The organism is Gordonia araii NBRC 100433, assembly GCF_000241265.1.
Taxonomy (GTDB): Bacteria; Actinomycetota; Actinomycetes; order Mycobacteriales; family Mycobacteriaceae; genus Gordonia; species Gordonia araii.
The window spans coordinates 1-47,224 of sequence record NZ_BAEE01000004.1; the positions used below are offsets into that span (position 1 = coordinate 1).

Sequence of the window (47,224 nt, forward strand, 5' to 3'; positions counted from 1 at the left end):
GCCGGCAAAGCCGTCTACATCTCCGCGGGCAGCGGCATGCCCGGCCGCTACAACAAGGTCGCCGCCGACCCGCTCGACACCACCGTCAAAGGCGCTTTCCTGGAATTCGGCAGTGCCGTCTGCACCGGTCGGATGACCGCGCGTCTCAAGCAACTCGGCATTCCGTTCCACGGCAGCGTCAAGGCATCGGGCACCCACCGGTGGGAGTACTGGCGCGACGAACTCATCCACGCGTGGCCAATCCTGATGAAGGCAGTCGGCGCTCGCATCGACGGACCGTTGCCGCCCGTCCCGGACACCGCCCTCGCCGAGGACATGATGGGCTCGTCGGGGAGCTGACGGACCCGACGCCCGCGCGATGGCCCGTCAGCCCGGACGATCGCCAGGAGCGAGTCGAGTCGGAGCCAGCCCCCGACTCCACACCTCGCGCACCGCGACGCCGACTAATACCAGCACCAGCACAACCCACCAGTCCAGGCGATGGTTACCGATGCCGCCATCGGCACCCGCGGCGACCAGGAATCCGCCGATCACGGGCGTGAGGCAGGTGAGGGCTCCGGTCAACCAGTCGCGCCCCAGCCACGCCTCCGTCACCGCCGCCACCACCGTGACCACCGCCGCCAACATCGCGACGGTGGTCAAGGCGTTGTTCGCCGCGAACCCATCGGGTGGCATCCCCGCCACGGCGTCGGTCAGGGGGACGTAGGCGGTCCACCCGGAATCCCCCACCGGCAAGTAGTCGGCGTAGCGGCGAGGCTGGCCGCTCGATGGCGATCGGACGAGCAAGCAGGCGACAACGAATGTCCACCAACCGACGTGACCGACGACCCGCGTTACGCCCAGGACTGTTTCGGCGCGTCTGGTCGCCTCACTCTCCGAACTCACTCTCGGAGCGTAGCCGGGCTAGCGCCCCGAACTGTAAGGCAGCAGCGCCATTTCGCGCGCGTTGCGGATAGCGGTCGCGACCTGACGCTGCTGCTGCGGCGTGAGACCGGTGACGCGACGGCTGCGGATCTTCCCGCGATCGGTCAGGAACTGGCGCAGCAGCGCCGTGTCCTTGTAGTCGATGACCGGCGCCACACCGTTCTTCTGGCGCAGCGCGTCGAGCTTGTTGGGGACTCGCTTGGCCGGCGACTCGAAGCGCCGACGAGACGTGGACTTACCCATGGGAGAGTGCCTTTCGATTACCAGCTGGACTTGTGGATGCCGGGGAGCTCCCCGCGGTGGGCGAGTTCGCGGAACCGCACGCGCGAGACACCGGCCTTGCCGATGAACCCGCGCGGCCGGCCGTCGATCGCGTCGCGGTTGCGCACCCGGGTCGGGCTCGCGTCGCGCGGCAGCGCGTTCAGCTTGCGGCGGGCCTCCGCGCGTTGCGCCGCATCGGCTGCCGGGTCGGCGATGGTCCGCTTGAGTTCGGCCCGCACGTCGGCGTAGCGCGCCACGATCTCCTTGCGCCGCTCGTTCTTGATGATCTTGGACTTCTTCGCCATCAGCGCTCCTCCTTGAAGTCGACGTGGCGCTTGACGATCGGGTCGTACTTCCGCAGAACCAGCCGGTCGGGGTCGTTGCGACGGTTCTTGCGCGTCACATACGTGTAGCCGGTGCCAGCCGTCGACTTGAGCTTCACCACGGGGCGGATATCGGTGCTGGCCATCAGACCTTCTCCCCTCGGGCCCGGATCTCGGCGACGACGGCCTCGATACCGCGACGATCGATTGTTTTGATCCCCTTGGCCGAGACCCGCAGCGTGACATAGCGGCCCTCGCTGGCGAGGAAATACCGCCGGCGCTGGATGTTCGGATTCCACCGGCGCGAGGTGCGCTTATGCGAGTGCGACACCTGCTTGCCGAATCCGGGTTCGCGACCGGTGACCTGGCACCGCGCTGACATGGCAACCTCCTGCTCGGAACTGACTGCTATTGACAACGATTCGCAATAGCGCTCGGCTCACGCTACCTTGAGAAGCGTGCAAATGAAAATCGTTCCCAACAGTGGTGATGGGCGCACTCCGATCGTGCTCGTCACCGGACTCGACGCCGACGCGGTCGCGCGGTCGGCCGGCGCACTCCTCGTTCCGGGCACGACCGTCGTCCACCACGACCTCACCGAGCTCGACCTCGGCCGCGTCCGGCGCACGCTGCGCACCGTCGACGACGATGGCCAGGAACGCGCCCACCAGAGCGTTCTGCTCCTCGAACACGGCTGCATCTCCTGCACGCTGCGCAACGACCTGCTGCCGCTGCTGCGCCAGCTGCACCGCCGCGACACGGTGGAGCGCATCGTGCTGCAGTTGGACTCCGCCCTGGAACCCGAGGCCCTCAGCTGGGCGATCGACCAAGCGATCGTCTCCGACATGCCGGGCCTCCCCGACGCCCCGGCCGGCGAGGACGTACGGATCGACGCGACCATCGCCTGCATCCACGAAGCCGATTGGCTAGAGGCCGCAACGGGTGACACCACCATGGCCGAAGCCGGCCTCTCGGCGACGACCGGAGACGAAGACGAGCGCACCCTCGCCCAGGTCGCCGTCGGCCAGGTCGCCTTCGCCGATGCGCTCGTCATCGTCGGCTGCGACGCCGCCATGCGCGACGCCTGGGCGTCCGCGCGTCTCACCGCGGTCTTGAAGCGACTCGCCCCGTCGGCGCCGATCATCATGGAGATTCCCCAGCGGCCGATCACGACGATGCTCGCCGTTCAACTGCTCTCGGCGATTCCCGCCGGTTCGCGCCGCGGACACATCGACACCCCGCACGACCCGTTGCTGCGCGGTGAGCCGCCGCTGGACTCCGACTGCGGCGTCGAACTGTTCACCTTCGAGTCCGATCGGCCGTTCCACCCGGCTCGGCTGCACGAAGCGATCGATCATCTCCTCGAGGGCGTCGTCTGTTCCCGGGGCCGCATGTGGCTGGCGACCCAGCCCGATTCGGCACTGTGGGTGGAATCGGCCGGTGGCGGCCTGCGCGTCGCCGAGGGCGCACCGTGGCTGGCCGCCATGACCGAGGACGAACTCGCCGCCGTCGATCCCGAACTGCGGGCGCTCGCCGCGCTGCGCTGGGACGACCACTACGGCGACCGTCACACCTCCATGGCGATCCTGGCCCACCGCCCCGGTCAGCCGGACGAGATCCGCCAGGCACTGAGCGAGGCGTGCTTGACCGACGAGGAAATGGCGGTCGGAAAAGCGAACTGGCTGTCCTTCGACGACCCGTTCGGCCTCGCCCACTCCGACCCCTGCGACGACCTGCCGCGCGCGGTCGACGTCGAACTGACCAACCGAGAGGACAACCGATGAAGCCCGGCATCCACCCCGACTACCACCCCGTCGTGTTCCGCGACGCCGCGACCGGATCGGAATTCCTGACCCGGTCGACGATCAACTCCGACAAGACCGTCGAGTGGTCCGACGGCAACACCTATCCGCTCGTCGTGGTCGAGGTCAGCAGCGAATCGCACCCGTTCTGGACCGGCGAGCAGCGCCTGATGGACACCGCCGGTAGGGTCGAACGCTTCCAGCGCCGCTACGCGCAGGGCTACCGCTGACCGCTCCGGTCAACTCGCCTGCGCTGCGCCGCTGAACTCGGCGGCGCGAACGGCCAGAAACTCCCGTGGCGGGTGACCGGCGATGGCGGTGAACTCACGCGTGAGATGTGACTGGTCGGAGTAGCCGCAGGCGAAGGCGACGGCGGCGATGGCCTCGCCGGCTTCCAGCCGCTCACGGGCATGATCGAAGCGCGCCAGGCGCGCGGCCTGCTTCGGGCCGGCGCCGTACTCGGCGGTGAACACCCCGGTGAGCCGGCGCGCCGACCAGCCGGACCGCTCGACCAGCTCGGCGACGGTGATCGCGCCCCTGGTCTGCTGGATCACGCGCCACGCGTGCTCGGCATCGGGATTGGCGGGCGGTGACGACGACGAGCGCGCGACCTCGGCGACGATTCGTTTCGCGACGGCCGCCCGCTGCTCGTGCGGTACCGCGCCGGTCTCGTCGTAGAGTCGGCGGGCCAGACCGGGCGCGGCGGCGTCCAGTTCGATATTGGTGCTCCACAGCTCACCGGCGGGGACACCGAACAGCGTCCGCGCCGCGGCCGGATCGAGGCCGAGCGCGATGCCGATCTGTGTTCCGTCGTGGTGGATGGTCACCGGCCGCAGATGCATGCCGCCGAGGCAGCAGCGAAAGGTACGCACCCGCGCTTGCTCTGGCTCGCTGAGGTTCAGCCCGCTGGCGAGGTCGACGATGAGCGTCACCGTCGACGACGGCAGGCCGATGTGCTCTCCTGGCTCAGCACCCACGATCCGGTACGGATTGACCTCGATGCCGGTCAACCCGCGTACGTCCCGAAGCTCCATACGTTTCCCTCGGCGTCGGCGATGGAGAATCCTCTGGACCCATAATCCTCCTCGGCCATGTCGCGCACCACCGTCGCGCCGACTTCCTCGGCGCGGGCGTAGACCGCGTCGGGATCGGCCACGACGACGTAGACGTTGCCCGCTCCCGCGACGCACGGGAACGGACGTGCCGGTCCCGACGAATGGACCATGACGCGTCCGCCGTCGGGCCAGCACATCTCCGAATGCTGCACTTCCCCGTCGCCGTCGCCCTCGACGAGAATTCCGGGTTCGAAGCCGAGTCTGGTGAGCCACTCGCGGGCGGCGAGCGGGTTGTCGTAGGCGAGTCCGGGCCAGATGTTGGTGTCTTTCCTTGTGCTCATGGCACCAGCATCGTCGACGTGCCGACGGGCGTCTTGAACGAATCGGCAGTACCGGCGTGCAGCGCGGCGCTCAGACCATCCGGGCCGCGGCGCGCCCGGCCCGGCGCCCGGTGAACAGGCATCCACCGAGAAAAGTGCCCTCCAGTGCCCGATAGCCGTGGACGCCGCCGCCGCCGAATCCGGCGGCCTCGCCGACGGCCAGCAGCCCGGGGATCGGCTTCGCATCGCCGCCCAGCACCCGGCCGGACAGGTCGGTCTGCAAACCGCCCAGCGTCTTGCGGGTGAGGATGTTCATCTTGATCGCGATCAACGGTCCCGCCGCGGGATCGAGGATGCGGTGCATCGGTGTGGTGCGGACCAGGTTGTCGCCGACATAGTTCAGCGATCGCCGGATCCCGCGGATCTGGGGATCGCGTGAGTGCGGGTCCATCGCCGCCCGATCGCGCGCGACGATTTGCCTGCGCAACGCGGCCGCGTCGATCAGCGAGTCCCCGGCCAACCGGTTCATCTTGCGCACGAGTTCGCCGATGCCGCCGGCCTGGACGAAATCCGCGCCGCGGTCGAGGAACGCCTGCACCGGCTTGGGGACGTCGTCGAGGGCGCGGCTGGCGAGATAGGCGGCAAGATTCTTGCCGGTCAGCTCCGGATTCTGCTCCGACCCCGAGAGCACGAATTCTTTCTCGATGATGCGCTTGTTGAGCACGAACCACGAGTAGTCGTACCCGGATTGCCGAATGAGTTCGAGCGTGCCGAGAGTGTCGTAGCTGGGGATTCCGGGCGACGGGAAGCGGCGGCCGCGCGCGTCGAACCACATCGACGACGGAGCGGCGAGAACGCGGATGCCGTGGCCCGGCCAGATCGGCGCGTAGTTGCGCAGCCCTTCGGTGTAGTGCCACATCCGGTCGCGGTTGACCAGGCGCGCGCCGGCGTCCTCGGCGATGCCGAGCATGCGACCGTCGACGTGTGCGGGGACGCCCGTGATCATGAAGGACGGCGGCGTCCCGAGCCGCGCCGGCCAGTTCTGCCGCACGAGGTCCTGGTTCCCGCCGATCCCGCCGGACGCGACGATCACCAGCGGCGCGTGGAGTTCGAAGGACCGGACCGCTCGTCGGTTGCTCTTCACGCCGCGCGGCGCGGCACTCGGCGCGAGCACGGTCCCCCGGATGCCGGTCACCGCCGAGCCCGAGGTGGTCAACCCGTCGACTCGGTGCCGGAAGCGGAACCGGACCCGACCGGCCTGTTGATGAGCGCGGATCCGGCGCTCGAACGGTTCCACGACGCCCGGTCCGGTGCCCAGGGTCATGTGGAACCGGGGAACCGAATTGCCCACCGAACCGGGGCTTCCGTCGCCGCGCTCGGCCCATCCGACGACCGGCACCCACACCACGCCCATGCCGGCGAGCCACGCGCGCTTCTCGCCGGCCGCGAACTCCAGGTACTCCTCGGCCCACCGGCGCGCCCAATAGTCCTCCCCGTCGGGCCGGTGCGGAGCGCGGTCGAAACCCGCGGTGGTGAACCAGTCCCGGCGCGCGGCGGCCAGCGAATCGCGCACTCCCATCAGCCGCTGCTCCGGAGAGTCGATGAAGAACAGCCCGCCGAGGCTCCAGTGCGCCTGACCGCCGAGATTCGCCCCCGACTCCTGGTCCACGATCAGCACCTTGCGGCCGGCGTCGGCGAGTTCGCAAGCGGCGACCAGACCGGCGAGGCCGTGCCCGACGACGATGACGTCGGCGACCTGTCGGGGCCCCGCGGTGGCCGGCCCGGCGCCGGCGAGGGAACCGGCCAGCGCGGCCGACCCGCCTACGATGATCGCCTGGCGCCGGGACAGGCCGTACTTGTCGTCGCTCACGATCGACGCCCCCATCTTCTGAGTTGGTACACAGCTTGACACTCGTCAAACCGACAACAGTCAGCACCCCAATGTTGCCCAGGTCACAGCATCGTTGCACAATCGCAGGTAACCCTCCGCAGCAAGGAACTCCCGATGGGCAACGGCGCCGCTTCTCCCACGCGGGTTCGCCGCGCGTACGAAGCCTTCCTCTCGGGCATTCGCCCGCCGGAGGGATCAGTCCGTTCGCTCGTCCGCGAATCGTGGATCCGATCTCGCGCGGTCGGTATCGACCCGGTCACTGTCAGCACGGAGGGCGACGACGACGCGGACTTCCGTAGCTACCGCGCCGCCCATCGCCTGTCGACGGTGCGCCCGCTGATCCAGTCGCTGCTCGTCGACGACCTGGACGGAACGGGCGCCGTCGTCGCGGTCGGTGACGCGCGCGGCCGACTGCTGTGGGTCGACGGCGACCGCTCGGCGCGCACCAAGGCCACCGGCATCAACTTCGTCGAGGGCTCGGTGTGGAGCGAGACGGTCGTCGGCACGAACGCACCTGGCCTCGCGCTGGCGATCGACCGCAGCGTCCAGGTCGTCGGGCCCGAGCACTTCGCTGGACCCGTGCAGCGGTGGAACTGCTCGGCGGCACCGATCCACGACCCGCAAACCGGCGGTCTGCTGGGCGTCCTGGACATCACCGGCGGCCACGTCGCATCCACCCCGTTCGCACTGACCACCGTGCGGTCGGTGGTCGCCGCCGTCGAGCGCGAGCTGGCCGCGACCGCCGTCGACCTCGCGCCGGCCGCCGCGTCGGGCAAGCCTCGGCTGACGGTCCTCGACGACGGCCACCCGCGGTGGGTCGGAGCCGACGGCACCGACCGGCCACTGACCCGCCGGCACGCCGAGATCCTGCTGCTCCTGCAGGCGTATCCGCGCGGTCTCACCACCGAACAGCTCGCGGGCATGCTCGCCGACGACGAGTTGGGTGCCGTGACGGTACGCGCCGAGATCTCACGCCTGCGGCGGGGCCTGGGCGACCTCGTCGAGTCACGGCCGTACCGTCTCACCTCCGACATCGAATCCGACGTCGACGACGCGCGGCGCCACATCGAGAAGGGCGAGCTCATCGCCGCGATCCGAGGGCTGGGACGCGGCGGTCTGCTCGCCGAGTCGCTCGCGCCCGGGATCGCCGAACTGTACGACGAACTCCTCGTCGACCTGCGCTCGCATCTCGTCGCCGCATGCGACGAGGCCGCGCTGGAGATGTGGGTGTCCTCGCCGCTCGGCCGCGACGACCTCACCGCGTGGGCGCAGCTCGCCCGGATCCTGCCGCCCGGCCATGCCGGTCGGGCGCGTGCTGCCGGTCGAGCACGCTTGCTCGACCGCCGCCTATCCCGCTGACCACCCGAACCGTCCTTCGGTGGTCGAGTGCCCCTGGGTGGTCGAGTGCCGCCGCCATTGGTGGTCGAGTGCCCGCGACGAAGGAGCGGGCGTATCGAGGCCAACCGTGCCGGATGGCCGGACCATCTTTGGGTGGTCGAGTGCCGCCGAGCCGCAAGGCGAGGCGGCGTATCGAGACCAACCCGCACGGCCAAGCCCACCCTCCACGCACATGCAACGTCGATGCAACGGCCCTGCTCGTAGCGTGTGATCCACCTCACTAGTGGATACGCAAAGGAGCGGACAATGACCGTATACGCCAAGCCCGGCACCGAGGGCTCCGTGATGAGCTACGAGTCGCGCTACGACAACTGGATCGGCGGCAAGTGGGTGCCGCCGGTGAAGGGGCAGTACTTCGAGAACCCGTCGCCCGTCGACGGCAAGACGTTCTGCGAGGTCGCCCGGTCGACCGCCGAGGACATCGACCTCGCCCTCGACGCCGCCTGGGCCGCCGCGCCCACGTGGAACAAGACCTCGGTCACCGAACGAGCGAACATCCTCCTCAAGGTCGCCGACCGGATCGAGGAAAACCTGGAGAAGATCGCCGTCGCCGAAACCTGGGACAACGGCAAAGCCGTGCGCGAGACCCTCGCCGCCGACATCCCGCTGGCCGTTGATCACATCCGCTACTTCGCCAGCGTGGTCCGGGCCCAGGAGGGCGGGATCTCCGAGATCGACCCCGACACCGTCGCCTACCACTTCCACGAACCGCTCGGCGTCGTCGGGCAGATCATCCCGTGGAACTTCCCGATCCTGATGGCCGTGTGGAAGCTCGCGCCGGCTTTGGCCGCCGGCAACTGCGTGGTGCTCAAGCCGGCCGAGCAGACGCCGGCGTCGATCCTGTACCTCTTCAGCATCATCGGCGACCTGCTGCCCGACGGCGTGGTCAACATCGTCAACGGATTCGGCGTCGAGGCTGGCAAGCCGCTCGCGTCGAGCAACCGGATCCGCAAGATCGCCTTCACCGGCGAGACGACGACCGGGCGCCTGATCAGCCAGTACGCGTCGGAGAATCTGATTCCGGTGACCCTGGAACTCGGCGGCAAGAGCCCGAACATCTTCTTCGACGATGTGATGAGCGCCGACGACGGATTCCTCGACCGCGCGCTGGAGGGCTTCACGATGTTCGCCCTCAACCAGGGCGAGGTCTGCACCTGCCCGAGTCGCGCGCTCATCCAGAAGGGCATCTACGACGGGTTCGTCGACAAGGCCATCTCCCGCGTCAAGGCCATCAAGCAGGGCAACCCGCTGGACGTGTCGACGATGATGGGCGCACAGGCCTCCAGCGACCAGTACGAGAAGATCAAGTCCTACCTGTCGATCGGCAAGGAGGAGGGGGCGAAGGTCCTCGCCGGCGGCGAGCCCGTCGACCTCGGCGGCGATCTGGCCGACGGCTTCTACATCGCGCCGACCGTGTTCGAGGGCAACAACGGCATGCGGATCTTCCAGGAGGAGATCTTCGGGCCGGTGCTCGCGGTCACGTCGTTCACCGACTACGACGACGCGATCACGACGGCCAACGACACGCTGTACGGTCTCGGCGCCGGGGTGTGGAGCCGCAACGGTGCGGTCGCCTATCGGGCCGGCCGCGACATCCAGGCCGGCCGGGTGTGGACGAACACCTACCACGACTACCCGGCGCACGCGGCGTTCGGCGGCTACAAGCAGTCCGGCATCGGGCGCGAGAACCACCTGATGATGCTCGAGCACTACCAGCAGACCAAGAACCTGCTGGTGGGCTACGCGCAGTCCGCCAAGGGCTTCTTCTAAGCCGATGTGCGCCTCAACCACCCCGGAGCGCGTGGTTGCCACCGACTCTGCCGTGGAGCTCCTGACGAAGCTGTCGGAGCTCCACGGCGGCCTCATGATCCACCAGTCCGGCGGCTGCTGCGACGGGTCGGCACCGATGTGCTACCCCGTCGGCGAGTATCGCATCGGCCAGCGCGACGTCCTCGTCGGCGAGGTCGAGCTGCCCGACCCGCTGCCGGTCGTCCGAGTCTGGATCGGCGGCGACCAATTCGAACTCTGGAAGCACACGCAGCTCATCCTCGACGTCGTGCCCGGCCGGGGCGCCGGGTTCTCGCTGGAGGCACCGGAAGGAGTGCGGTTCCTCTCGCGCTCGCGGGTGTTCACCGACGACGAGAACACGGCCCTGGCCGCATCGCCACCACTGACCGGCGCCGATGTGACCTAAGTATCAAACGGTGTTTACGGACCACCCGCACCCTGCTACCGTGACAATAGATGTTGTTACATTAACTGCTGTCGTACATTCGGCAGCACGGTGCGACGGAGGGTCCCATGACCGCAGCGATGGAGCACGACGCCAACACGACAACCCACCTGCCTGACGACAATGTCATCAGCCTGCAGGACCAGGGGATCGACCAGGTCTCCGAACGGCTGGTGGCGTCGGCCGCACGACTGTCGCGCAACGCGATGACCGAGATCGACTGGTCGTTGCCGATGGACCCCGACAAGTACGGGTGCAGCCCCGAATGGTCGTCGCTCTACGGCACCGACTACTGGGAGGAACTCACCGAGGAGCAGCGCGTCTCGGTGACCCGCCACGAGTTCGCATCCATCATGTGCATCGGGATCTGGTTCGAGATGATCCTGCAGGAGATGGTGATCCGCGACCAGTACCTCGGCGAGTACCACACTCCCGAGTTCCAGTTCGCCCTGACCGAGATCGCCGACGAGTGCCGCCACTCGATCATGTTCGCCAAGGCGTCGGAGAAGATGGTCGGCAAGTCGTACAAGCCCAGCCGCACCGTCGGACGTCTCGGCAAGTTCTTCAAGGCGACCGCGAAGGACGAGGTCGCCTACGCCGGCATCCTCGTCGCCGAAGAGGTGCTCGACGTCTTCCAGCGCGGCTGCATGCGCGACGACCGCGTGCTCCCGTTCATCCGCACCGTCAACGAGATCCACGTCCTCGAAGAGGCGCGCCACATGAAGTTCGCGCGCGAAGAGGTGCGCGAGGCCATGAAGAGCGTCGGACCGATCCGCCGTCGGTGGAGTGCGCTCTACGTCGCCGGCGGGGCGTCGTTCATCGTCAACAGCCTGATCCGACCGCAGGCCTACGCCGACGCCGGCCTCGACGTCGAGCGTGCCCGCCGCGAGGCTGCCGGCAACGAGCACTTCCACTCGATGATCCGCAGCAGTTGCTCGCATCTGATGGAGTTCCTCGACGACGTCGGCCTCCTGACCAAGCCGGCCATGCGGATCTACCGCAAGGTCCACATGCTCTAAGGGAGCACCCATGCCTTTCGTTATCACCCAGTCGTGTTGCAGCGACGCGGGTTGTGTCTCCGTATGTCCGGTGAACTGCATTCACCCGACGCCCGAAGAGCGCGGCTTCGGAACCTCGGACATCCTCCACATCGATCCCGAGGCGTGCATCGACTGCGGCGCGTGCGCCGACGCTTGCCCGGTCAATGCGATCTTCCCCGCCGACAATCTCGGTGAGCGGGACAAGATCTTCGTCGACATCAACGCCGACTACTACAAGAACAACCCGGACATCTCGTCCGGATGGAATGACATCGTCTATCCCGAAATTCCTCGCCTGCCAAAGGGTTTGCGCGTCGCCGTCGTCGGCACGGGGCCGTCGGGCGGGTATGCGCTGCGCACGCTGCTCCATCGCACCCGCGCGCAAGTGACGGTGATCGACAAACTGCCGACGCCGGGCGGCCTGGTCCGCGCCGGCGTCGCGCCGGACCATCCGTCGACCAAGGACGTGATGCGGACCTTCGACCTCCTCTACCGCGATCCGCACGTGACGATGGCGACCAATGTCGAGGTCGGCGACGGCGAGGGCCAGGTGACTCCGGCCGAGCTGGCCGAGCACTTCGATGCCGTCTTCTACGCCATCGGCGCGTCGGCATCGCGACGCCTCGGGATCGACGGCGAGGATCTCGCCGGATCGGTCGCCGCCAGTGATCTGGTCGCCTGGTACAACGCCGTGCCGGGCGCCGACGGCCCGCCGATTCCCGACGACGGTTCGGGCCGCGCTGTCGTCGTCGGTACCGGCAACGTCGCGCTCGACATCGCCCGCATCCTGGTGTCGCCGCCAGACCTGCTGGCGCGCACCGACATCGCCGACCGGGCACTGGAACTGTTGCGGCACCAGAACATTCGCGAAGTGATCATTCTCGGTCGGCGCGGCCAGGACACCGCCGCCTACACCGACGCCGAGTACCGGGCCCTGTCGGTGATCCCCGGCGTGACGGTCGTCGTCCACGACGAGGCCGACGGACCGCTGCCCGACCTGGGTTCGCATGCCGAGCAGCGTCGCATCGTCTTCCTCTTCAACACCTCCCCCGTTGCGGCAACCGGTAACGGTCGCCTCCAGTCGGTGACCGTGCGGACCGGCGAGCGCGACCACGAGATCGCCGCCGACCTGCTGGTGCGCTCCATCGGCCACCGCGCCACGCCCATTCCGGGTCTCCCTTTCGACGAGGAGAAGGGCGTGTTCCCCAACATCGACGGCCGACTCGTCGATGACGAGGGCGCGGTGATCCCGGGCTCCTACGTCCTGGGCTGGGCCGGGCGCGGCGCCACCGGCGGCATCGGCGCCAACAAGAAACAGGCGATCTCGACGGTCGAGCGGTTCATCGACGACGCGGTCAACGATCGGCTCGCGCGGTCCACCGCGGAGCCCGACGCCTTCGACGCGTTGCTGCGGCGACGTAACCGCGCCGTCGTCGGCTATCGAGGTATGCGCAAGATCGACCGGCGCGAGGTGGCTGCCGGAACTCCTCAGGGACGGCCCCGCGTGAAGTTCACGGAGCTCGGCGACATGCTGTCGGCCGCCGGGCGCAGGCGGCGCTGAGCCCTCCCGCCATCCCGCCGACTGGGCACCTCACCCGCGCCGAGTGGGCACCTCACCCCCGCCGACTGGGCACCGAAAGCACGGCGGCCCCGGAGCCTTCTTCCAAGGGTTCCGGGGACGCCGCAGTTCTCACTGCGCAGGGAGTTACAGCGAGATGCCTGGGATCAGCGTGCCACCGGTCTCGTTGAAGTAGACCTGGTTGGCGACGATCATCACGATCAACGACAGGTTGACCACGATCGCTGAGAGGATCACCGTCGTCCGACGGTGAACGCGGTACGAGGGCGTGGCAACGATGCTGTGCTTTCCGGTGTGCCGAATAGACATGACGTGCCTTCCTCGAGTCGCTTTGTGTACCTCAAGGCTGGCACGCACCCCTGACACAAGGGAATGGCCTAAAGCACCCTCGAACCGACCTCCCAGGGGGTTCCCAGGTTCGCCGATCGGCGCCGTCGGATCCGACCGAGCCGGAAGGCGGAGTGGAACGACTCTTCATATCGCGTCGTCCTTACGCGACTACCACCTCGCGGGACATGCCCTCCCGCTCCAGATAGCCGAGCTGAGTCATCAGCGCGCGGACAACCGCCTTACCCAACTCGAGCGGAACCGCATTGCCCAACTGCCGCTGAACGTCGGCACGGGTCCCGCCGATCCTGAAATCGTCGGGGAACGACATCAACCGAAGCATCTCGTCGATGCCAAGTCGCCGAGCACGCTCGTCCCCAGCCGAATTCTGGACGTTCTCCCAATGGAACGGACCGACCCATGGGCCCGGCTGAGCCTGGAGCGTCGTCGATGGCCGGTTTGGGTCGAGCCGCAGCAGGAATGTCCAATAGCGGCTTCGCCATTCGAAGCGATTGCGACCGCCGTAACGTTCGGTGTGCCAGAGATAGTTTTGTCCGGCAGGGACCTCCGCGGCGAGCTGTCCGTACCGACCGTCAACGATCTGGTCATCGGGAACGCGCACCAGCCTCGGCAAACCTGTGAACGCCTGCGATGCAGTCACATACGGCAATTTGCTGACGTCGAAGGTTCGCGTGTGCTCACTCCACCCGGAGTGCGTCGGCTCGGGGAACTCGAACGGTTCACCATCACGCCGTCCGACGACGAACACCCGGCGTCGCAGCTGCGGTACGCCATAATCGGCCGCGAGCAGTACCTTCCATTGCGGGTTGTATCCCAGTTCGCCCAGCCCCTTGAGTAGACGTTCGAACTGCCCTCTGTGCGTCTTGTAGGTCAAGCCTTGAACATTCTCCAAAATGAAGGCCTCGGGCCGCGCGTCCCGTACCACGCGCACATACTCGTCGAGCAACGAAGCGTTGGGGTCTCGGCTCTCCCGCTTCTGCTCCAGCCAGAATCCCGACTTGGAGAACGGCGTGCACGGCGGACCTCCGACGAGAAGAACGGGCTCCTCGGGCCGCAGGCCAGCTGTGTCGAGAATCTGCTCGGTCGAGACCTTGCGGATGTCACCGGTGAGCGTCCTGGTCTCACGGAAGTTCGCCTTGAGCGTCTGCAGAGCCGCGTCGTTGTAGTCGGTCGCGACCGACACGCTCAGCAGCCCGTCCCCTCGATCAGACGACTCCAAGGGTTCCGCGTCGACTCTTTCTACAGCAAGATCGAGCCCTCCCGCGCCAGAAAACAGGCTCACCACCGGGAGCCGTTCACCCATCTCGTCACCTCAGTCCATCAGGTCGCTCGGCTCGTCGTCGGCGGAGCGTGGCGCGTCTTACCAGTATCGTCGAGACCAGTCTGTCAGCGCCCTCCGACATGCCCATCGCGCTCGGGTGCGCGAGTTTTCTATCAGAAGGACGCTATGGAAGATAAGCTGGCCGGTCGCGATTACGGCGAGGTCTATCGGGTCCAAGGCCGTTCCGACCTCCATCGCTTCCTGCAACGCGCCATTGAGGAGTCTGGTGGCCGCGTGCTCTACGCCAGCAATCCCGGCCGCGCACCGGTCTACCTGGGCGTACAGATCGACTCCGACGAACGCATCGGGATGCTGGTCTACCCGTTCCGGATCACTCGCAACACGATCCGGAATCGCCCGTCCGACGAGATCCGAGGCCAGCTTCGGTATGGCTCCGACGAGAGTTGGAAGCGAGAGCACCCCGTCGGCCGCGATCCGGCGGGTGTCGACGTCACTCTGATCGTAGGCATCGATCTGGACGACGAGGTGATGCTCGGGCTGGACGCCAACCTCTGGGACCCATTGCCCATGGGAATTTCGTTCTATGCGAAGGACGCCGATATCGAAGAGGCGAAACAGACCGGCTGGCACGTATGGGAGAAGGTCAATCGAAGCGGCACCAAACGCTCCGAGGCGCGCTCGCCCACGAGCTTGGAGACCGTCGTCGCGTTCACATCCGACCGGCTCATCGACTATGCCCGTCTGGAGCGTCGGGCCACCGCCCTTCGCCTTGACCCGCCACTGCGGTTCAGCACCGCGATTGCTATGGCCGATCGCGCCCTCCCGAACGAGCCGACGCCGCGCCACGTGCTCGAAGAACAGTTCGCACTCACCGGCGAACAGATCCTCGACATCATCGGCGGCCGCAACCGGCTTTCCGTCGCAGTGCGCGGTGGGGTCGCCGAGTACCACCTCGAGAAACAACTCTCCGATGCTCCCGGTGTCGCCTCGGTCGACCGGCTCGATGTCGATGCGATGCACGATTTCGACGTCACTCTCGACGACGGCACCTTCGTGCGCGTCGAATGCAAGAACGCGAGCCCCAAGGCTACTGCTGGCGGGGAGTTCAAGGTCGAGGTGCAGAAGACCCGCGCCTCCAAAGGTGACCCAGCCTCCCGCTTCTACCCAGCCGACGCCTTCGACGTCGTCGCAGCATGTCTGTTTTCCCCGACGGGGAGGTGGCAGTTTCGGTTCGGCCTCACCGCAGAGATGCCACGGCACAAGGACTTTCCCGACCGACTCGCCCCGATCCAGCGAATCACCGACGCGTGGGCTGAGAGCCTTCCATCGCTTATCGACTCGTGATGGGTAGCGCCGACTCGCTACGGCACTAGGACTTCGGCGTCACCAGTTTGTCGGAGACTTCCATCGCCATGGACATGATGTCGTCGGCCGAGTAGTTGCGTCCGGGGTGTTCGGCGGCGAGATGTGCTTGAACGTCGCCGACGAACTCGTCGCTGAGCGACGTGATGTTGCGCCCGCAGGGGCAGATGAGTTGATAGGCCATGGGAAGCTCCTTCGATCTTTGGTCTGCTAGTCCGTCGCTACGGCGCCTCGCCCGCTGTCAGCCCGCCGTCCATGACGAACTCGGTGCCGGTGGCGTACGACGACTCGTCGCTGGCGAGGAAGACGATGAAGGTCGCCACTTCCGACGGTTCGGCGGCGCGCCCCATCGGGATCTTGATCATGCCGTCGGGGATGTTCTCGGTCATCGGGGTGCGGATGAGGCCCGGATGGATCGAGTTGACGCGGATGTTGTGCGGGGCCAACTCCAAAGCCGCCGATTTCGCGATACCACGCACCCCCCACTTCGACGCGACATAGCCGTGCGCCCACGGGCTGCCCTGCAACCCCTCGACCGACGACACATTGATGATCGACCCGCCGCCGGTTTCCTTCATCGGGTCGACGGACTTGACCATGCCGATGAACGTCCCGGTCAGGTTCACGTCGATGATCTGGCGCCATTTGTCGATGCGGAACTTCTCGATCGGCGCGCCGTTGACGATGCCGGCGTTGTTGACCAGGACGTTGAGCTTGCCGAACTCGTCGACCGCGGTCTTGATCGCCGCATCCCAATCGTCCTCGCTCGTCACGTCGAGGTGGACATATCGCGCCGACGGTCCGATCTGCTCCGCCAGCGCTTTGCCCTCGTCGTCGAGGATGTCGCCCACGACGACCTTCCCGCCCTCGGCGACGAGAGCCCGCGCATGCTCGGCACCCATGCCCCGAGCGCCTCCGGTGATCAGTGCGACTTTGTCGTCTACGCGTCCCATGGCGAGCAACGGTACCCCGCAAAACCAAAAATGAGAACACGTTCTACCGATCTGTGGTCTACTGAATTGGACAGTAGTCCGGACAGATGTACATCTACCTGCGGAAACGCCCGGACCTGCCTGTTCTTCGCCGAGAAGGGAAACCACATGGCCATCCGCGTCGCACACGTCGGAACCGGGAACGTCGGTCGACTCGCCCTTACCCAACTGATCGAGGATCCGCGGTTCGAACTCGTCGGAGTATGCGTTTCGACGCCCGCCAAGGTCGGCAGGGACGCGGGCGAACTCGCCGGCCTGGACACGACGACCGGCATCACGGCCGTCGGCTCGCTCGACGAACTCATCGCGACGAAGCCCGACTGCGCCGTCTACTGCGCCATGGGCGACACCCGGCCGATCGAATCCTTCAACGACTGCCTCACCCTGCTGTCCGCCGGCATCGACGTCGTCGGCTCCGCGCCCGGCGGCCTGCAGTACCCGTGGAATGTCATGCCCGCCAAGGCAATCGACAAGATCGAAGCCGCCACCAAGGAGTACGACTCCTCGATCTTCATCAGCGGCGTCGACCCCGGTTTCGCCAACGACCTCATTCCTTTCGCCTTCGCCGGCACCTGCCAGCGCGTCACGCAGGTGCGCTGCCTCGAACTCGCCGACTACGCCACCTACGACGGCAGCACGGTCATGTTCGACGTCATGGGCTTCGGCAAACCCCTCGACGAGACGCCGATGCTGTTCCTGCCCGGCATCCTCGGCATGGCGTGGGGAACGACGCTGCAGATCCTCGCCGACGGCTTCGGTGTGACGATCGACGACGTTGTCGAGCATCACGAGAGCGAACCCGCACCGGAAACCTTCGAGATCGCCGCCGGCACGATCAAGAAGGGAACGCGCGCCGCGGTGCGTTTCGAGATCTGCGGCATGGTCGACGGGAAGCCGGCCATCGTCATCGAACATGTGACTCGTCTGCGCCCCGATCTGCGCCCCGACTGGCAACGCCCGTCCAAGGGAGGCGGCTGCTATCGCGTCGAGATCGCCGGCGAGCCGTCGTACGAGATCGAGATCATTCCGTCGAGCAATCGGGGCGACCACAACCACGCGGCCATTGTCGCCGGGGCCGGGCGCATCGTGAACGCGATCCCCGCCATCGTCGACGGGCCGCCCGGCATCCGCACCACCCTCGACCTCCCGCTCATCAAAGGGCCCGGCCTGACACCGTGAACCTGTGAATAGTCGGGCTCCGTCGGATGCCCGCTACGCATCAGGAATCAGCGGCGCCTCGTCGGCCAAGGAAGCCACGAAGACGTCCACAATCTGCTCGATGCCGCGCCGGTCGTCGTCGGAGAAACGACCGGTGACCGGGCTGTCCATGTCGAAAACGCCGAGCAGCTGGCCGTTCTTGACGATCGGGACCACGAGCTCGGACCGGCTGTCGGGGTCGCAGGCGATGTGGTCGGCCACGGCGTGCACGTCAGGGACGAGCTGAGTCACCCGTGTCCGCGCGGCCGCACCGCACACACCACGGTCGAGCGGGATGCGCACGCACGCGGGCTTGCCCTGAAACGGGCCGACGACCAGTTCAGTCCCGTCGAAGAAGTAGAAACCCGCCCAGTTCACCTCGGGCAGTGCGTGGAACACCAGCGACGAGAGGTTGGCAGCGTTGGCCACGGGGTAGGACTCGCCGGCGAGCAATTCCCGTGCTTGTCCGGCCAGCTCCGGATAGTCGATCATCAGTCCATCGTTACAGCCGATGGGCCCGCGGCTCGATCCGCACCGCGAATCCTCCCGCGTCGACCACGATCGGCTCCAACGCGCGCCCCTTTCCCAAGTGCTGACCGTCGGTGAAATCGCAGTGCCCGTTGGGATTGATCACGACCGTCCTGCCGTCGACAGGGTTGACGAAAGTGAGCCGGGCAGCGCCGCGCACCTCCCAGGGCTGACGTCCGATCGCGCGGTGCAGCCAATCGGCGAGGAATGGATACGCCCGGTACACGACGGTCCGCGATCGGGCGTCGCCACCGGTCACGATGGGCGGCGGCACCTGGATCGGCGAGAACGGCGGCGTCACCGTGTGCTCGGTTCGGTATCCCGGCGCGGACCGGCCGTTCGCGGGCTGATCGGGGTCCGGACGTGGAGGCTCAGCCGCTACGGGTGTCGCACCGAGCACCACGGCGGTCAACGCCGCCGACGCGCTATCGCCGCCACTTTCATGCTCCGATCCTGCTGCCGACGCCACTGCTCCGGGAAGCCCACGCTCACCGAGATTTCAACCGCGGGGTTGGGGTGCCCACTCGGCGGGGGTTGGGGTGCCCACTCGGCGCAGGCGGGGTGCCCACTCGGCGTGGGTGAGGTGCCCACTCGGCGGGGTTGAGGTGCCCACTCGGCGCAGGTGAGGTGCCCACTCGGCGGAAGGACGCGGGTAGTCTGCCACGCGTGACCGGTCCGGCAACTGCGGAAGAACTGATGCGGTCGCGGTTCGCGGCGTTCCGCGACGGCGACCGCGACTGGCTGCTCACCACTTGGCATTCCTCGACGCGCCCCGACTCGCTGGACCTCTCGGACAATCCGGTCTGGCGCGGTCTGCAGATCGTCGACACCGAAGGCGGCGGACCCGACGACGACACCGGCATCGTCGAGTTCCGCGCCACCTACCTCACTCCCGACGGCACGATCGGCGTCCTCCACGAACGATCCCGATTCGTCCGCGAGAACGGACAGTGGTTCTACGTGGACGGCACCTTCGACTGACTCGGCCGATCCGGCACGCCGCGCTGCTCGACGTGGTTATCGTCGCGACATGACCACAGCCCAATCACCAGCCGAACTACGAGACGGTTTCGCATCGTTGCGCTCCGGCGGCCTGCACTGGGAGTCCTTCCCGCTGCGACTGTTCACCAAGGGCAACGCGAAGACCTGGAATCCCGCCGACCTCGACTTCACCAAGGAGGCCGCCGACTGGGACGGCCTGAACGACGAGCAGCGGCGCAGCGCCTGCTACCTCGTCGCCCAATTCGTCGCGGGCGAGGAAGCGGTCACCGAAGACATCCAGCCGTTCATCGGTGCGATGGCGGCCGAGGGCCGTTTCGGCGACGAGATGTACCTGTCCCAGTTCTGCCTCGAGGAGGCCAAGCACGCGCAGGGCTTCCGCCTCTGGATGGACGCCGTTGGCCTGACCGACGACCTGCATCCCTACGTCGCCGAGAACCCGCACTACCGCAAGCTTTTCTACGAGGAGCTGCCCCAGTCGCTCGGCATCCTGCGCGACGACCCGTCGCCGCGCAACCAGGTCCGTGCCAGCGTCACCTACAACCACGTCATCGAGGGCAGCCTCGCCCTGACCGGCTACTACGCGTGGAACAAGGTCTGCGCCGACAACCAAATACTGCACGGCATGCAGGACCTCATCAGCCACATCTCCGACGACGAACGCAGGCACATGGCGTGGGGCACGTTCACCTGTCGACGCCATGTCGCTGCCGACGATTCGCTCTGGGATGTCGTGATGGAACGGATGGGCGAACTGCTGCCGATAGCCCTCGACATGATCACCTGGGTCAACGACCGCTTCGACGAACCGCCGTTCGGCATCGACAACGACGAGTTCGTCACCTACGCCGCCGACCGCGCCCAGCGCCGGCTCGGCGCCATCGAATCGGCGCGCGGCCGCCCGCCCGCCGAGATCGACCTCGACTACTCCCCCGCCGAACTCGAGGACACGATGGGCGAGGAAGACCGCGCAGCGACCGCCGGGTAGCCGCCGCCCGCCCAAGGACTCCCGGGCTTCGGCCGAGGCCTGGCCACCAGCCCGATGCCGCTCAAACCTCGGCCGCACCGGACACTAGGGTCGAATCATGACCCACGTGTTCGACGAAGCGATCGCCGTCGCGGCCAAGCCCGACGGTGTCTTCCACGCCACCACCCACGACGCATACGACAACATGGTCGGCCCGTTCGGCGGCATCACGGCCGCGACCGTCATCAACGCCCTCCAGCAGCACCCCGAGATCCTCGGCAACCCGCTCGCACTGACCATCAACTACGCGGCTCCCGTCGCGAACGGCACCTGGGACCTGCGCCCGGTGATCGTGCGCACCAACCGGACGAACCAGCACTGGACGTTCACCATTGAGCAGGAGGGGTCGGTGGTCTCCACCGGCAGCGCCGTGTTCGGGATCCACCGCGAGACGTGGGCCGACACCGAGGCACAGCGACCCGACGCGCCGGACCCGGAATCCGTTGCGGCGGTGGACTTCCCCGATTTCATCGCGTGGGCGCGCAACTACGACAAGCGGTTCGTGGTCGGCGGTCTCGAGGACGGTAAGAGCGAAGACTCCACGTCGACAGTCTGGCTGCGCGACCTTCCCGAACGCCCGCTGGACTACCCGTCGCTGACCTCGATGGCCGACGCCTTCTTCCCGCGCGTCTTCCTGCGCCACGGCACCTACATGCCGGCCGGGACCATCACGCTGACGACCTACTTCCACGCCACCCCCGACGAGCTCGCCGCCCACGGCAGCGGCCACGTTCTCGGCACCGCGCGGGCCGCTCGCTTCGGCAACGGTCACTTCGATCAGGACGGTCAGCTCTGGGGCGGCGACGTCCTGCTCGCCACCACGCACCAGCTCGTCTACTTCAAGGACCCGCAAGGCTGAGCCGAACGTGACCGGTGCCACAATGGCCGTATGAGAGATGCGGTGATCGTCGACGCGGTACGGACCCCGATCGGGAAGCGGAACGGCTCGCTGGCCGGCATCCATCCCGGCGACCTCTCGGCGAAAGTGCTGACCGCGCTCGCCGAGCGCAACGGATTCGATCCGGCCTCGGTCGACGACGTGGTCTGGGGCTGCGTCGGCCAGGTCGGCGACCAGGCGGGCAGTGTCGGCCGCGTCGGCGTGCTGGCCGCAGGCTGGCCGGAATCGGTTCCCGCGACCGTCGTCGACCGCCGGTGCGGATCGGCACAGCAGGCCGTGCACTTCGCCGCCGCCGGTGTGATCTCCGGTCAATATGACCTGGCCATCGCCGGCGGTGTCGAATCCATGTCTCGTGTGCCCATGGGATCGGCACGCGCCGGCGGTGAGCCGTATCCGGCATCGGTGCTCGACCGCTACGGCGTCGACGATTTCAACCAGGGCATCGGCGCGGAGATGGTGGCGCGCAAGTGGGGCATGTCGCGCGCACAGGTCGATGAGTATTCGGCGCGCTCCCACGAGCGGACGGCCGCGGCGATCGACTCCGGCGCTTTCGACCGGCAGTTGGTCGCTCTCGACGAACTCGCCGTCGACGAGGGACTGCGCCGCGGCACCACCGTCGAGAAGCTCGCCGGTCTGAAGACCGCCTTCGACGAGGACGGGGTGATCACGGCGGGCAACTCGTCGCAGATCTCCGACGGCGCCGGCGGGCTGCTGGTCACGACCGGCGAGTATGCGCGCAAACAGGGCTGGACGCCGATGGCCCGCATCCACACCGCCGTCCTCGCCGGCGATGATCCGGTCATCATGCTGACCGCGCCGATCGCCGCGACGCACAAGGCGCTGGAACGCTCGGGACTGTCGATCACCGACATCGGCGCGTTCGAGGTCAACGAGGCGTTCGCGCCGGTTCCGCTGGCGTGGCAGGCCGAGACGAGCGCGGGCGACGACGCGCTCAACCCGCTCGGCGGGGCGATCGCCGTCGGGCATCCGCTCGGCGGTTCCGGCGCGATCCTCATGACCCGCCTCGTGCATCACATGCGCGACAACGGCATCCGCTACGGCCTACAGACCATGTGCGAGGCGGGCGGCATGGCCAACGCGACGATCGTCGAGCTGCTCGACTGACCATCGGTGCCGGTCGCGTCGACGACGTCGTCTCACCGGGTCTCGATACGAATCCTCGCTTCGCTCGGATTCACTCGACCACCCACACTGGCATCGCCTCGCGCCCCAACGGTGGTCGAGTGCCCGGCGAGGCGCTAGCCGAGTCGGGCGTATCGAGACCCCGCAACACGAACTCGCCACCCGAACCCACGGTGGTCGAGTGCCCCAGGAGCGCAGCGACTGGGGTGTATCGAGACCCCGCAACACGAACTCGACACCCGAACCCACGGTGGTCGAGTGCCCGGCGAGGCGCTAGCCGAGTCGGGCGTATCGAGACCCCGCAACACGAACTCGCCACCCGAACCCACGGTGGTCGAGTGCCCCAGGAGCGCAGCGACTGGGGTGTATCGAGACCCCGCAAGACGGCCTCGATACCCGCACCCATGGGACCGTCAGACGATGTGCGCAGACAGGTTCTCGTAGGCCTCGGTGTTCGGTTTCATCGCGGCGGCGACGAGCTCCCAGAGCACCTCGTCCGTGCCTCCGCCGACCCGGCCGAGCTTGATGTCCTTCCACCACCGGCCGAGCGGGGTTTCGTCGGTCAGGAAGCCCGAGCCGCCGAAGATGTGCAGGCACTCACCGGCCACCTCCTCGGCCAACCGCACCGACGTCACCTTGATCGCGGCGGCCGTGCGCAGGTTCATCGGCCCGGCCGCGGCGATCCCGTCCAGCGCGAAACGCAGCGTGTCGACGCGCGCGTGCAGATCGGCGACGCGCAGACGCAGCGCCTGGTGGTCGTAGAGCCGCTTACCGAACTGTTCACGGTCCATCATCCGCGCCAGCGTGATACCCAGGATGAGGTCGCACGCCGACGCCACCTGCGCCGCGACCGAGAGCCGCTCGTGCGCCAGTCCCCAGCTGATGACTGCAAGACCGGTGCCGGCGCGCGCGATCAGCGCCTCCTCCGGCACCCATGCGTCGATGTCGACCGGGGCGGTGTCGAGCGGGCCGGCCGACAGCTTGCGATAGCGTTCGCCGACGACGACGCCGGGCGCATCCATCGGCACCGCGATGACGACGTTGTCGCCGTGGCTGCTGCCCTCCTTGCGCGCGACCGCGATCATATGCCCGGCGATCGGCGACAGCGAGCAGAATTTCTTGCGACCGCGCACGCGGAATCCCGCTGCGCCACCCGACGCCTCGGGCGAGACCAGAGTCTCGACGATCTGCAGATCGGATCCGCCGGACTCCTCCGACGCGCCGATGCACATCACCTCTTCGCCGTCGATCGCCCGCTCGGCGACCGCCTTGAGGTAGTCGGTCTTACCGAAGCGGCGCAACGTGGCGATGGCCGAAGGTCCGCGCCTCGCTCAGCCCGGCGCTCATCGGCCGGCCTGCCCGGGATCGGCGACGAGATAGGGGGCGACGCTGCCCAGCTTCTCGCAGGTCTCGGTGAACTCGCGCTCAGGGTTACTCTGCCCGACGACCCCGGCGCCGGCCCGCAGCCAACTGCGCTCGCCGTCCCGGTACACCGATCGCAGCACCAGGGCGGCCTCCAGGTCGCCCGACGACGACACCGTCACCACCGCGCCGGAGTACACGCGGCGGCGGGTGGCCTCCAGCCGGTAGATGGCGTCGATGGCCGGCGACTTCGGGATGCCGGAGGCCGTCACCGACGGGAAGAGGACCTCCAGCGCATCCCAGGCCGAATGCGGTTGCGCCAGCTGACCGACGACCGTCGACGCCAGGTGCTGCACACTGCCGCGCGGGCGCACGGTCATGAACTCGCTGACCGCCGTCGTCCCCGGCACGGCCACGGTCGCGACCTCCGCGTAGGAGGTGCGCACCGAGATGGCGTGCTCGACGATCTCTTTCGCGTCGTTCTCCAACTCCTCGCGAGCGGCCGCGTCGGCCTGCGGCGAAACGCCGAACGCGCGGGTGCCCGCCAGCGGCTCGGTGGTGACGACGCCGTCGGCGTCGACCGAGCCGACCAACTCCGGAGAGAAGCCCGCGGCTTCGAGGCCGCCCAGGCGGAACATGAAGGACCGGGCGGGTGTGTTGGCAAGACGCCCGGTCAGATAGGTCGCCGGGATGTCGACGTCGAAGGGCACCGTCACCTCGCGGGACATGATGACCTTTTCGTAGCGGCCCGACCGGATCTCGCCCATCGCCGTCGCGACCCGGCCACGGTAGTCCGTCGGGTCCTCGGTCACCGAGAGCGGACGGCGCGCGGACTCGTCGACGGTGATCGGCTCCTCCGCCAGTTCGAGCATCCGGCGGCGCAATTCCTCGTCGGCGCCGGCGAAGCGGATTCCGCCGTCGCGGGACAGGAATGCCTCGAACTCGGGGACGAAGATGTGGGCGAGCACGTCGTCGTCGGCCAGGTACCCGGCCGCGCCGAGGAAGGGCGCGCAGAAGTCGAAGCCGACCCAGCCGTACGCCCGCCACTCGTCGAGATCCAGGCTCGCGAGCGCTTCCTCGAGGGCCTGTGCCGGCCGCACGCTGTACGACGAGGTGCGCACCGACGGCTCACCGTCGCCATCGCGGACGATGATCCGAACATCGCGCGCGGTCAGGATGATCTCGCTGCGGATGCCGCCGGCGAACACCCATTCGTCGGCTTTCTCATAGACAAGGTGTGTGTCGGCGAGTCCGGCGCGCGCCCACGTGGCGCAGATCTCGGGCTCGCGAACCAATGTCGCAATCGCGGTCATTGTCACTCGGTCCTTCCAAATCAGGGTTAGTCAGTGAAGTCGGGAACGGTTACTCGACGACGAGGTCGTCGCCGACGCCGAAGCTGGTGAAGGCGGTCTGGCGCTGCAGGCGGTACTCCTCGCGGCCCAGGACGGTGTTGAGGATCTTGGCGTTGCGCACCGCACCGATGTCCAGGTTCGGCGCGGAGACGCCGTAGGCGTGGTGTTCGGCGTTGGCCACGAACAGGCGGTCGGCGAGTGCGCCGTCCGCCAGGACCGAGTGATTGGCCCCGATCACCAACCGGCCGCGCGAGTCACGCTTGAGCCGGTCGTCGATCGGCCCGAGGAACCGCGGTTTGCGCTCGGTGTAGCCGGTCGCCGCGATCACCAGGTCGGTGTTGTGCGACAACAGGTTCCCGGTGTCGACGTGACGGCCGCGCACCCGCAGACCGCCGTCGGAGATCGGTTCGATGCCCTCGATCTCCACACCGTTGCGCAACTGCACGGCCGGCAGCTTGTCGAGCAACTCGCGCCGGTACAGCAGGTCGTGCAGCCGGGCCAGCGTCTCGCTCGAGACGCCCTTATGAAACTGCCAGTGACCCTTGCGGACCTCGTCACGGGTCTGCTCCGGCAGCGAGTGGAAGTACTCCATGTACGCGGGGGTGGTCATCTCCAGCGACAGCTTCGTGAAGTCCAGCGGCGCGAACCACGGGGTCCGCGTCCACCAGCGCACCGCGGGGCCGCCGTCGAGGTTGGCCTCCAGGAGATCGGCGACGATCTCGGCGCCGGACTGGCCGGAACCGATGACGGTCACCGACTGTGCCGCGCGTGCCTCGTCGCGGCGGAACAGGTAGTCGGCGCTGTGGATCAGCGACGGTGAGTCAGCCGCCACCGCGTCGGGGACGAACGGCTCGGTGCCGATGCCGACGACCACGTGGCGCGCGATCACCGTCGACGATCCGTCGGCTCCGGTCGTCAGGTCGACTTCGAAGTGCTCGGCCTCCTCGTCCCAGCGGACCTCCTCGACGGTGGTGCCGAACCGCAGGCCCTGCACGCGGTCGATGACCCACAGCAGGTACGCCTCGTATTCGCGGCGCGTCGGGAAGAAGTCCTCGCGCACCAGGAACGGGTAGAGGCGGTCGACGTCGGCGAGATAGGCGAGGAACGACAGCGGATGCGTCGGGTCGACCAGCGAGACGAGGTCCGACAGGAAGCTGACCTGCAGCTTGGCGTCGTCGAACATCAGCCCCGGGTGCCAGGCGAAGCGGTCGGAGGAATCGACGACGAGGACGTCGGCGTCGTCGACGGTGGAGGCGAGGGCGGCCAGGCCGAGGTTGAACGGGCCGCAGCCGATCGCCAGGACCTCCACCTGTTCTCGAGTCGTCGGGTCACTCATGTGCAGCTCCTACGTTCAGTGCGGCGGGCAGGCCCTCTGATTCCACTTCCAGAGCGACCCGCAGGATTTCGTCGAAGAGCCGTCCGATGTCGGCCGGCGACGTCTCGGGGTTGAGCAGCGTCAGCTTTAGGCAGGTGCGCGGCTCGCCGTCGGCGCCGATCCGCACCTGGGTGCGACCGATCAGGGCCGTGCCCGAGCTGATCAGACGGCGTCGCAGTTCGGCGTTGACCTGGTCGATGTCCAGGTCGTCGCAGAGGTAACGGAACACCACGGTGGTGAGCGTCGCCTCCGACACCAGCTCCAGTTGCGGCTCGGTGTCGATGCGTTCCTGCGCGTGCCGGGCCAGGTCGTGGCAGGCGTCGAGCATGTCGCCGAGCCCGCTGCGCCCGTAGGCCAGTAGTGTCGTCGCGACCTTGAGGACGTCGGGGCGGCGCGTCGTCTGCAACGTGAGTCCAAGCTGGCCGCCGAATCCGGCCTGCAGGTCGTCCTCCGGGTTGAGGTAGGCCACCGAGCGGTCCAGCGACGAGAAGCTGTCGGTGTCGGCCAGCAGCAGCAAACTCGCCGCCGCCGGCTGCCACCCGACCTTGTGCAGGTCGAGGGTGATCGAATCGGCCAGCTCGATGCCGGCAAGCAGCCCGGCGAAGCGATCGGAGAACAGGGCTCCGAACCCGTAGGCGGCGTCGACGTGGAGCCACAGGCCGTGGCGGTGGGCGATCTCGGCGATCTCGGGCAACGGGTCGACCGTGCCGAAGTCGGTGGTGCCGGCGGTCGCGACCACGGCGAACGGCGTCCGCTGCGGTCCGGGCGCGGATGCCAGGTCGTCGAGCACGGCCTCCAGCGCCGAGGGCAGCATGCGGTGCTCCGAGTCGCAATCGACGGTGATCACCGCCGACTCGCCCAATCCCAGTGCCGCACAAGCACGTTGGACGGAGAAGTGCGCGACCTTGCTGCACAGGACGACCGGTGCGCCCAGCGCGCTCACGCCGTGCTGCCGAATGTCGATGCCGCGTTTCGCACCGGCCTGGTCGCGGGCGATGAGCATTGCCAGCAGGTTCGAGTACGAGCCGCCCGGACCGAAGACGCCCCCCGACGTCGACGGCAATCCGACCAGCCGGGCCAGCGCCTCGACCGTCCACGACTCGATGGCCAGCGTCGCCGGACCGGAGTCGTAGGTGTCCAGCGAGGCGTTGGTCGCACTGGCGAGCGCGTCGGCGGCGACGGCCACCGACAGCGGCGGCGGCTGCAGGTGCGCCGCGCACAGCTCGTGGGTGAGGTTCAGTCCGTATTCGTGGACGATGCGCGCCATCCGGTCGAGTGCGGCCTGCTCACCGATTCCGGCGGCCGGCAGATCCCGCGAACCGAGTTCGGCGGCCACTTGCGCGAGCACCTCCTCGGGCGCACCGATCGGCAGCGGGGCGCGCTGACCTCGATCGGCGACTGCTGCGGCAGCACCGATCAGCTGCTGACCGACACGGTCCCAGCCGTGTCCTGGCCGGGAGAACCGGCTCTGTGGTGCTTCGGATTGCTCTGTCATGCGCTGCCTCATCGTTGTCGGGGGGTGGGTAGACGGAGTACGCGTCATCGCGCTCCCGTCGGAGTTGCGACGCTCTCGACCAGCGCGGTCAACGGTTCGTCGACGGCGGTCGGAATGCGGTGCAACAGGGCGGCGACCACCTCGACGGCACGATCGGCGATCACTTCGCCGGTGCCGAGCTGGTAGTCGACTTCTAGATGTGCCCGTGCGCCGGGAGCGGTCGCGAGCGGGCCTGGTTCGTCGTCGGCGAGTTCGATCGCCAGGGTCATCGGGTACGGCGCGATGCCGGTGGAGATCGACCGGTAGTCGACGCGGACGCCGTCGGGGACCGGGATGCCGTGCATGGGCGCGTTGCGGACCGACGCCATCATCTCCACGACCGGGAACCGGCCGCCGCTTTGGCGCAGTGCGGTCAGCACCGGACCGAAATCGACGTCGGTGTACTCCATGGAGGCGTAGATCGCGGCCAGTCCGGCGCGCATCGCCTCGCCGACGGTGCCCGTCTCGTCGAAGGTGAAGCGGATCGGGACGATGTTGCCGCAGTAGCCGACCCTGTCGGGGGTCTGGCTCGGCTGCCGGTTGTCGGCGGGTACGAGCAGAACGTGGTCGTAGGCGCCGGTCAGCGTGGTGACGGCGAGTGCGGCCAACGCGATCAATGCCGCGTTGGGGGTGCCGCCGACGGTCGGGGCGAACGCTGAGAACGCCGCTAGGTCGGCCTGGTCGAGATCGTGGCGCAGCTGGCGCCCGGGGGCTTCGTCGAGCGGTGCGAGCCAACTCTGCTCCGGCGAGGTCGCGGGCAGCTCACCCGAAAGCGGGAATCGCACATCGTCGGCAGCCCACGTCGCACGCGCATGCTCGACGGCAAGGTCGACGCGGGCCGCAGTCGCGGCGTGCGCCCCCTCGGTGGTCGAGCGGGCCTCATCGGTAGCCGAACGCCCCCCATGGGTGGTCGAGTGCGCCTCATCAGTGGCCGAACGCACCCCCTGGGTGGTCGAGCGGGCCTCATCGGTAGCCGAACGCACCCCCTGGGTGGTCGAGTGCGCCTCATCGGTAGCCGAACGCCCCCCATGGGCGGTCGAGCGGGCCTCATCGGTAGCCGAACGCCCCCCATGGGCGGTCGAGCGGGCCTCATCGGTAGCCGAACGCCCCCCATGGGCGGTCGAGCGGGCCTCATCAGTGGCCGAACGCACCCCCTGGGTGGTCGAGTGGGTTCGAGCCGCTAGGCGAGAACCCGTATCGAGACCCGGCGACCCGACAGGCCAACCACCCGCGAGGATCGAGCCCAGCAGCAGCGGCCACGAAGTGTCGTCGACGGCGAGGTGATGGAAGCTGAGTACCACGGTCGACCCGAACACCCGGGCGCGCAGCGGCGCCTCACGCGTGAGGTCGAACGGGGTGCGGGCCAGGGCAGCCGCGGTCTGCTCAGCGCTGATCCCCTCGCCCAGCGGTCCGGTGCCCAGCGCCCACAGGCCGCCCGGCTCGATCCACCGGCCCTTCACCTCGACCGGCTCACGACGCGGATCCCCCGCGTCGTCGACGGCGATGACGGACCCGAGTACTTCCGCGTTGGCGACGACGCTCTCGATACCGGCGACCAGTCGCTCGGTCGTCGTGCCCTCGACGTCGAGGAGCAGCGTGATGTTGTGCGACACCGACGCCGGGTCGAGCTGGTGGATGCGCCACAGCCGGCGCTCGGCGATACCGAGCCCGCTCGGGGCAGGAGTGCCCACTCGGTCGGGTTGAGGTGCCCACTCGGCGGGGGTGAGGTGCCCACTCGGCGAAGGTGAGGTGCCCACTCGGCGTTGGGCGGCGCGGCGGCGGAGCAGTTCTTTGCGAGCTTCGCGGGTGTCGGTCATCGGGATCCTCCCGGAGTGGCAGCAGCTGCTTCGGATGCGTGGACGTCGGATACGGACGGGTCCGCCCCGTCGGATGCGCCTCGAACTTCGCGCAGCACCGCCCAGTCGCTGACGACGGGAATGGTCTCGCCACGGGCCCACAGCGGCAGTTGGTCCTGGAAGTGGGCGGCACCCGGGTCGCCGTCGACGCCCATGGGCACGATCCAGCGGCCGCGGTCGCGATCGGCGAGGTCCCATACATAGCGGGCCGCTGATCCGACGCGGCACTGGTCGTCGAACCCGACGGCACTAGCGTTAGCGAAGACGCATTCGGCGTCGCCGCCGAGCGGTGCCCGATCGGGCCGGACGCGCGCGGCCAGCTCCGGGTGCGCCGGCGACGCGCCCATCAGGTCGAACCCGTGGATCGGGGCGAACCGGTGGTGCTCTCCCCACGTGGGCGCATCGGCTCCACCGCCGGTCGTCTCGGCCAGCGATTCCAGGCTCGTAGCCGCGAGCCCGGCCGTGTCCACGCCGAGGCCGGCCGAGCGCGAAAGCACAGTCGCGAACGCCGCCCCGATGCGCGGATGCGGCGCGAACCAGGGGTCGAAGATCGGTGAGAATCCGTGCGGCTCGCGGAGTTTGGCCAGCGCGTCGTGACCGGCGATCGGACCGACGAGGCGCGTGCGCAACGCCGCGAACAGATAGGCCTCAACGCTGTCGGCGGCCATCGACCGGTCCCAGTCGACCAACCGGGCACGGATCTGCTCGGCACCGGCGCTCAAACCGGTCAGCGGCTTGATCAGGTCCACCAGATCCGAGGCGTCGTCGAGGTACACGTCGCGATGAATCTCGGTGCATGCGTCGACCGACACGTTCTCGTCGTCGGCCAGCAGTTCGGTGATGCGGTTGGCCCGCCCGGGCGCCACCGCTTCGGTCGTCACCGGTTGCAGCGGCGGGCAGTCGGTGATCCGTTGATTGGCGATGACCGCGCTGTCGGCGACCTCGCCGTCGAAGCTCTCGTCGGCGACCGATGCCGCGTGATACCCGGCCCACCGGTAGCGCTCATCCCACCCGGGAACCGGTAGCCAGTAATTCTCCGACGCGCGGCGCGGCATCGCCCCGACGACCTGCCGGTGGACGCGGCCCTCCGCGTCAGCGATGACGATCCGGTTGACCGGCTCTGACCACGATTCCAGCGCGTCCTCCACATCGGCGATCGACCGGGCGAACAGCAGGTCGAGAACCGCGTCGAAACTGAAGCCCTCGGAGCCGGCGAGCATGGGGCTCCGCAGGCTCAATGCGTATCCTTCGTCGGCCCCACCAAGGATCACCGGGCCGTTCTCGGTCACGACGATCTCGACGCTGACGTCGTCGCCGCCGCGCACGGCGATCGTCTCGGTCCACGACTGCGCGGGTTGCACGCCGTCTGGGGTGAGCGCGGTGATCCCGTCGCCGTCGCGAGCGAGCTTCTCGCGGTAGAGGTCCTGGTAGTCGCCCATCGCGTTGGTGATGGCCCACGCCACCTCTTGCGCGTGCGCGAAATGCGGCACGCCCGGGACGCCGGCGAAGGCGAACCCGACGACGTCGAACTCCGGGCAGCCGAGCTGGCACTGCAAGTAGATGCCGGGCAGTTCCAGGAAGCGGTGCGGGTCACCGGCGATCAGGGCGCCGCCGGTCGACGTCCGCGCCGACGTGACTCCCCACGCGTTGCTGCCCGAGATGGCATCGCCGGGGTGGGCACAGTCGGCGGGATTCTGGGCACGGTCGGCGGGATCTTGGGCACGGTCGGCGGGATCTTGGGCACGGTCGGCGGGATCTTGGGCACGGTCGGCGGGATCTTGGGCACGGTCGGCGTTGTCGGTGGTCGAGTGCCGGGGAGCGAAGCGACTCGGCGTATCGAGACCACCGCCCGGAAGACCGGTATCGAGACCACGGTCGGCGAGACCGGCGAGGAGATCGGCGACGAACTCCTCGTCGGGCAGGTCGGGTGCGTCGGCGGACAGCGGGCCGTCGCCCTCGAAGTCGAACATCGTCAACCCGTCGCGGCCGAAGGCGCGCGCGGTCTGCACGCGCCACAGCTTCGTGGTGAACCGCCCGAACAGGATGTGGTGCATCAGGAAGACGGCGATCGGCGTCCACGGCTGCCACGGGCTCGGCCGGTGGTCCAGCTCGTCGAGTTCGGGTGCGCGCGACGACTCCAACGCGCTGTTCACGCCGGCGACATAGGCGTCGAGCAGCTCACGCGTGCGCGGCGTCGACCGCTCGTAGACGGCGCGCGCGGAACGATCCATCCCGGAACGGCGGGCGAAACGGTCCCACTCGACGGCGATCGGCCCGAACGCCTCGGCGGTCCGGCCCTCGGCGCGTAGCCGCAGGAACTCGATCTGCCATGCCCGGTCCTGGGCGCACGCGCGCCCCTGGCCGTAGACGACGCCCGCGGCGGTCGTCCCCCACACGTGCGGGATTCCCCACTCGTCGCGAATGGTCTCGTGCTCGTATTGGACGGTCATCGCGCACCCACCGTCGTCGAAAGATCGTCGCGGTCGGCGGCGCCGGCGGCCGGCGCTGCCTGGTCCTCCTGGTCTCCCGACGCCGAAGCGATCGGATTGGCCAGGTCGTGTCCGGCGGCGACCATCGACGCATACGGGATCTCGTGGTCGGCCATGCGCTGCCGATTCCGCAACTGCAGGCGGTTGAGGTGGATCGCGCCGAACGTCGGAGCGAACAGGTCCCACCGGGTGAAGCGATCGACGAGTTCGGGGTGCTGCGCCTGGAAAGCGTCGATGCTGGCGGCAACCTCGGCCCAGAAGTCACGATCGTCGACGAGACCGTAGCCGTGCAGCAGTGCGGCGAGCGGACGGAAGAAGTCGTCGAAGACGTCCGAGAGGATCCCCAGATTGCGGGTCTCGTCGGCCTCCTCCGATCGGGCGCGGGCGCATTCGGGCGGCAGGTCGTCGCACTCGCCGAGGATGAAGACCTCCTCGCCGATGTCCTTGAGGATGACCCGTCCGGGAACGCCGTTGTCGAGGATCAGGATCAGATTCTCGCCGTGCGGGGAGAACTTCAGCTCATGGGCGTACAGCAGGTAGGCGATCGGATGCAGGTACGCCTGCAGGTAGCGCCGCAGCCAGGCCAGCGGGGACAGCCCGGACCGCTCGATGAGTGCGCCGATCAGCGGTGCTCCGGTGTGGTCGACGTGCAGCAGCGCGGCCATCGTCGCCAGTTCCTCGCCGTCGCGCAGCAGCGGCACCGGCGACTGCCGCCACAACGCGGCGAGCATCTTCCGGTATTCGGAGCCCGGTTCGGTCGCGGCGTTGAGCGCGGGGTTGCGGTAGCCGATCGCGGCGACCTCGTAGAGGACCTCGAATCCGATGGAGCGCAGGTACTCGTCGTCGCCGATGCGGCTGCGTACCCAGTCGTTGATGAGCGGCGTCGTGCTCATGTAGTCGGCTGACATCCCGCGCGTGAAGCCCATGTTCGTGATCGACAGCGACACCTTGGTGTAGTGCCGGGACGGGTCGGTGACGTTGAACAGCGTGCGGATCGACTGCTGCGGCTGGAACTCGTCGTCGGAGGGACCGAGATCGACGATGCGCCGCGCGGCGACCTCCGAGGCGAAGAGACGCGCCGCCCGATTCGCCCACTGCCACGGATGGGCTGGCAGATACCGGTAGTCGGCCGGGTCGAGGCCCTGTTCGATGAGGTTCGCGTCGAACCGGGCGCGCTGCGCCGCACCGAGCTGAGAATCGAGGAGCGAGTCGTAGTCGACGTCGGACATCGCGGCGAACTCGACGTCGTCGGCCCACACGGCCAGCCAGTTCAGTCGCATCCGCGGACCGAACTCGGGCGCGTATCGGTGCAGATCGTCGGCGCTGAAGCCGATGCGTCCGGCGTTGGCGATGAAGCACGGATGCCCCTCGGTCATCGCCGCCTCGACCGACTGGAAGGCGACTACCGGATCGGTTTCCCCACGAGCCAGGTCCCGGGCCGTCACCCGCAACTCGGCGGGCCGGCCGGCGCCCAGCGCCAGGGTGTTCACCACCTCTTCGAGGTAGGCGGTGAGATCGTCACCGGCAAGCCCCATCGTCTCGGCGAAGTCGACGATCAGCGCTACCGGGTCGAGCGGGAAACCGGCCCCGTCGACGCTGCGCCGCAGGCTGGCCTCGTCGATGCACCACGAATCGAGGGCGAGGACCTCGGCGTCGAAGGTGTAGGTGGTGCGCCCGTCGTCGGAGCGCACCGCGTAGGTGCGGTCAGTGCCGTCGTGGCGCTGCGGGGTGACCATCTGCTCGTGGCACAGCTCGGCCAGGATCTTGCGGGCCAGCCGGAGACGGTAGGTGTCCCAGGCCTCGCGGACCTGGGCCACGTCGGTGTTCGTGGTCGACATTCGTTCCTAGCCTTCGGTCTCGTCGTCGAGGTCGGCGAGGCGCCGGCCGCTGTCGGTGAGCCGAATGAAGTCGTCTCGGGTGCAGTAGCTCAGGCGCGCGGTCTTGTTGCCGACCGGGTAGTCGCCGGCGACGGTGAACCCGACGACGGCGTTGAGCCGTTGCACGTGCGTGTTGCGGACGTCGGGTTCCACGACAACGCGCGCTGCGCCCGCATCGAAGAACGCGGTCCGCATGATGTGCAGCATCACCTCGGCGGTGAAGCCGGCGATCCGCTGTTCGGTCGGGGCGACCAGCAGGTGCATGCCGATGTCGCCGTCGGCGTGCACGTACCCGGTGGCCGGGTCGGCCAGTTCGCTGATCGTCGGGTCGTAGAGCTCGAAGAGGAACTGGGGCTTGCCGTCGAGGTACCCCAGTCGCATCCCGTACGGGCTGCCGGTGTCGGCGTCGCGAATCATCTTCGCGACTTCCTCCTCGGAGGCGGTCAGCATCTCCCAATACTTCGACTTGGGGTGGTTGAGCCATTCGCGGATGATCGCCGCATGGTTCTGCGGGTCCATCGTCTCGGCGCTGAGGCGATCGGCGAGGGAGGCATCATCGCCGGCCGGGTGCCCACTCGGCGGGGTTGAGGTGCCCACTGGGCGGGGTTGAGGTGCCCACTCGGCGAGTTCGGCTGCCACCTCCTCGTCGGACAAGGCCATCACTTCGAGATAGTCGGCCGCGGCCAGGTCGACATCCGCGTCGAGTTCGACGATCCGCTCGGCCAGTCCGGCGACCGTGCGGCGCGTGAAGACGTCCGCGACCGACAGCTGCGGCACCGCGAGCCATTCGCGCACCTGCGCGACGAAGCGCGTCGCCAGCACCGAGTCGCCGCCGAGCGCGAGGAAGTCGTCGTGCACACCGATCGCGTTCTCGCTGTCCGGTCCGCCGGGCGCCCGGGCGGTGAGCACCTCGGCGAGCACGTCGACCAGCACCTCCTCGACCGGCGTGCGCGGCGCGGTGGCACCGAGCGCCTCGTCGGGTGCGGCGAGGTCGAGGACCTTCTTGCGGTCGTATTTGCCGTTGCCGGTGAGCGGCAGCTCGGGCAGAACGGCGATCGAGCGGGGAATCATGTGCTCGGGCAGGTCGACGGCCAGAGCGGTACGCAGGTCGTCGCCGCTGACCTCGTCGTGGGAGGCGTCCAGTGCGACGGCGGCCCGCAGATCCCGTCCGTCCGACCACGCGACCGCGCCGCTGACCGCGGGCTGACGCAGCAGCGCTGCCTCGACCTCGCCGAGTTCGATGCGGTAGCCGCGCACCTTGACGAGGTGGTCGGCGCGGCCCAGGAAGTCGAGGAACCCGCCCGGCAGGTAGCGCAGCACGTCGCCGGTGCGGTACCAGCGATGCCCTTCGTGGGTGACGAAGCGGTCGGCGGTGCGCTCCGGGTCGGAGCGGTAACCGGCCGCGACACCGGCGCCGCCGATCCACAGCTCGCCCGGCACGAAGTCGGGCCGGTCGCGTCCGCGCTCGTCGACCACCCGGCATCGGACGCCGGCGAGCGGAACGCCGTAGGGCACGAAGGAAGCGCCTTCCGGCAGGTCAGACGCCGCGCAGTAGGTGGAATGGATCGCGGTCTCGGTGGTCCCGCCCAGACCGGCCGCACGGCAATGCGGCGATTGCTCGCCGACGCGCTGCAGCAGCGAGACGTCGACCTTGTCGCCGCCCATGATGATCTCCCGGACCGACGGGGCCAGCGGCGCGAGGTCGAGGATCATGCCCAGGATCGACGGCACGCAGTTGAGCACGGTGACCCGATGCTCACCCAGCAGCCGAACCCAGTCGTCGACCTTGGTGGTCGCGTCGTCACCCGGCACCACGACCGCGCCGCCGACGGCGAGCAGGCCGAAGACGTCGAAGACCGACAGGTCGAACTCGAGCGAGGACACCATCAGACTGCGGTCCTGCGGACCCAGCTTCAGCCGCGCGACGAGGTCGGTGAGGGTGGCGACGGCCGCGCGGTGCGGCAGTTCGACGCCCTTGGGCAGTCCGGTCGAGCCGGAGGTGAACAGCACGTAGGCGAGGTCGTCGCCGGTGACCGCGACCGGGTCGGCGGGCGCGTGTGTCACCGCGTCGGCGAGGTCGAGGACGCGAGCGGCGGCGTCGGCCCATTCGGCCGGACGGTCGGTGAGCACGGCGGCCGGTTCGGCGACGGTGATGATTCGCTCGCGGCGCGCGGCCGGCTGAGTCGGGGCGATGGGAACGTAGGCACCGCCGGCGATGAGGACGCCCAGCGCCGCGACGACCTGCCCGCCGCCTTTGGGGAGGTTGACGATGACGGTGTCGCCGCGACCGACCCCGGCCTCGACCAAAGCCCCGGCGACCCGGCGGGCCTCGTCGGCGAGTTCGGCGTGGGTCCAGGTCCGATCGTCGGTGATGACCGCCGGTGCGTCCGGGCGCGAGGGAACGGACGCGAGGAAGTGGCCGTGCAGCGTCCCGTCGAAGACATCGGTATCCGGCAGCGGCTGCTCGACGGCAAGCCGCTGTGCGCGGGTCTCCTCATCGACCGGGTCTGGTGCCGGGACGTCCCAATCACCGGCGACGAGCTGGTCCAGCACGCGGACGTAGTAGGCGAACATGGCCTCGGCGACGCCGCGCGGCAGCTCGGACACGCGGACGTCCCAGTTGAGCAGCAGTCCGCCGGAAACCTCGGTGACCTGGGCGTCGAGGAGCACCTGCGGTCCCTGCGAGACGATCCACGACGGCGAGCCGAATTGCTCGGTGACGACCGGCGAGAACAGCTCCCCCAGACCCAGTGCGCTGGTGAACACCACCGGTGAGACGACCGGCTCGCCGTGGTGGCGGCTGAGTTCGCGCAGCACGTCGAGGCCTCCGAACGAACCGTGCGCTGCGGCGTCGTGCATCTCCTGGCGCAGTTGCGCGGCACGCTCGGCGAGCGTGGCGGGCCGGCTCAGGTCCACCGCGACGAGGATCGACGAGGTGAAGTCGCCGACGACGTGCTCGAGGTCGGGGTGCTCGCCGCGCGGGTCGGCCGAATCGCGGTCGAACATCGGCACGGTGAGCAGGAACCGCGAGGACGCGGAATGGGTGCCCACCGCTTCGGCGAAGGCGGCGGCGACCGCGGCAGCCGGGGTCACGCCCCGGCTGCGCGCGTGCGCTTCGAGCCGGGTCCACGCGTCGGCGTCGACCCGGTGGTGCAGACGGACGGTTTCCGCGCCGGCGGTCGAGTCGGCCGTAGGCAGTTCGGGGGCGCCCGGCAGGTCGGCGATGCGCGAGCGCCACCAGGCGATGTCGGCCTCCCGCGCGGGACGTGCGGTACGCGCGGCACTCAGTTCCCGGTAGGTGCTGAGCAGGGGAGGCAGTTCCTCGCCGATGTAGAGACGGGCCAGGTCGTCGATGAGGACGCGGTAGCTCATGGCGTCGGCGGCGAGCATGTCGACGTCGAGGTGGACTCGGCTGCGTCCGCCGGGCAGCAACGTCAGCTCGGCGGCGAACATCCCGCCCTCGTCGACGGGCAGCATCCGGTGGGTGCCGTCGGCACGCCGGCGCGCGAGGTCCGCGTCGACCTCCTCGATCGTCGCGGTGCGCAGGTCGTGCACGGTGCACGCCTGCGGGTGCAGCTCGCCGATGCTCTGGGTGCCGTCGGAGTGCACGCGCGCCCGCAGCATCGGGTGCCGCTGCGCGAGTGCCTCGACGGCGGCGGCGAAGCGTTCGGCCGCCTCCCCGTCCGTGGGCACGTCGCCGTCGAACTCGATGTAGAGATGCGCGGCGACGCCGCCGAGGGCGTGGCTATCCGACCGGCCCACCCAGTAGGCGTGCTGCATCGGCGCGAGCGGGAACGGTTCGGCGAGATCCTGGGCACGGTCGGTGGGAATCTGGGCACGATCGGCGGGAATCTGGGCACGATCGGCGGGAATCTGGGCACGGTCGGCGGGAATCTGGGCACGGTCGGCGGGAATCTGGGCACGGTCGGCGGGGACGTCGGACCCGAGGAGGGCGGCCCACGCGTCGAGCCGCGGTTGCTCGGCCAGACGGGCGAAATCGACGTCGTACCCGCGTTTGCGCCACTGGCCGGCCAGCCGCATCATGCGTAGCGAGTCCAGCCCGTGCATCACCAGATCGCTCTCCGCCGCCAGCGAGTCGGCGTCGACCCCCAGGACAGCGGCGACCTCGGCACGGACGTCAAGGTCCGTCGAGACTTCCGAACTGGCTACCGACATGCGTATTACCTCGCTAAGAACTTCTGATCAGAATTGGTGGTGGATGCGTCAGGACCGGGCTGCCGCGAGTTCCGCGCGGAGCACCTTCTTGTCGACTTTCCCGATGGCGGTCACCGGCAGCGAGGGCACCAGGCGCACCTCGTCGGGCAGCTTGAACTGCGCCATCCCCCGCTCGGCGAGGAACCCGCGAACCTGCGACAGCTCCAGCGGTTGACCCGGTCGGTGTTCGTGCGAGGTGACGACAAGCGCGCAGATCCGCTCGCCCAGGCTGTCGTCTGGCACGCCGACGACGGCGGCCTGCCGGATCGACGGATGCGCGATCAGGTTCTCCTCGACGTCGTCGGCGGCGACGTTCTCACCGGCGCGCACGATGGTGTCCTTGATCCGCCCGGTTACCGCAAGGTGACCCGACGGCAAGCGCCGTACCCGGTCGCCGGAGCGGTAGAAGCCGTCCGGTGTGAACGACTGCGCCGCCTGTTCGCCGGCACGGTAGTAGCCGCGGATCGTGTACGGCCCGCGAACCAGCAGCTCGCCGTCCTGTCCGTCGGGTACGTCCTCGCCCTTCTCGTCGACGATGCGCACCTCGTCGAACGCGGACATCGGCGCGCCCTGCACCTGGTGGACAACGTCGCGGTCGTCGACGAGGCGGGTGTAGCAGATCAGGCCCTCGGCCATCCCGAACACCTGCTGGGTGACCGGGCCGAGCGCGGCGTCGAGGGCTTCGGCGTCGGCCTGGGCGAGCTTCGCGCCACCGACCTGCAGCAGGCGCAGCGACGAGACGTCGGCCGGTTCCCACTCGGTGGCCGCGCACCACACCTGGGCGAGCGCGGGGACGAGTGCCGTCACGGTGACCCGGTTGGCCTCGATGAGGTCGAAGGCCGAGTCGGGACTGGGATTGTCGGTGAACACGACGTGCCCGCCCGCCGACCAGACGCCGAGGATGCCCGGGCAGCAGAGCGCGAAGTTATGCGCGGCCGGCAGCGCGGCGAGGTAGGTGTCGTTGCGGGTCAGCCCGGTGATGTTCGCGGAGAGCCGCGCGTTGAGGACGTAGTCGTTGTGGGTGCGGGCGATCAGCTTCGGCAGTCCCGTCGTCCCGCCGGAGACCAGCAGCAGCGCGGGAAGGTTCGGGTCATTCGGCTCGGGCAGCTCGGTCGTGTCCGGGTCGGAGTCGGGCAGTGCCGAAAACGCACCGGGATCCCCGTCGACGAAGACGTGCTCGACGCTCGGCACTCGCCCGACCAGCTCGGCGGCGAGGTCGCGATAGTCGTAGCCGCGGCGACCGTCCTCGGTCAGGTAAGCGACCGCGTCGGCGCCGGCGGCCAGATGGGCGATCTCGGCGATGCGGTGCGCCGGCAGGGTCATGACGGGCACCAGCCCGGCCCGCAGCAGGCCCAGCAGCGTGACGGCGAACTCGGCCGAGTTGTGCTGTTGCAGAACGACGCGCTGGCCGGGCCGCAACCCGGCGTCGACGAATCCGGCGGCACGGGCACGGGCCGCCCGGTTGAGTTCGGCGTAGGTCAGCGTGCGTCCGACGGCGGCGTCGGTGACGGCGACCTGGTCGGGGGTCGCAGCGGCGGCCTGTTCCACGATCTGCCACAGGGCGCGGTTGGCGAAGAGACCGGCCTCGCGATAGCGCTGCTCCGCCTCGGCCGGGTGCGGGGTGAAGCCGATGCTGAGGTCGGCGAGCGCGTCAATGTCGGTTTCGATACTCATGGGCTCCTCAGTTCGCAACAACGAGGTCGGCCGCCGAGTGGCGACGGATCTTGCCAGACGGCGTTTTCGGCAGTTCTCCCTTGCCGATGAGGGTGACGACCGACACCGACACGCCGACGGCGTCGAACACGGCGCGGGCCACTTCGTCATGGATACGTTCCGCTTCGGCCTTGTCGTCGGCCAGCTCCGATTCGGCGACAACGGCGATCCCTTCGCGCCCGTCGAGCCGGCGGTAGGCGACGGCCGCGGCATTGCCGGGGCGCACACCGGCGACGCTGCAGGCCGCGCGTTCGATCACGGTCGGCGAGATGTTGCGGCCGGAAACGATGATGACGTCCTTCTTCCGGCCGGCGACGACCACCTCACCGGATTCGGTGACGTAGCCGAGATCGCCGGTGTCGAGCCAGCCGTTCTCGTCGATGGCGCTGACGAAGCCTCCCGGCTTGAGGTAGCGCGCGGTGACGGCTCGTCCGCGCACGAGCATCGTGCCGATGCGGTCGGCCGGGAGCTGCACCCCCTCGTCGTCGACGACTTTGAGTTCGATCCCGGGAACGGGGTGCCCGAGCCGGACGTGCGTCCGGGTGGACTCGTCGACGCGGCGCACCTCGCCTTCGGACTCGGCGGCATGCGCGTCGAGGGTGTCGATGGCGTAGCGCTGGTGCTGCGTGTCGAAGGAGACGGCGAGCGTCGTCTCGGCCATGCCGTAGCTGGGCATGATCGCCTCGGGGCGCAGTCCGAAGCGCGCACCCTCAGAGATGAAGAGTTCCAGCGAGGTCTCGTCGATCGGCTCGGCGCCGTTGATCGCCACTCGCAGCGACGACAGGTCGTAGGCACCGTCGGGTGCGCGGCGCAGGCGCTTGGCGAGCACGGCGTAGGCGAAGTTCGGCGCGGCGGTGCAGGTGCCGCCGAATCGGGTGATCAGTTCGGCCCACGACTGCGGCTTCTTGAGGAAGGCCAGCGGGGTGGTGATGACCGCGACAGCGTCCTCCAGCATCGGCATCACCATCAGGCCGATCATGCCCATGTCGTGATAGAGCGGCAGCCAGCTGACGGCGACGTCGGTGCCCGACGGCTCCACCGAGGCGAGCATCGCCTTCTGGTTGTTTTCGACGTTGTCGAAGGTGATCGCGACAGCCTTGGGCGTCCCGGTGCTGCCGGAGGTGAGCTGGAGGATCGCGACGTCGTCGGCGGCGATGTCGACCGCGGGCACCTCGTCGTGACCGTCGAGTTCGGCGACGGTGACGACCTTCGTCCCGACGTCCATTCCGGCGAGCGGCTCCGCGAACGGGTCGCCGACGATCAGCGCTTTGGCGCCCAGCATCGCGATGACCTCGCGGGTCTCTTCGAGCCAGACCGCCAGGTCGCTGCGCGGGGTGGGCTGGTGCAGCATGGTGAACGACGCGCCGCGCAGCCAGATCGCCTGGACGAGGTCGGCGACGTCGCCGGGGTCGCCGGCGAGGATCGCTACCGCGTCGCCGTGGGCGATCCCGGCTGCGGCCAGACCGGCCGCCGCCTTACGCCCAGCGGTGCGCACCTCGGCCCACGTACGGAACCGGAGATCCGACGGATCATCTCCACTGTGCAGACCGGTCGTCTCCGACGCCGGTCTCGCGAGCCATTCCTGAACAAGGGTGTTCATCGGGGTACGACCTCCAAATGATTTCTGATCGTTTTTCAAGACTTTGGTCCCGCAAAGGGTAGGTTGAGAAGATTTAGGTTAGGTATACCTTGCAGATGCACGCAGCGTCTACTACGGTTTGCGGTGACTCTCGCCACGGTCCGCCTCGGAGACGGGCCGTAGTGCGCCTATTCCCCAATCCCAGGAGGCCCCAATGTCCGATCATGTCGAAAGCACGCTGAAGGAGATCCTCGTCGAGGATCTCGACCTCTCGCTGGACGAGGTGTCCGGCGACGCCCGCCTGGTGGAGGATCTCGGCCTCGACTCGGTCGCGCTGGCAATCGGTGTTGTCGCGATCGAGGAGCGCCTCGGCGTGAAGCTCACCGAGCGCGAGATGCTTGAGACGAAGTCCGTCGACGACCTCACCGAGCTCGTCCGCTCGCGCATGGCCACGGTCTGACCTCATGAGCGAGTCCGCGACGATCACCCTCGGACCGCAGGACCAGACGTACCTGCACCTCGACACGCCCAGCCGTCCAGCGCACTGGGCGATGCTGCTGGAACTGGGCGAGGCGGACCCGCTCGACATCGCCGCCGTGCGGCAGCGCGTCGCCGAGCGAGCCAGCCGGTACGCGCTGTTCCGGACCGGCATCGAAGGCGGACGCTGGCGTCGGCCGCGGGTCATCGAGGTGGACGCGATCGACACCGACGCCCAAGTCACCGCTGCCGTCTATCGCGACGACGCCGACCTGCATGCCCAGATCGGCACGCTGATGGGCACTCATCTCGAGCGCGGGCGCCCGTTCTGGCATCTCACCGTCTTCAGCCCAGAATCCGGGGGTGCGCGGCAATACATCTTGCTGCGGGTCCACCACAGCCTCTCCGACGGCATCGCCGGTGCCGCCTTCTCGGCCCTGCTCGCCGACGAGACCAACGACGACGGGCTCGCCGAGTTCGACCGTTTCGCCACCAGTCCGCGATTCCACATCAGCGGCATCGACCCCGACGAGTTGAAGACCGCGAAGGCCGCCTTCGAAGAGATCTGGAAAGCCGGCCAGGAGGGTCGAGACTGGCCGAAGCTGAGCAAGTCCGGGAAACGCGAAGCGGTGTGGCACAGCGTGTCCACCCGCGAGCTGCGCCGCGCGGCCAAGCGCGAGGGCGCCTCGGTTCACGAATTCCTGCTGGCGGCTGTCGGCGCAACGCTCAGCGAGGTTCCGCCGGCCGGCACGGCGTCGTCCAACGTCCGCGTGACCCTGCCGGTGACCCTGGACAAGGAGTTCCGCCACACCGGCAACGCCGTGTCCGTCTCGCTGCTGAACCTGGCAGCCGACGAAACGGCCGTCGCACAGCAGATCCCGTCGGTGCGCGATCAGCTCGAGCGGATCGAGCGCGACCGGCCCGAGCTGTACCTCGCGGCCGCCGATGACGCGCCACGCGCTCCGTGGCCGATCTTCCGTGTGCTGTCCGGCGCGTCGATGAACCGGATGAGTCCCGACATCCACGTCGGCATCAATCCCGGATTCACCCGGGTTCGGACCGTGCTCGGCGTGCCCATCGACGACCTCACCGCGCTTTCGCCGCTGGTCGGCTATTCGTTCTCGGTCACGATCCTGATCCTGGGCGCCCGCACCAGCTTCGGCATCGTCTACGACGGGCAGTCACTCCCCGGCTACGGCGAGCGCTTCCTCCAGTCCTTCGACGCGCTGCTGACCGAAGCGACGACAAAAACATCCCCGTAGCGCGCCGACGTGGTCACTATGACCACGTCCCTGCGCGTGGCGGAAGATTTCAGCGCCCGCTCGCCGCGATAGCGGCCTGGACGTGCGGATCGGTCTCCAGCGAGTGCCGCATGCTCCATTCGAGTTCATCGATGCCGGTGCCGGCCGACTCGTGTCCGATGAGCAGGAGCATCGCGGTCCCGGCGAGCCGGTCGGCATGCTCGGCGTCGACCCCGATCTCGCGCGTGTAGCGGGCGACGGCCTCGCGCCGAACCCGGTCCACCTCGTCGAGCGCGGCGCGCACCTGCGGGTCGCCCGCGGCCCATACGCGGATGGCCGCCTCCGAACGGTGCGGCAACACGAGGGCGACGCTGATCAGCGCATCCACACGCTCGTGCGGCGACGGATGGGTGTCTATCCAGGCGACCAGCCGGTCGGTCGCCTCGTCGCGCCAGTGGTCGATCAACGCCCTCTCGAACTCACCCCAGTTGCGGAACGAGTGATAGAAGGCTCCCGTCGTCAACCCGGTCTCGGCGCAGATCGCCGCCTGTTTGAATCCCGCATAACCGTCGCGGCCCAGCACGCGCATGCCCGCGTCGAGGAAGCGGCGGCGCAGCGGGGACGGGTCGACACTCTCGCTGGCGCGGCTCATGGGCACGATTCTGCCACGGTCGGCGCACCCCCTTGCCACCTGAGCATAAGTTGACTTATGCTCAGGTGGTACGACGAGGAGGCACCCAGAATGTTCCGTTGGAATCGCAATCGAGGGCTCGATCCGCACACCGACTTCGAACAGATCTACCGCAACCTGTCGCTGTACGACTTCCCCTGGGATTTCACGCAATCGCTGAGCTTCGCCCTCTTCCGCACCTATGCGGTGCCGAGTATCGGCCGGCTCCTCTCCGACAGCGGCGGGTTCGACGACACCCAGAAGCGCTACGACGACACGGCCCTGCTCCTGGAGCGGCCACTCGTCTGCGGCATCGCGTCGACGGAGGGCAAGTCGGCGATCCGGCGCATCAACCAGATGCACCGCTCCTACGACATCTCCAACGACGACATGCGCTACGTGCTCGCGACCTTCGTCGTCGTGCCCAAGCGGTGGATCGACGACTACGGCTGGCGCCCGCTGACCTACGACGAGGTCGTCGCCTCGGTGAACTATTACCGCGAACTCGGCCGGCACATGAACATCAAGGACATGCCGGCCACCTACGACGAGTTCGCGGACTTCATGCATGCCTACGAGGACGAACACTTCGCCTACGACACCGGCGGGCGCCGGGTTGCCGACATGACGCTGAACCTCCTGACCACCTTCTACCCGCGACCGCTGCGCCCGGCGATGGCGCTGTTCTCCCGCGCCCTGATGGACCGGCCGCTGCTCGACGCGTTCCGGTACACCGAACCGCCCGCGCTCGTCCGAGCCGCGGCGCGGGGCGGGATGCGGGCTCGGGCCGCGCTCCTGCGCGCCATGCCACCGAGGCTGCGGCCCAAGCAGCTCGAAGGCAGCAATCGCATCAAGACCTACGGGCCGGGCGAGGCAGTGACCGAGCGGCTCGGGACCTTCCCCGGCGGATGTCCGGTGCCACACTCGGGCACGAGAGCCGAGCACGCCTCCGAAGTGGTCGCCAGCTGATAGGCACGGCGTCGTCGACGGTCACCGCTGTACGGCCTTCGCGACGCTGATGCACTTGGTGATCCAGTCGCGCTCGTCGTCGTCGAGTCGCCGGTTCATGCGGTGGGCGTCCTCGACGGCCCAGTGCGCGTTGAGGATCATGCGGACCGTGACCCAGTCGCGGGCCCGATCCTCATCGAACCCGGCGGCCTCGACGACGGTGGCGAACCGTCGGCGGATCGATTCCCTCAGATAGCCGTTCATTTCCTCCCACCGGTTCCACAGCAGTGGCGCGATCTCGTAGTGCGGATCGCCCGACATCGGCTGCGGGTCGATGACAAGCCATGGCTCGCGACCGCCGACGAGGACGTTCTCGTAGTGAAGATCGCCGTGGATGATCCGCCCGTCGCAGGCGGGGTCGGCGACGAATTCGCGGCCACGGGCGAGTGCCTGATCGATCAGCCGTCGCGGCACGGGGATGTCGGCGGCATCGTTCGCCATGGCGTCGAGCCACCCGTGCAGGAACCCGCTCAGCGCGCGCAGCCGCGGCGGCGCCGGCCGGTGCAGCCGGGGGTACAGTCCCGCGACCACCTCGCACGCGTGCAGATCCCATTCGCCGGTGAGGTCGCGCGAGTCGAGGCGCTCCAGCAGCAAAGCGCGCCGGGCCGGGTCGGCGCGGTACATCAGGACGGCGCCGTCGCCGGCCCAGTACTGCAACGCCAAGTGCTCCTGGGCCGTGTCGTCCGCTCCGTCGAAACCGATCTTGAGCATCGCGTCGATGCCGTCGTACGTCCGCACCGGCACGACGATCGACGCGAAGCCGTGCATCGGAGCGCCGGCTGTCGCAAGTCGCCACTCGCCGAGCAATTCGTCGCAGCGCGCCGGCAGGAGGTCGAGCCACCGCACCCAGTCGGGTCCGAGGCGACGCTGCGCGTCGAGCCCGGCCGGAATCCGCATGACACCACCGTATTGGAGGGACGGGCTACGCTCGCCACGGAAGCATCACGAACGGAGATCCGTGGCCAACCTCGTCATCGAACGCGTCATCGCGGCGCCGCCCGAGACCGTCTTCGCCTGGCTCACCGAGCCGACGAATCTGACGGCCGCGCCGTTGGCCGTCCGAGCCCGGTGGGCGGCGGGAACCGACGGTCCGGGTGTCGGTGCGGTGCGCGAGGTATTCGCCGTGGGGTTGTGGGCGCGTGAGGAGATCATCGCCTTCGACCCGCCCCATCGCTACGACTACCGGATCACCAAATCGATCCCCGCCATCGACCACCAGGACGGGTCGGTCACGTTGACTCCCGTCGACGGCGGTACGCACGTCCGATGGGTGTCCGAGTACACCCATCCCGCCAGTGGCGGCGGCGCCGTGATGGAGGCGTTGACGTCGCGGCTACTACCCGGAAGCTTCGAAGCGATCCTCGACGCCTGCACGGAAAGCCTCACCTAGCGGTGCCGAAGAGCCCCGCGGCCGCCGGATCAGCGTCTCAGAGGTCTTGGAACATCGAGCCGTTGGCGCGTTCAGCCCCTTCGTAGTTCTTCACCGCGTTGGCGACTCGGTCGCGCATCGCACGAAGCTCTTCGAGGCGCTCCTCGCCGGCCTGCTGCCACTCGCTCTGCTTGGTCTCGAAGGTCTCGCCCGTCTTGCCGGTGAGCCCGGCGCGGACCGTCTTCGCCGAACCCCGCGCGTTCTCGTGCATCTGGGTGAGAATCCTGATCTGCTTGTCCAGGTCATCGACGAACTGCTTCATCGCGGGGAGGTCGTAGGTCCGGGCGTCAGACATTGCGGAACCCCTCCTCGTTGTTGTTTTCCTGCTTCTCGAAGTTGCCGGCCGCGGACTGCACCGATTGTGCGCGACCGCTGAGTTGCTCGATGTGCTTTCGGAAGACGGTCTCGGTGTCCGACCACTTAGTATCCGAGATCTTCGCCGGGG

At 68.4% G+C, this 47,224-nt stretch carries 43 protein-coding genes and 2 pseudogenes; 18 read left to right on the forward strand and 27 right to left on the reverse strand.

The window, feature by feature from the left end; translation table 11 throughout:
• Nucleotides 1-339 (forward strand): annotated as a pseudogene (locus GOARA_RS20055) (hypothetical protein); the annotation flags it as partial.
• A 27-nt stretch (nucleotides 340-366) separates the two neighbouring features.
• Here GOARA_RS20055 and GOARA_RS00160 read toward each other — a convergent pair.
• From GOARA_RS00160 to rpmB, 5 genes are read right to left on the reverse strand one after another with little or no spacing between them, the layout of a single operon-like run.
• Nucleotides 367-885 (reverse strand): hypothetical protein, encoded by a 519-nt coding sequence (locus GOARA_RS00160; RefSeq protein ID WP_040521264.1) that lies wholly within the window; start codon nucleotides 883-885, stop codon nucleotides 367-369.
• 18 nt (nucleotides 886-903) lie between these two features.
• Nucleotides 904-1,167: a 30S ribosomal protein S18 gene (rpsR, locus tag GOARA_RS00165; RefSeq protein ID WP_007320243.1), complete on the reverse strand. Its 264-nt coding sequence runs from the start codon at nucleotides 1,165-1,167 to the stop codon at nucleotides 904-906.
• Nucleotides 1,168-1,184: 17 nt separating this feature from the next.
• Nucleotides 1,185-1,490: a 30S ribosomal protein S14 gene (gene rpsN / locus GOARA_RS00170; protein ID WP_007320244.1), complete on the reverse strand. Its 306-nt coding sequence runs from the start codon at nucleotides 1,488-1,490 to the stop codon at nucleotides 1,185-1,187.
• Complete coding sequence (gene rpmG / locus GOARA_RS00175) at nucleotides 1,490-1,654, reverse strand: 50S ribosomal protein L33 (protein ID WP_007320245.1); 165 nt, start codon at nucleotides 1,652-1,654, stop codon at nucleotides 1,490-1,492. The genes rpsN and rpmG overlap by 1 nt, the downstream gene beginning before the upstream one ends.
• The gene (gene rpmB / locus GOARA_RS00180; protein ID WP_007320246.1) at nucleotides 1,654-1,890 is read right to left on the reverse strand and encodes a 50S ribosomal protein L28; all 237 of its coding nucleotides are present in this window, start codon (nucleotides 1,888-1,890) and stop codon (nucleotides 1,654-1,656) included. Before rpmB ends, rpmG begins: the two co-directional genes overlap by 1 nt.
• An 82-nt stretch (nucleotides 1,891-1,972) precedes the next feature.
• Here rpmB and mrf point away from each other — a divergent pair, with 82 nt between their 5' ends.
• Complete coding sequence (gene mrf / locus GOARA_RS00185) at nucleotides 1,973-3,292, forward strand: ribosome hibernation factor-recruiting GTPase MRF (RefSeq protein WP_007320247.1); 1,320 nt, start codon at nucleotides 1,973-1,975, stop codon at nucleotides 3,290-3,292.
• Nucleotides 3,289-3,540 (forward strand): type B 50S ribosomal protein L31, encoded by a 252-nt coding sequence (locus tag GOARA_RS00190; RefSeq protein WP_007320248.1) that lies wholly within the window; start codon nucleotides 3,289-3,291, stop codon nucleotides 3,538-3,540. The genes mrf and GOARA_RS00190 overlap by 4 nt, the downstream gene beginning before the upstream one ends.
• Before the next feature lie 9 nt (nucleotides 3,541-3,549).
• Here the strand turns inward: GOARA_RS00190 and GOARA_RS00195 are convergent, their stop codons facing one another.
• From GOARA_RS00195 to GOARA_RS00205, 3 genes are all read right to left on the reverse strand, one after another.
• Entirely contained in the window at nucleotides 3,550-4,344 is a 795-nt protein-coding gene (locus GOARA_RS00195; protein WP_007320249.1) for a helix-turn-helix domain-containing protein, read from the reverse strand.
• Nucleotides 4,317-4,706 carry a VOC family protein gene (locus tag GOARA_RS00200; RefSeq protein ID WP_007320250.1) on the reverse strand — a complete coding sequence of 130 codons (390 nt, stop codon included), beginning with the start codon at nucleotides 4,704-4,706 and terminating at the stop codon, nucleotides 4,317-4,319. Before GOARA_RS00200 ends, GOARA_RS00195 begins: the two co-directional genes overlap by 28 nt.
• A 70-nt stretch (nucleotides 4,707-4,776) precedes the next feature.
• Nucleotides 4,777-6,570, reverse strand: coding sequence for an FAD-binding dehydrogenase (locus GOARA_RS00205; RefSeq protein WP_007320251.1), 1,794 nt, complete (start codon nucleotides 6,568-6,570; stop codon nucleotides 4,777-4,779).
• A 120-nt stretch (nucleotides 6,571-6,690) separates the two neighbouring features.
• Between GOARA_RS00205 and GOARA_RS00210 the strand changes: the two genes are divergently transcribed.
• From GOARA_RS00210 to GOARA_RS00230, 5 genes are all read left to right on the forward strand, one after another.
• A complete protein-coding gene (locus GOARA_RS00210; RefSeq protein WP_007320252.1) occupies nucleotides 6,691-7,935 on the forward strand; it encodes a hypothetical protein in 1,245 nt (414 codons plus the stop codon).
• A gap of 285 nt (nucleotides 7,936-8,220) precedes the next feature.
• Entirely contained in the window at nucleotides 8,221-9,744 is a 1,524-nt protein-coding gene (gene exaC / locus GOARA_RS00215) for an acetaldehyde dehydrogenase ExaC (protein WP_007320253.1), read from the forward strand.
• 4 nt (nucleotides 9,745-9,748) lie between these two features.
• Nucleotides 9,749-10,168 carry a DUF779 domain-containing protein gene (locus tag GOARA_RS00220; protein WP_007320254.1) on the forward strand — a complete coding sequence of 140 codons (420 nt, stop codon included), beginning with the start codon at nucleotides 9,749-9,751 and terminating at the stop codon, nucleotides 10,166-10,168.
• 107 nt (nucleotides 10,169-10,275) lie between these two features.
• Complete coding sequence (locus GOARA_RS00225; RefSeq protein ID WP_007320255.1) at nucleotides 10,276-11,226, forward strand: AurF N-oxygenase family protein; 951 nt, start codon at nucleotides 10,276-10,278, stop codon at nucleotides 11,224-11,226.
• 10 nt (nucleotides 11,227-11,236) lie between these two features.
• Nucleotides 11,237-12,808: an FAD-dependent oxidoreductase gene (locus GOARA_RS00230; RefSeq protein WP_007320256.1), complete on the forward strand. Its 1,572-nt coding sequence runs from the start codon at nucleotides 11,237-11,239 to the stop codon at nucleotides 12,806-12,808.
• 144 nt (nucleotides 12,809-12,952) lie between these two features.
• On the opposite strand, the gene GOARA_RS19585 is transcribed toward GOARA_RS00230, so the two are convergent.
• Both GOARA_RS19585 and GOARA_RS00235 read right to left on the reverse strand, forming a co-directional pair.
• Complete coding sequence (locus GOARA_RS19585; protein ID WP_007320257.1) at nucleotides 12,953-13,135, reverse strand: hypothetical protein; 183 nt, start codon at nucleotides 13,133-13,135, stop codon at nucleotides 12,953-12,955.
• A 181-nt stretch (nucleotides 13,136-13,316) separates the two neighbouring features.
• Nucleotides 13,317-14,477: a DNA cytosine methyltransferase gene (locus GOARA_RS00235; RefSeq protein ID WP_007320258.1), complete on the reverse strand. Its 1,161-nt coding sequence runs from the start codon at nucleotides 14,475-14,477 to the stop codon at nucleotides 13,317-13,319.
• Nucleotides 14,478-14,621: 144 nt separating this feature from the next.
• On the opposite strand from GOARA_RS00235, the gene GOARA_RS00240 reads away from it, so the two are divergent.
• The gene (locus GOARA_RS00240) at nucleotides 14,622-15,800 is read left to right on the forward strand and encodes a hypothetical protein (protein WP_007320259.1); all 1,179 of its coding nucleotides are present in this window, start codon (nucleotides 14,622-14,624) and stop codon (nucleotides 15,798-15,800) included.
• 25 nt (nucleotides 15,801-15,825) lie between these two features.
• Here the strand turns inward: GOARA_RS00240 and GOARA_RS20060 are convergent, their stop codons facing one another.
• Entirely contained in the window at nucleotides 15,826-16,002 is a 177-nt protein-coding gene (locus GOARA_RS20060) for a hypothetical protein (protein ID WP_007320260.1), read from the reverse strand.
• A gap of 37 nt (nucleotides 16,003-16,039) precedes the next feature.
• Complete coding sequence (locus GOARA_RS00245) at nucleotides 16,040-16,771, reverse strand: glucose 1-dehydrogenase (RefSeq protein ID WP_040521266.1); 732 nt, start codon at nucleotides 16,769-16,771, stop codon at nucleotides 16,040-16,042.
• 147 nt (nucleotides 16,772-16,918) lie between these two features.
• On the opposite strand from GOARA_RS00245, the gene GOARA_RS00250 reads away from it, so the two are divergent.
• Nucleotides 16,919-17,989, forward strand: coding sequence for an NAD(P)H-dependent amine dehydrogenase family protein (locus GOARA_RS00250; RefSeq protein ID WP_007320262.1), 1,071 nt, complete (start codon nucleotides 16,919-16,921; stop codon nucleotides 17,987-17,989).
• A gap of 33 nt (nucleotides 17,990-18,022) precedes the next feature.
• Here GOARA_RS00250 and msrC read toward each other — a convergent pair whose 3' ends face one another.
• Nucleotides 18,023-18,499, reverse strand: coding sequence for a free L-methionine (R)-S-oxide reductase MsrC (gene msrC / locus GOARA_RS00255; protein ID WP_007320263.1), 477 nt, complete (start codon nucleotides 18,497-18,499; stop codon nucleotides 18,023-18,025).
• A 10-nt stretch (nucleotides 18,500-18,509) separates the two neighbouring features.
• Entirely contained in the window at nucleotides 18,510-19,004 is a 495-nt protein-coding gene (locus GOARA_RS19590; RefSeq protein WP_138947462.1) for a hypothetical protein, read from the reverse strand.
• Nucleotides 19,005-19,201: 197 nt separating this feature from the next.
• On the opposite strand from GOARA_RS19590, the gene GOARA_RS00265 reads away from it, so the two are divergent.
• The 4 genes from GOARA_RS00265 to GOARA_RS00280 all read left to right on the forward strand — a co-directional run bounded on the left by GOARA_RS00265 (nucleotide 19,202) and on the right by GOARA_RS00280 (nucleotide 22,584).
• Entirely contained in the window at nucleotides 19,202-19,516 is a 315-nt protein-coding gene (locus GOARA_RS00265) for a YchJ family protein (protein WP_280985217.1), read from the forward strand.
• Nucleotides 19,517-19,565: 49 nt separating this feature from the next.
• The gene (locus GOARA_RS00270; protein WP_040521270.1) at nucleotides 19,566-20,522 is read left to right on the forward strand and encodes a R2-like ligand-binding oxidase; all 957 of its coding nucleotides are present in this window, start codon (nucleotides 19,566-19,568) and stop codon (nucleotides 20,520-20,522) included.
• 97 nt (nucleotides 20,523-20,619) lie between these two features.
• On the forward strand, nucleotides 20,620-21,420 hold the full coding sequence (locus GOARA_RS00275) for an acyl-CoA thioesterase (RefSeq protein ID WP_007320267.1): 801 nt from the start codon (nucleotides 20,620-20,622) through the stop codon (nucleotides 21,418-21,420).
• Between the two features lie 30 nt (nucleotides 21,421-21,450).
• Nucleotides 21,451-22,584, forward strand: a complete 1,134-nt coding sequence (locus GOARA_RS00280; protein ID WP_040521272.1) for a thiolase family protein — start codon at nucleotides 21,451-21,453, stop codon at nucleotides 22,582-22,584.
• 431 nt (nucleotides 22,585-23,015) lie between these two features.
• Here GOARA_RS00280 and GOARA_RS00285 read toward each other — a convergent pair.
• The 10 genes and pseudogenes from GOARA_RS00285 to GOARA_RS00335 form a co-directional block, all read right to left on the reverse strand.
• Nucleotides 23,016-23,918: pseudogene (locus tag GOARA_RS00285) on the reverse strand (acyl-CoA dehydrogenase family protein); the annotation flags it as partial.
• Between the two features lie 27 nt (nucleotides 23,919-23,945).
• Nucleotides 23,946-25,277: a salicylate synthase gene (locus tag GOARA_RS00290; RefSeq protein ID WP_007320270.1), complete on the reverse strand. Its 1,332-nt coding sequence runs from the start codon at nucleotides 25,275-25,277 to the stop codon at nucleotides 23,946-23,948.
• 49 nt (nucleotides 25,278-25,326) lie between these two features.
• Entirely contained in the window at nucleotides 25,327-26,652 is a 1,326-nt protein-coding gene (locus GOARA_RS00295; protein ID WP_007320271.1) for a lysine N(6)-hydroxylase/L-ornithine N(5)-oxygenase family protein, read from the reverse strand.
• On the reverse strand, nucleotides 26,645-28,186 hold the full coding sequence (locus GOARA_RS00300; RefSeq protein WP_007320272.1) for a pyridoxal phosphate-dependent decarboxylase family protein: 1,542 nt from the start codon (nucleotides 28,184-28,186) through the stop codon (nucleotides 26,645-26,647). Before GOARA_RS00300 ends, GOARA_RS00295 begins: the two co-directional genes overlap by 8 nt.
• 44 nt (nucleotides 28,187-28,230) lie before the next feature.
• The gene (locus GOARA_RS18710; RefSeq protein ID WP_007320273.1) at nucleotides 28,231-30,042 is read right to left on the reverse strand and encodes a hypothetical protein; all 1,812 of its coding nucleotides are present in this window, start codon (nucleotides 30,040-30,042) and stop codon (nucleotides 28,231-28,233) included.
• Nucleotides 30,039-32,531, reverse strand: coding sequence for a penicillin acylase family protein (locus tag GOARA_RS00315; protein WP_007320274.1), 2,493 nt, complete (start codon nucleotides 32,529-32,531; stop codon nucleotides 30,039-30,041). Before GOARA_RS00315 ends, GOARA_RS18710 begins: the two co-directional genes overlap by 4 nt.
• Nucleotides 32,528-34,408 carry an IucA/IucC family protein gene (locus GOARA_RS00320; RefSeq protein WP_007320275.1) on the reverse strand — a complete coding sequence of 627 codons (1,881 nt, stop codon included), beginning with the start codon at nucleotides 34,406-34,408 and terminating at the stop codon, nucleotides 32,528-32,530. Before GOARA_RS00320 ends, GOARA_RS00315 begins: the two co-directional genes overlap by 4 nt.
• A gap of 6 nt (nucleotides 34,409-34,414) precedes the next feature.
• Complete coding sequence (locus GOARA_RS00325) at nucleotides 34,415-38,623, reverse strand: non-ribosomal peptide synthetase (RefSeq protein WP_007320276.1); 4,209 nt, start codon at nucleotides 38,621-38,623, stop codon at nucleotides 34,415-34,417.
• A gap of 48 nt (nucleotides 38,624-38,671) precedes the next feature.
• Nucleotides 38,672-40,336 (reverse strand): (2,3-dihydroxybenzoyl)adenylate synthase, encoded by a 1,665-nt coding sequence (locus GOARA_RS00330; protein WP_007320277.1) that lies wholly within the window; start codon nucleotides 40,334-40,336, stop codon nucleotides 38,672-38,674.
• 7 nt (nucleotides 40,337-40,343) lie between these two features.
• A complete protein-coding gene (locus GOARA_RS00335; protein ID WP_007320278.1) occupies nucleotides 40,344-41,975 on the reverse strand; it encodes a long-chain-fatty-acid--CoA ligase in 1,632 nt (543 codons plus the stop codon).
• Nucleotides 41,976-42,144: 169 nt separating this feature from the next.
• Here GOARA_RS00335 and GOARA_RS00340 point away from each other — a divergent pair, with 169 nt between their 5' ends.
• Both GOARA_RS00340 and GOARA_RS00345 read left to right on the forward strand, forming a co-directional pair.
• Nucleotides 42,145-42,414 (forward strand): acyl carrier protein, encoded by a 270-nt coding sequence (locus GOARA_RS00340; RefSeq protein WP_280985218.1) that lies wholly within the window; start codon nucleotides 42,145-42,147, stop codon nucleotides 42,412-42,414.
• 4 nt (nucleotides 42,415-42,418) lie between these two features.
• The gene (locus GOARA_RS00345) at nucleotides 42,419-43,693 is read left to right on the forward strand and encodes a wax ester/triacylglycerol synthase domain-containing protein (protein WP_007320280.1); all 1,275 of its coding nucleotides are present in this window, start codon (nucleotides 42,419-42,421) and stop codon (nucleotides 43,691-43,693) included.
• Between the two features lie 49 nt (nucleotides 43,694-43,742).
• Here GOARA_RS00345 and GOARA_RS00350 read toward each other — a convergent pair whose 3' ends face one another.
• Complete coding sequence (locus tag GOARA_RS00350) at nucleotides 43,743-44,324, reverse strand: TetR/AcrR family transcriptional regulator (RefSeq protein WP_007320281.1); 582 nt, start codon at nucleotides 44,322-44,324, stop codon at nucleotides 43,743-43,745.
• A 90-nt stretch (nucleotides 44,325-44,414) separates the two neighbouring features.
• On the opposite strand from GOARA_RS00350, the gene GOARA_RS00355 reads away from it, so the two are divergent.
• Entirely contained in the window at nucleotides 44,415-45,311 is an 897-nt protein-coding gene (locus GOARA_RS00355) for an oxygenase MpaB family protein (RefSeq protein WP_007320282.1), read from the forward strand.
• A gap of 21 nt (nucleotides 45,312-45,332) precedes the next feature.
• On the opposite strand, the gene GOARA_RS00360 is transcribed toward GOARA_RS00355, so the two are convergent.
• A complete protein-coding gene (locus GOARA_RS00360; protein WP_007320283.1) occupies nucleotides 45,333-46,247 on the reverse strand; it encodes an aminoglycoside phosphotransferase family protein in 915 nt (304 codons plus the stop codon).
• 61 nt (nucleotides 46,248-46,308) lie between these two features.
• Here GOARA_RS00360 and GOARA_RS00365 point away from each other — a divergent pair, with 61 nt between their 5' ends.
• Nucleotides 46,309-46,740, forward strand: a complete 432-nt coding sequence (locus tag GOARA_RS00365) for an SRPBCC family protein (RefSeq protein ID WP_007320284.1) — start codon at nucleotides 46,309-46,311, stop codon at nucleotides 46,738-46,740.
• A gap of 37 nt (nucleotides 46,741-46,777) precedes the next feature.
• Here GOARA_RS00365 and GOARA_RS00370 read toward each other — a convergent pair whose 3' ends face one another.
• The gene (locus tag GOARA_RS00370; RefSeq protein WP_007320285.1) at nucleotides 46,778-47,074 is read right to left on the reverse strand and encodes a WXG100 family type VII secretion target; all 297 of its coding nucleotides are present in this window, start codon (nucleotides 47,072-47,074) and stop codon (nucleotides 46,778-46,780) included.
• Nucleotides 47,075-47,224 lie beyond the last annotated feature (150 nt).

Coding starts and splice junctions, on each gene's coding strand:
- GOARA_RS00230 (WP_007320256.1), top strand. CDS start 11,237: ATGCCTTTCGTTATCACCCAGTCGTGTTGCAGCGACGCGGGTTGTGTC.
- GOARA_RS00355 (WP_007320282.1), top strand. CDS start 44,415: ATGTTCCGTTGGAATCGCAATCGAGGGCTCGATCCGCACACCGACTTC.
- GOARA_RS00345 (WP_007320280.1), top strand. CDS start 42,419: ATGAGCGAGTCCGCGACGATCACCCTCGGACCGCAGGACCAGACGTAC.
- GOARA_RS00290 (WP_007320270.1), bottom strand. CDS start 25,277: ATGACCGCGATTGCGACATTGGTTCGCGAGCCCGAGATCTGCGCCACG.
- GOARA_RS00195 (WP_007320249.1), bottom strand. CDS start 4,344: ATGGAGCTTCGGGACGTACGCGGGTTGACCGGCATCGAGGTCAATCCG.
- GOARA_RS00220 (WP_007320254.1), top strand. CDS start 9,749: ATGTGCGCCTCAACCACCCCGGAGCGCGTGGTTGCCACCGACTCTGCC.
- GOARA_RS00330 (WP_007320277.1), bottom strand. CDS start 40,336: ATGAGTATCGAAACCGACATTGACGCGCTCGCCGACCTCAGCATCGGC.
- rpsR (WP_007320243.1), bottom strand. CDS start 1,167: ATGGGTAAGTCCACGTCTCGTCGGCGCTTCGAGTCGCCGGCCAAGCGA.
- GOARA_RS18710 (WP_007320273.1), bottom strand. CDS start 30,042: ATGACCGACACCCGCGAAGCTCGCAAAGAACTGCTCCGCCGCCGCGCC.
- GOARA_RS00210 (WP_007320252.1), top strand. CDS start 6,691: ATGGGCAACGGCGCCGCTTCTCCCACGCGGGTTCGCCGCGCGTACGAA.
- rpsN (WP_007320244.1), bottom strand. CDS start 1,490: ATGGCGAAGAAGTCCAAGATCATCAAGAACGAGCGGCGCAAGGAGATC.
- GOARA_RS00335 (WP_007320278.1), bottom strand. CDS start 41,975: ATGAACACCCTTGTTCAGGAATGGCTCGCGAGACCGGCGTCGGAGACG.
- GOARA_RS20060 (WP_007320260.1), bottom strand. CDS start 16,002: ATGGCCTATCAACTCATCTGCCCCTGCGGGCGCAACATCACGTCGCTC.
- GOARA_RS00250 (WP_007320262.1), top strand. CDS start 16,919: ATGGCCATCCGCGTCGCACACGTCGGAACCGGGAACGTCGGTCGACTC.
- GOARA_RS00370 (WP_007320285.1), bottom strand. CDS start 47,074: ATGTCTGACGCCCGGACCTACGACCTCCCCGCGATGAAGCAGTTCGTC.
- GOARA_RS00245 (WP_040521266.1), bottom strand. CDS start 16,771: ATGGGACGCGTAGACGACAAAGTCGCACTGATCACCGGAGGCGCTCGG.
- msrC (WP_007320263.1), bottom strand. CDS start 18,499: ATGATCGACTATCCGGAGCTGGCCGGACAAGCACGGGAATTGCTCGCC.
- rpmG (WP_007320245.1), bottom strand. CDS start 1,654: ATGGCCAGCACCGATATCCGCCCCGTGGTGAAGCTCAAGTCGACGGCT.
- GOARA_RS00190 (WP_007320248.1), top strand. CDS start 3,289: ATGAAGCCCGGCATCCACCCCGACTACCACCCCGTCGTGTTCCGCGAC.
- GOARA_RS00325 (WP_007320276.1), bottom strand. CDS start 38,623: ATGTCGGTAGCCAGTTCGGAAGTCTCGACGGACCTTGACGTCCGTGCC.
- GOARA_RS00275 (WP_007320267.1), top strand. CDS start 20,620: ATGACCCACGTGTTCGACGAAGCGATCGCCGTCGCGGCCAAGCCCGAC.
- GOARA_RS00280 (WP_040521272.1), top strand. CDS start 21,451: ATGAGAGATGCGGTGATCGTCGACGCGGTACGGACCCCGATCGGGAAG.
- GOARA_RS00350 (WP_007320281.1), bottom strand. CDS start 44,324: ATGAGCCGCGCCAGCGAGAGTGTCGACCCGTCCCCGCTGCGCCGCCGC.
- GOARA_RS00360 (WP_007320283.1), bottom strand. CDS start 46,247: ATGCGGATTCCGGCCGGGCTCGACGCGCAGCGTCGCCTCGGACCCGAC.
- GOARA_RS19585 (WP_007320257.1), bottom strand. CDS start 13,135: ATGTCTATTCGGCACACCGGAAAGCACAGCATCGTTGCCACGCCCTCG.
- GOARA_RS00315 (WP_007320274.1), bottom strand. CDS start 32,531: ATGACCGTCCAATACGAGCACGAGACCATTCGCGACGAGTGGGGAATC.
- rpmB (WP_007320246.1), bottom strand. CDS start 1,890: ATGTCAGCGCGGTGCCAGGTCACCGGTCGCGAACCCGGATTCGGCAAG.
- GOARA_RS00300 (WP_007320272.1), bottom strand. CDS start 28,186: ATGACAGAGCAATCCGAAGCACCACAGAGCCGGTTCTCCCGGCCAGGA.
- exaC (WP_007320253.1), top strand. CDS start 8,221: ATGACCGTATACGCCAAGCCCGGCACCGAGGGCTCCGTGATGAGCTAC.
- GOARA_RS00270 (WP_040521270.1), top strand. CDS start 19,566: ATGACCACAGCCCAATCACCAGCCGAACTACGAGACGGTTTCGCATCG.
- GOARA_RS00200 (WP_007320250.1), bottom strand. CDS start 4,706: ATGAGCACAAGGAAAGACACCAACATCTGGCCCGGACTCGCCTACGAC.
- GOARA_RS00225 (WP_007320255.1), top strand. CDS start 10,276: ATGACCGCAGCGATGGAGCACGACGCCAACACGACAACCCACCTGCCT.
- GOARA_RS00235 (WP_007320258.1), bottom strand. CDS start 14,477: ATGGGTGAACGGCTCCCGGTGGTGAGCCTGTTTTCTGGCGCGGGAGGG.
- mrf (WP_007320247.1), top strand. CDS start 1,973: ATGAAAATCGTTCCCAACAGTGGTGATGGGCGCACTCCGATCGTGCTC.
- GOARA_RS00320 (WP_007320275.1), bottom strand. CDS start 34,408: ATGTCGACCACGAACACCGACGTGGCCCAGGTCCGCGAGGCCTGGGAC.
- GOARA_RS00295 (WP_007320271.1), bottom strand. CDS start 26,652: ATGAGTGACCCGACGACTCGAGAACAGGTGGAGGTCCTGGCGATCGGC.
- GOARA_RS00240 (WP_007320259.1), top strand. CDS start 14,622: ATGGAAGATAAGCTGGCCGGTCGCGATTACGGCGAGGTCTATCGGGTC.
- GOARA_RS00205 (WP_007320251.1), bottom strand. CDS start 6,570: ATGGGGGCGTCGATCGTGAGCGACGACAAGTACGGCCTGTCCCGGCGC.